This window comes from Rickettsia endosymbiont of Oedothorax gibbosus, from assembly GCF_936269705.1.
In the GTDB taxonomy this organism is placed as follows: domain Bacteria; phylum Pseudomonadota; class Alphaproteobacteria; order Rickettsiales; family Rickettsiaceae; genus Tisiphia.
Window position 1 is genome coordinate 864069 of sequence record NZ_OW370493.1, and the last position, 57671, is coordinate 921739.

Below are 57671 nucleotides of genomic sequence, written 5' to 3' on the forward strand. Positions count from 1 at the left end.
AATTTGTTCTTAAATTTATATGAAAGAGGCTTAAAAATGATTCATGGAATTAAGAAGAATATGGAAAATAAATTAATGGATTTGAAAGAAAAAATCTTACTTCGAAAGCGTAACTTAATTGAAACAGTTTTTGATTATCTAAAAAATAAAATGAACCTTGAACATACTAGACATAGATCACCAATAAATGCCTTTGTCCATATATTATCTACTCTTGTTGCTTACTCATTAAAGAAAAATAAACCTTCAACAAAATTTGATTTTAATCTACATGTTCACAATATCCTTATCCCGAATTGACGTTTATTTGATGGTAATAACTTTCTCTGTTCATACTCCAAATAAATTTTACAAAAATCATCTATAAAACTATATAATTCTGTGATATCTTTTTTCATGCCTGTAGTTTGTTTTTTTGTTTAAAAATATAAATACTGCAGGCACTCCTTTTTGACAATCCTTTTATCTATTACTATTTCATCTATATCTTATCCCGAACTGACGTAATTTCCAAAACTTGTGAGCTATAGTCGTTTTGTTCAGTTAATGCCAATGAGCTTCATGCCCATGGTATTACTGCTAAAAAGCCTATCAGGAAAACAAACTGGTCAATATTATATCGACTCTACTAAACTTCCTGCTTGCCATAATTTAAGAATTAATAGACATAAAGTATTCAAAGACATAGCAAAAAGAGGTAAGACTTCCACTGGGTGGTTCTTTGGTTGTAAGCTACATATTGTCATTAACAGTTGCGGAGAGATTATGAGTTTTTCTTTAACTCCAGGAAATGTTGATGATAGAGCAGTGGTGGAAAATTTAGTAGATAAATTACAAGGCTGGCTTTTTGGTGATCGTGGGTATATCAGTAAAAAACTCACTCAATCCCTTGCTAATCAAGGTTTAGAACTAATAACAAAAATTAAAAGTAATATGAAAGAAAGAATAATAGATCCTATTAAAAAGCGGTTTTTAAATAAAAGGTATATTATTGAAACCATTAACGATCAACTAAAAAACCTTTGTCATATAGACCATACAAGGCATAGATCTGTTATGAATTTTCAAACTAACGTATTAGCTGGACTGCTTGCCTATGTTTTTAAGCCTAATAAAATTTCTGTAGCTTTTGGAAAATTAAACAATCTCAACCTTCCTCTTACATCAAACTGAGGTTAATATAATACTTCAAGAATTGATTTTATATATAGACGGAAATAAATCAAGATTAAAATGTTTGGTTGGTATGGTAATTAGTTTGCTGACGGGCAGCTCAATTTATCAAAAAGGTTTAGCACTTGGTATTTTAGGTGATGCTAAAGCGACGTCAAAAACTCATAGAATTTATCGTTTTTTAAAAGATTTTAATTTTGATTATATGAAGGTTGGCTATTTGCTATTAAGCTTTTTTGCTTCAAAAAATTATGTCGTAGCAATGGATAGGACAAGTTGGAAATTTGGTAAATCCGATATTAATATTTTATTTTTAGTAATGGTAATTGGTAAAATATCGGTGCCAATATTCTGGAAGACTTTGTCGCATGGTGGCGGGTGTTCTGCAGAATTTATGAAGGAATTTTTACAGAAATTTATTAATAATTTTGGCGTTGAAAGAATAAAATATTTGCTTGCTGATAGAGAATTTATGAATAAAGAATGGTTAGACTTTCTGATAAATAACCATCTAAAGTTTGTTATTCCATTAAAAATGGATCATAAAATTCGTCTTACAAAAGGTTTAAGAACTTTAACCATTGAAAGAATATTTAGTGATGTTAAAGCCTTAGAGTATAGGGCTTGTAGTGGTATATTATGGAATAGAAAGGTTAATTTTACCGCATATAGAAATGATAAGAGCGAGCTGATGGTTCTGGTGTCTTCAATTGAAATAGAGCAAGATATTTTTGCTTTATATAAATTTCGTTGGAGTGTTGAACGACTATTTTTGCACCTAAAAAGCGGTGGTTTTGATATTGAAAAAAGTCACATTGTAAAATTGGATAGATTTGAAAAATTATTAGTGATAACTGCTATTGCTTCAGCTTTAATAGTCAAAAATGGAATAATACAAAATGCCTTAAATCCCATCCGAATAAAACGGTACAAAACCATTGAAAGACAATTGTTTTCATTATTTACCTATGGCTTTGATCATATCAAAAATGCTTTTTATCAATCTACAACAGCCATAACGCAGCTAATATCCACATTATTAATACCTCCCAAACAAAAACTTTTTTCTATCCTAATACCATCTTTACAAAAATTGTAGGGTACTTATATCTTTAAATTATGATATAAGTAATGGTAAGAGGGTGATTTGAGGGGTACTTGATTGAGATAATCGAGCATAGAATAAGTACCCTCTTACAAAGTTTGCTTTGAACAAATTGCAGAAGGTGTTGGAAGTAGCAGCCTTGCACAATAAGACGAAGGAGATTATATCATGAGTAAAATAATAGGTCTAGATGTAAGTAAACAATGGCTTGATATATGTGTATATAATACAAGCGATAAACCTAAATATCATCGTTTTGCCAATGATGCAGCTGGTCATGAAGAGGTGATTAAATTAGCAAAAGAGCAAGAGATTAAGCTAATAATATGTGAACCCACTGGAGGATACGAAGCTGAGATTTGTCAAAAGCTGTATAATAATAAGCAACAAATACATAAGGTCAATACATATAGTTTTAATTCTTTTAGTAAATCGGTAAATTTGTGTAAAACTGATAGGAAGGATGCATTTAAATTAGCATATTATGGTGATAAGATGCAGCTTTCAGCGAATTATATATATCAAGTTGAATCAGAGAATTTGAAGAGATATAAGCAAAGACGAGAAGATTTAGTATTAATGCTTAGCAATGAAAAGAAAAGACTACATCATAGTATTGATGGTATTGATAAAGATAGTATAGAAAAACACATTAAATTCTTACAAAATGAAATAGCTGAGCTTGATAAGAAGTTAAACAAAACAATAGATGAGTCAGAAGAGTTAAAAGAGAAGGTAAAAATATTAGAGACTGTACCTGGTATTGGTAAATGTTTGGCTACAAAACTAATTAGTTTTGTACCTGAATTAGGGGATAAAAATTATAGTAGTAATGAATTGTCAGCAATTGTGGGGATAGCTCCGTACGCCCGTGATAGTGGTAATAAGCAAGGACGAAGATTTATTAGGGGAGGCAGAAAAATACCACGGGATGCTTTATACATGGCGGTATTAACTGGCAAAAATGGTTTTCAATATTTAAAAACTTTATACAATAGGCTTGTTAATAATTTTAAACCTAAGAAAGTTGCGATAGTTGCTTGTATGCGTAAGCTACTTGAAGTTTGCCATAAACTTATTCAACAAAAACGTTGTTTTATTATTTAGATAAATATTTTTTTGAAAATTTAGATAAAAGATAATTGCTATGAAGATATTTATATTAAAAAATATGGCTTTCCAAAAGATCGTATTATTGTTTCAGGATATCAAACTTATAAAGAAGTTAGAGAAGGTATTATCACTAACTCTAAAAAGGCTCCAGAAACTATTTTATGGTTACCAAGGTGGCAACTATCCTTTCAATATAGAGACCTATTTGAAGGTGGCTCAACTTTCTTGAATTATCATTATTTTTTTTATAATTATGCACTACAAAATCCAAATATAAATTTTATTATAAGACCTCATCAACATTTATTTTTTTCTACTGCTAGCTCAGGATTTTTAACCCAAGAAGAAATTAATCAAATTTTTATAAAGTTTAGAAGCTTACAAAATGTTACTATTTCTGATAGTACCAACACTTCTTTAGTGAATGATATAATTTCTGCAGATATTGTAATAAGTGATGGAACTTCTGCTCTTGCAGAGGTAGTTGTAGCAGATAAGCCTATAATTTACTTAAGCAATGGTTGGAATAATGAGTTTAATAGTAATAAATTATCACGCGAATTAAAAAAATATATTTATTTAGCATATAATCCAAATGATATAAGAAGATATATAGATGATATTAGGCAAAATAATTATTCGCCTTTCCACGAAAAAGAAGAAAAGAATGGCTCTGTACAAATAAGTGTGTAAATTTTTCAAAGGTTATATAAAAATATAATATAACAAAAGGAGAAATTATAATGCGTCACAAACAAAATGAAGCAATGAATCAAGCAATAGATTTATTAATAAATAATGATACAGATATATCAACTTTATTTAAAGAGGATGGTTTATTAAAACAATTAACCAAAAGGCTTGTAGAGAAGGCATTGCAGTCAGAGATGAATAATCACTTAGGATATGATAAATATTGTCATACTGATAGCAATAATGTTCGTAATGGTAGTAAAGTAAAGAATCTAGTAACAAATAATGGAGTTGTAGAGATTGGGGTTCCAAGGGATAGAAGTAGTACATTTGAACCTGCATTAATTCCGAAGCGTCAAAGACGTATTGAAGGATTTGATGATAAAATAATATCGTTATACGCTAAAGGAATGAGCTTATCTGATATTAAGATTCAAATGCAAGAATTGTATGGAGCTGACGTTAGCGAAAGTTTGATAAGTCAAATTACTGATGATGTAATTGAGGATGTCAAGATATGGCAAAGCCGACCATTGGATCGAGTATATGCTATAGTATTTTTTGACTGTTTAGTAGTAAAAGTACGTCAAGATAAACGAATTATCAATAAGTCTGTATATGTAGCATTAGGTATTGATTTATCTGGAAGGAAGGATATTTTAGGATTGTGGAACAGTGAAAATGAAGGAGCTAAATTTTGGCTTGGTAATTTTACTGAGATGAAGAACAGAGGTATGCAAGACATGCTTATTGCTTGCAGTGATAATTTAACCGGTATGTCTGAGGCAATAGAAGCAGTTTTTCCGAAAACCGAACATCAATTATGTATTGTACATCAGATTAGAAATAGTTTAAAATATGTATCATATAAAGACCGAAAAGAATTAGCGGCTGATTTAAAGCCTATATATACTGCTAGCACAGAGGAAGAAGCACATCTTGCTTTAGAATCTTTTGAAGCTAAATGGAGTAAACAGTATCCACAAATTGCTAAATCTTGGTATGTTCATTGGGAAAATTTAATGGTTTTTCTAGAATACCCTGAGGCGATAAGGAAAGTAATATACACAACTAATAGTATAGAATCTGTCAATAGCCAATTACGTAAGGTTACTAAGAATAAACGGGTTTTTCCAAATGATAATGCCGTTTTTAAGACCTTATATTTGGCAATTGATTATATGACCAAGAAATGGGTTATGCCGATTCCGAACTGGAACGCAGCTATGGCTCACTTTTTGATAAAATTTGAAGGTAGAATTTAAGCCCTATGAAAAATTTACACACTTAATTAGAAAGGCTCAAAAGAATAGTTATTTTAAGAAAATAAAATGCAAAATAAAATACAATTTATTTGAATCACCATGTAACAGAAAAGAATTTAAGAAAATATTAGATCCAATAAAAAACCCATCTAAGTTTATTGCTGAATATTTATTATATTATAAAACCACTTGACAGGGGTTTTATAATAGTTTAGGTTGCTTGAAAATGAGCATGAGTATTATATGAATGCAGTAGATTCTTCTTTCACTATGTGGAATAGAGCTAGAAATAGTAAATTTAGACACGTTGTTTGGCCTATCAGATCTAACGAGTTAGTAAAGTTTGTGCCTATGGCTTTACTAATATTCTTTATTCTCCTTAACCAGAATCTAGTACGTAGTATGAAAGATAGCCTGGTAATAACATTAATTAGTTCGGAAGTTTTAAGCTTTATAAAACTTTGGGGCGAGATGCCTGCAGGTATCTTATTTGTCATCCTTTATTCCAAACTTTGTAATATTATGACAACTGAGCAAGCGTTCAGGATCATATTATCTTTTTTCTTGGGATTTTTCCTATTATTTTCCTTTGTTTTGTTTCCATACCGAGAGTATTTTCATCCAGACCCTCAAGTAATAGAATATTATTTTACTACACTTCCACACTTAAAATGGTTTATCATCATTTGGGGAAAATGGAGTATTGTGTTATTTTATATAATGGGGGAATTATGGCCAATGATTGTCTGTACACTATTATACTGGCAACTTGCTAATAAGATTACCACCACTGAAGAAGCTCCTAGATTCTATTCGTTTTTTTCCTTATTTGGTCAAACTAATTTACTAATATCTGGCAGTGTAATTATCTATTTTGCCAAAGGTCAGCACTTCTTGATGCCTCTATTTTCTCATCTTAATGACCAAACAGAAATTCTTTTAAAATCATTCATAGTAATCGTTACCATATCTGGGCTGATCTGTTTGATTTTACATAGATTTGTTGAATTGAAAATTATAGAAACTACTAAAAATATTAGATATAAAAATAAAAGAACCGATATACTGAAGCTAGGGTTAGTTGAGAGTAGCAAAATAATTCTTAAATCAAAATATTTAGGAATTATTTGTGTATTAATGGTTTCATATTCCATGTCAATCAACTTAATTGAAGGATTATGGATGTCTAAAACCAAGGAGTTATATCCTACTACCCAAGAATTTATAACTTACAGTGGTGAGGTCTTTTTTTGGACTGGAATATTTACTTTAATTTGTGCTTTTCTAGGTAGTAGTTTAGTTAGAAATTGTGGTTGGTTTTGGGGGGCTGTACTTACTCCCGTTGCAACGTTATTATCAGGAGCAATGTTTTTTACTTTCGTCTTATTGGAAAAGCCTTTATTGGCAATTATGACTGGTCTTAGTCACATTTCTCCATTAATGATAATTGTTTTTGTAGGTGGCTTGTGGCATGTTTTAGGGAAAGGAGTAAAATATTCACTTTTTGATTTTACTAAAGAAATGGTCTATATCCCTCTTGATAGTGAAATGAAAACCAAGGGCAAAGCTGCTGTAGATGTACTTGGTGGCAAAATAGGAAAATCCGCTGGAGCAATTGTTCAATTTGTCTCTTTTAGTATTTTTCCAAGTGCTGTACATAATGACCTAGCAGGTTTTCTCATGGTGGTTTTTGTTATTGTTTGTGTAACTTGGATTTTTGGTGTAAAAGTCTTAAATCGATATTATAAAAACTTGCTAGCACAGCAGAACTAAAGTTTTATAGGAAGTCTAATAAATTAAGGAAAAAATTAATGACATACGTACCAATGGTAATTGAGCAAACTCCTAGAGGTGAAAGAGCCTATGATATATATTCTAGGTTATTAAAGGAACGTATCGTTTTTGTTTGCGGTCAAATTGAAGATTATATGGCAAATGTAGTGGTTGCACAATTACTATTCCTTGAGGCAGAAAATCCAGAAAAAGATATTTCTATGTATATTAATTCTCCTGGTGGCGTTGTAACTTCTGGTTTAGCAATTTATGATACTATGCAATATATTAAACCTAAAATTTCTACTCTTTGTATAGGTCAAGCTTGCTCTGCTGGCTCTATGTTGCTTACGGCTGGAGAAAAAGGCATGCGTTATTCCCTGCCGCATAGTCGTATAATGATCCATCAGCCGTCAGGTGGTTACCAAGGGCAGGCTACAGATATAGAAATTCATGCCAAAGAAACCATGAAACTAAAAAGAATGCTTAATCTCTTATATGTCAAGCATACAGGACAAGAACTAGAGACTATCGAAAAAAGTATGGAACGTGATAATTTCATGGATCCTGAAATAGCCAAATCATTTGGGCTTGTTGATGAAATTATCACCGATAGGGCAAAAATTTTAGTAAAAAAATAAATTTGTACTCTATGAAAAAGAAGACTCCAACACCTAAAAACCATGACCTCCTGCATTTCGAGATTTAACAGTAATAGTTGGCTTCTTGGGTACTTCGTTAATTTCATTAATTTTATTTTGTAAAAACGCTTGCATCTTTACATTATCTCTAATATTAGCATGTTCTGCTCTCTGTTGTGGCTTTACTATTTCCCCCTCTTTACCAGCTCTATTCTCTGTTAGTAATCTAACCGCATCAGCATCCGGCTTTCGTTGTCCAACTTCGATGTTCCTAAGCTCTTTTCCTCTTTGCTTCGCTGTAGCCTTTAATAACCCCTGCAATAGCTTTGCTTGTTCTTCAGACGTTAATGTGTCTAATGTTGTTCCGATACGTTTCTTTTGCTCCTCAAATCCTTTATTTTCTAAATTTGATAGCTCTCCTACCAATTGTGCAATATCCACATCAGTTTTTCGAGTTGAAGGACGTATATATTGTGATCTTGATAAACTTGCTTTGATATCTTCAGCTCTATTTCTAACGTCTGTATTTATTAATACAGCTTGAGAGATTTTAGTTGTTTTTTCCTCTGGAATAACGTTAACTTTTTCATGAGGATATTCAAGAATATCAGGGGCTGGTTCCATTTTGACCATATCATTAGAGAGCATTGTAGTCTCTGGCACTTTATGCAACTGCGGTGTTTCTTCAATATTTTGTCCAGGAGTTACGGAATTCATAGATAATGGTACATCGATAAATGGCAAAATATCTACACTATGTTCTAGATTTTTGCTCTCTTCTTGCATCATTATTTTATTTTCTTGCATTACTGGCATTTGTTCACCAGGCTTTATATAGTCAACTTCAGATTTAGCTCCTCTAGAGGTTACAGCAAGATCAGGAGCCTCAATAGATTCGATAGATGGTGAAATATCCACTCCCTGTCCTAGATTTTTAGCAACTTCTTGCATCATTGCTCTATATTTTTCTTGCGTTACTGGTAAGGTATAGATTTTCCCACCATGCTCTATATAGCCAACTGCATCAGGACTATTTCCAGTAAACTTAACTGGATGTGGCGAGCTGACCTCGATAAGCTTACCAGCATCATCATAGTGAGCAGTAAAATATACAGCATTACTTGCCGCAATATTTTTACCATACTGATCCTTAACAGCTAACGATAAATGCATCGGACCATTATTATCAAGTTTTATCGGAAAATCTATCGTCCTATAATTGCTAATTGCAACGCTAGTTCCATAACTTTTTTGTACTGTATGAGGAGGATTTATTTGATGGTTTGCTTCTGATAATGTTGCAATCTCATGACCGTTTGCATCTCGTACTATCTGCTTCTTAATAGTAATACCATTAGCATTTTCCACACCCCCATCATTCCATTCCATAGTACTGAATCTACCAGCAAACTGCGTATGAACGTTTTTATAGCCGGTAATTTCAACTTGCTCTAAAGCATGCTTTAAATTTTGATCTTCTTTTAGAAGTTCACTAATTGTTTCTTTATTTTGTTCATTTTCAAAATACGCTCGAAACTTATTCAGATCGTCAAGCTCTTCTGGTTTTGCTATATTCTTATTTACCAAAGCTGCAGCTATTATCGCTCTTTGCTTAGTTAAGATATGCTTTCTAATTGCTTGGGTTATAGGATCAACATCAAGAGCATCAGCAGAAAAAGACGGGACATCAACCGAAGAATTATTTAATTCTAGAGGAGTTTTTTCTTCTCCTGGTAAGCAAAAAATGTCCTGAGTAAGCTCTTGTGGTTTGATAGCAGTAACTATTTCCTCTAGTTCTTCCCTACATTTTTGCCAATTCTCAGAAATTGTTTCATCCTGTATGGGTTGTTCTAATATTTCAGCAAATTTATCAAACACTACGGTTTGTTCTACTATTTTGTTAGATTCTGGCAGCTTGTTTTGCTCTTCTGTCTTATTTTTAATTATTTCAGCAAATCCCTTTAATATGTTTTTTTTATCGTCAGAACTGACCGCACTATCTTTTAAGGTTCCCTTTACAATTTTAAACAAAGATTGCTCTATAGGTTCAGCTTGCTCATCATTTGTTACTTTGCCAATTTCCTCTATTTTTGCTATAAAGTTCTGATAATACTCAAAATATTCTCTAGGATATCTATCTTTACTCATTTTCCCCACCTCATTCTTAAATTATAACTATATTTAATGCTAGATAATATTCTCCCTTAAAGCAACTAATTTGTTTCTAGGAGGCTGTCTACGATAACTAATTAATTATATCATGTTTATTCGCAGTCAAAAAGAGCCAAATATAGAATTATTTTCGTTATCGTAGGCAGCCTCCTAGTCCTTCACAACAATCTAGAAGCTGTGAAAATAATATTATAACATATAATATGTCAACACTAATAGCATAAGAGCATATTATGCAAAAATAATTAAATTAACTTTTCACTAGCCTAGGCGAAATTTATTACATAAAAGTTGCTAAATATTAACTTAATGGTATTATCCTATCTAAAAAATTGTCAAAGATAACTAAAGGAGATACAATAATGATAAACAAGACCAACATTCTGTCTGCCCTTGGGTTGGTGGGAACGATGATAAGAGATAGCCTTGCTGCCCCATTTACTACTACTGATGTTATCTCAGTAAATAATCGAACTGAGGAAGAAACATCAACAGAATTAGTCGTACTCAAAGTTGCTGCAATGGTAGCGGCTGTTCTTGCACTTGGTGCAGCTTGTGGTATAACTTCTTTTGTTTGCTCCTACCTACGAGGCAAAGGCGTTTGCGATAGCAAAGATGACCCCTTACAGAGTTTACCTGACTGTGAGAAGGATGCCATCATACAGGAATTTTTATCTGACTGTGAGAGGAGATGCAGAGAGGAGAACCATAGTACCCTACAATTTTTGTAAAGATGGTATTAGGATAGAAAAAAGTTTTTGTTTGGGAGGTATTAATAATGTGGATATTAGCTGCGTTATGGCTGTTGTAGATTGATAAAAAGCATTTTTGATATGATCAAAGCCATAGGTAAATAATGAAAACAATTGTCTTTCAATGGTTTTGTACCGTTTTATTCGGATGGGATTTAAGGCATTTTGTATTATTCCATTTTTGACTATTAAAGCTGAAGCAATAGCAGTTATCACTAATAATTTTTCAAATCTATCCAATTTTACAATGTGACTTTTTTCAATATCAAAACCACCGCTTTTTAGGTGCAAAAATAGTCGTTCAACACTCCAACGAAATTTATATAAAGCAAAAATATCTTGCTCTATTTCAATTGAAGACACCAGAACCATCAGCTCGCTCTTATCATTTCTATATGCGGTAAAATTAACCTTTCTATTCCATAATATACCACTACAAGCCCTATACTCTAAGGCTTTAACATCACTAAATATTCTTTCAATGGTTAAAGTTCTTAAACCTTTTGTAAGACGAATTTTATGATCCATTTTTAATGGAATAACAAACTTTAGATGGTTATTTATCAGAAAGTCTAACCATTCTTTATTCATAAATTCTCTATCAGCAAGCAAATATTTTATTCTTTCAACGCCAAAATTATTAATAAATTTCTGTAAAAATTCCTTCATAAATTCTGCAGAACACCCGCCACCATGCGACAAAGTCTTCCAGAATATTGGCACCGATATTTTACCAATTACCATTACTAAAAATAAAATATTAATATCGGATTTACCAAATTTCCAACTTGTCCTATCCATTGCTACGACATAATTTTTTGAAGCAAAAAAGCTTAATAGCAAATAGCCAACCTTCATATAATCAAAATTAAAATTTTTTAAAAAACGATAAATTCTATGAGTTTTTGACGTCGCTTTAGCATCACCTAAAATACCAAGTGCTAAACCTTTTGATAAATTGAGCTGCCCGTCAGCAAACTAATTACCATACCAACCAAACATTTTAATCTTGATTTATTTCCGTCTATATATAAAATCAATTCTTGAAGTATTATATTATGCATTTTGTTATAAAAATACCTACCTTATACTCAGCGATTCCAAATATGTCATAGAAGGAAGGTAAGTAAAAGGATATGGAATAAGTTTTTCGTAGAGGAATAGTTAAAAAAGTAGTCAAAGTTGGATAAATTATCTAAGATAATATCAATATAATATTGGTATCAAGTTATGCATTCAAAGAAACATTTAAGTTTTAGTGCAATCAGAAGTATGATTGCAGATAGATTTGCTGGTATAGAAGATAGAAGGGGTGTAAATAGTAGTAATAGTATAGCAGATATTATGTTATCTGGTTTGGCGTGTATGTATTTTCAATCAGTATCTTTGCTAGAATTTCAAAGGCGTATGGAAAGGAAGGAACAACGTAATAATCTGCGTAGCATGTTTACAGTACAATCGCTTCCTAGCGATCAGGGGATGAGGAACGTAATAGACCAAGTAGATAGTGACGTAACGTTTAGACCTATTTTCAAAGAATTATTTAGTAAATTACAACGAGGGAAGCATCTAGAACAATATCAAATATTTCCTGGTAAATACTTATTAAATGTTGATGGTACACAATATTACAGCTCTGATAAAGTGAGTTGTAAACGTTGCCTAATTAGAGGGCATAAAAATAACCAATATCATTGTCATCAAGTATTACAAGGGGCTATTGTAAAATTTGGGTTACGACAAGTAATACCAGTAATGCCTGAGGAAATTCGTGTACAAGATGGTGATGAGAAAGAGGATTGTGAGACGAATGCTTTCAAGAGATTTTTGACAAGATTTAGAAAGGATCATGATAAATTAGGGATAATAATCAATGCTGATGCCTTATATGCAACAACTCCAGTGATAGAAACAATTCGTGATCATAAAGCTAATTATATTTTTAAAGTAAAACCCAATAATCATAAGACATTAATGGATAATGTTCAATCTGTAGATAAATCAAAGATAGAGACATTGAGCCTTAGAAGGAACAAATTGATAATTGAATGGGTTAATGATGTTGAATTATTTACTAGCACTAAGGTAAGAACAAATTATATAGCGGCATGGGAGCTAGTGCCGCAGAAAGATGGTAGTAACAAAAGTCAGTATTATGGTAAATGGATTACTGATCTAGAAATCACCTCAGATAATGCTAAAACAATAATAGACGGAGCAAGAGCACGTTGGAAAATAGAGAACGAATGCTTTAATAGCTTAAAGAATCATGGTTATAATATAGAACATAATTACGGTCATGGTTCTGAGAATCTATGTTATAATTTCTACAATTTTACTTTGTTAGCATTTACTATTCATCAAATACACCAATTAGTTGATAAATTATTTCAAGAAATGAGGGAGCAATTTGGTAGATTAGGATCGTTATGGGAACGAATAAGAAGTTTAGTAGACCTTTTTTTCTTTGAATCAATGGAAATGTTATGGGAGATATTAGCTGGCAAACGAGATTACAGAGTCCCGCCAATATAGATTCGACCTATCAAAAGCTTTTTCTAGAGCAATAGACTTATTTATTGCTAACCGTTGGTTTTTACCAAATTGATTACAATAACGTGAATTATGATAAGTTTGTATAAAAATATTTATAGAATTCAAGAAAATACATACAAATCTTTAACAGAAAAATAGATTATTCGTCTTAAAGTTGAGTGGATCGCAATGCTAAAATTTCCCTATGTATCCATAATGTCATATTTGGAATTGCTGCTTCTTGTATTGGTCAACAGATGGTTGATTAAATGGATCGATTTTTAGGTAATTAGCAATTAGCATAGTACTCAACATTGTATGGATAATTTGATCTATAATTGCATACTCATCGATATGTACAAAATTCTCTAGCATCACTGGTCGCTTGACTTGCACTAATGCATTATATATATTGTTAGCATGAGCAGCTAAACTCATCGCAATCTCTGAGTTCTCTTTGTTGTTAGTAATAATTTTATAAAATTTGTCATCCGGACCTTCTAAATAAAGTTGCAACTGACTGTGCTGATCGAATGTCCCTTTTGCAATTACAGGGGTTATACCAAAGCCATTCTTACCAAGGGATTCAGCTATAATTTGTTGTTGCCATCTACATAAACCATCTAATTGGTAACTATAATTAAACATAACTAACATATGTCTATTTAAATAATATTGATTGAGGTAATATTCAGCTATCTCACAAATATTATAGTCAATTGATGAGAAGTTGGTGACGTCGTCGCTCAATGCTCGCCTATTATTTATAGGCGTCGCTCCATCGCTCCTGTTATCTACTTCTCCTGAATTGACTATAGAGCTATCAAGGATAATATCTGATATTTTCTGGGAAGCAGCTGCAACAACTTTGTCTACATCAACTCCTGCAATTGCTGCTGGTAGTAAAGAGGCGTTAGAAATTATACCAAATCTTCCACTGCTTACATTATCATGCTCTAAACAATTTGCACCAAAAGACTTTGCTAAATTATATAACAAATTATTACTAAACGGTACTGTTACATAAACATTTTGAGAGGGAACGTGCAAAACTTCTAAAACATACTTAGTTAATAAATAGGTTTCATTGGTATTCCCAGACCTACTCAATGAAAAAAACACTGCCTTATCTAAATTAACTACTGCCAATTTTTTATCAATTGCTAACTGATCTAAATTATCAAGATATATTAGCTTTTTAGTAGCTACTGCCTTCATACTTAACAATGCTCTAACATTTAGGCAAGATGCACCAAAACCTATAATAATCACAGTATCATATTTTGCAGTAATCTGAGCAGCAAAATTCTTTATTTCATCTTGCTTAATCAGGTCAAACCTTAAGAAATCATATTTATTAGCTTTAATCTGTAAAAGAAGATTGTTATATAGTTTGCTCAGCATTTAATCTCCGCTTAATAGACTTCCCCGCTTCCCGTTGTCATTCTTAGCAATGGCGGGAATCTAGACCCCTGCTTACGCAGGGATGACATTAAGGTAAGCAGAGATGACATCCTTGCGTGTAATGTTAGCCCAGCTCTCTACACCTTTCATGTTAAAAATGTGTAGAGAACTTTAGATGGAAAGTTTGCTTCTCATCGTAAGGTCGCTTCTTAATTGGCCAAGCCCAGTCCATTCTGATAGGGACAAAGCGAGTGACCCAGATAAAGCCAACTCCAACAGAAGCCCGAAGCGACTTATCATTATAAAAACTATCAGCTCTATAGGTACTTTTAGAATTTAATCCTACCCCCCACAGACTACCAGCATCTATAAAAACAGCACCAGTCAAATTAAAGTCTTCTGGTAAACCAGTCGGAAAATTAAGTTCTGTTGAAACTGTATAATATTTTTCTCCACCAAGACCTTCATTTGTTCTCTTCTCTCTAGGACCTATTCCACTGGCAGCAAATCCTCTAAGACTATAATCACCCAAATTAAAGCGATCAGAAATTCTAACAGTTTTACCTCCTACACCCATGATATTACCGACACTACTAGCAATTTTCAAAGTAAATTTATTATTGATAAAAGATTTAAAATACTTACCATCTAGTTCATGTTTTAGATATTTATTATTACCTCCAACACCAGCAAATTCCTGGGTACCACTGATAACGTAACCATTTTTAGGAACAATCTTACTGTCAAGCTGATCATAAGATACAGTATGTCCGATGGCTGATGTAATGAATTTTCCCATTTGTTCATTTAATGATATAGAACCCGGGTTGCCTAGAGAGCTTAATAGTTCTCTTTTAATAGTATGGTCAATTTCATGACTTAAATCTTCTGCAATATCATAACCAAGAGAGGTTTTAAGTCCTATAGATTTTAACGTATAATTTTGATCTCCTTGTGAAAGGAATGAAGTACCACGACCGCTATAATTATTGAAAGCATTGAAACCTAGCGACAAGTCTTTATCAAGAAAATGAGGCTCGGTTATGCCGCCATAGTAGCTAATACTTTTTTTTCCTACTTGCACTCCAGCATTTAACAATTTTCCGGTACCAATTAAATTGCGTTCTAAGAATGATACACGTCCAAATAGTCCGCCTGCTGTGTTATAGCCAGCATCAAAACTAATTGATGACGTTGATTTTTCCTCAACATCAATATTAATATCATATTTATCTTTTCGTTCTGTGGGCGTGACGCTAATAAGTACTTTTTCAAAATAATCTAAATTACGTAAATTTCGATCACCTTTCTCAATATAAGAACGATTAAATATATCCCCTTCAGAAATTTTAAATTCTCGCCTAATAACTTTATCTTCAGTTTTTAGATTATTAGTAATATTAATTTGATTAATATATACTTTATCTGCCTTATCTATCACAAATTTAACATCGACAGTATGATCTGGATTTTTACCACTTATATCAGGATAAACACTAATTCCTGGATAACCTTGACTGGCAAAATATGCAGTAAGTTTATTAGTTATTTTATTTAAACGATTAATATTGAATGTCTCACCGGAAGTAACATTAATATATTTGTTAATTTCATTTAGATCAATATTAGGCAATTTATTGTCAATAGTAATGTTGCCAAATTTATATTTTGCTCCTTCCTCAATAGAATAAGTGATGGTAAAATATTCCTTGGTTGGATTTAGCTCTGCTGTAGCAGAAATAACGCGGAAATCGGCAAATCCTACTGATTGATAAAATTCCTTTAGCAATTCTTTATCATACTCCAAACGGTCTGGATCATAGGTATCATTAGTTTCTAAAAAACTAAACCATTTTGATTGTTTGGTTAGGATGACAGATTGTAGTTCATTAGTACGATAATTATTATTTCCTTGGAAATAAATTTGTTTAACTGTTGTTTTAGGTCCTTCTGCAATATCAAAAGTAACTCTTACTCGATCATTCTCAAGCTTTTCGATTTGTGGGGTAACAGTTGTCGAATAACGACCGGAACGTTTATACATCTCCTTAATCTTCTCGACATCCAGTTGGATTTTAGCCCGACTCATTGATTCGCCAGCCATAGTAATTGTTTCCTTCGATAATACAGAGGTTTTGAGTTTAGAATTACCTTTGAATATTACCTTAGCAATAAAAGGAGTTTCTGAGACAGTAACTATCAAATTGCCACCACTTACTAGTCTAATAGTTATATTCTCAAATAAAGATGTTGCGTAAAGATTTTTGATTGCCTCATCTGCTCTTGACAAACTATATTCTTCTCCAACTTGAAGCTTTAAATAATTTTCAATAGTTGAGGTTTCAATCCTTTTATTACCTTGAATAGTTATTTCTTTAACATACTCAGCTGATAAAGCGGAGATATTATATAAAATAGTTGTTGCCAAAATAGCTATTTTAATAGTTGATTTGACTTTTATTTTCACAAGAACCTTCTTTTCTTTAATATTTTAATTTTATAGCTAACTCGATTAGTATTTAGCATTGGCTTCATTGCGAGAAGCCGCTTTGCGGCGACAAAGCAATCCAAAAAGTGACTAAAAATGGATTGCTTCGTCGGCTAACGCCTCCTCGCAATCTGATGTATCCCCACGAAATTAAGCACGACAAAGCTCCGTCTTTATAATAGATGCCAGGGGTTCTACCAATGGTTTTATGGCATGCAAATAATTAAATTCAATAATAAATTTCCCAAGGGTAAAATACGAATAAATCTTTTTATCTTTTACTGTGTTAGGTTGGAAAATTCTTTGCATACCTTGGCTATAGCCTACCACACCTATAACCCAATATGTTATAATAACAATGGCAGATAGTAACATTAAAACTCCCCATCTATTCACATCTAAAGTTCGAATATATCTTCCAGCAAGACCAAATTGATGACTTTTTATCACTCGAAACGTCTCCTCTATTTGCATACGTTTGCTATATAACCTCACTATTTCCACTCCCTTATATTCATCAGAACTTAAGTTAGTTACCAATATCCAAGGTTCTTTTGCAACTTTGTTATATGAACCATTTGCTGTTTTACTGCTAGTACGATTCCTGCTAACCTTCTGCACTCGACCCTTAGGGACTTTGCAAGTTGTAACCATTTTGCAGGAATATTTATGAGCTTTGGTTAGCAGAATCGTACCACATTCCATCGTTTTTGAACCAATTGATGGCATGAAATTTTCAACTGATATCCAATCCTCATTCTTAGCTAATTTTAAATCTTTTCCTTGTCGTACCCGACACACCCAACTCCACCCTTGTTTTTCTATTTCCTTAAACCATTCAATATGAAAGCCAGCGTCCATAATCACAATAACCCTTTTTCCATCAGGTATTATACTCTTTAATTTATTTAAAAATTCTACCGTTCTGCCCTTTAATTCACCTTCTTCAAACACATCTTGATACAAAGGTAAACTCATCCCTCTTGTACAAAATTGAGCACTTAGCATTTGTACCATGCGATCATCTTTAAGATAACATAAATCAATCACAACACTGTCATCATTAGAATGCTTGATAAACTCAAATATGAAATATGATAAAGCACTATAGAGATTATCAACCTCGTTATATAAATGTTTGTTACCTATACATCTATCAACTTTTTTTATTTTATGTTTTACTTTACTATCACCACTCAAGTTCCTGCCAATTGCACTCAAAGACAAATTCTGACTATATCGCAAGCCTTCTGCAACATCAAGTAACGCATTTAAACGATTATTTGTATAAAAGGACAATGTTCTTTTATTACTTCATTTAATACTGTTTTTACATCCATAACCTACTATCTCCATCATCATTAAATAATGAAGATATTCTATCAATTCTTGCTATTTTGCAACAATTTCGTGGGGATACATCAGCTCGCAATGACTCCTGGAATGTCTAAAACTTATTCGGGTTAACTTAATTATTTAAAAACTAAGTTTTTTATATCATTTGACAGAGAAATTACAATAAGAAAAATAATTATCCCTATACCTAATCTTAGTATAACATTTTTTATTGCCCCACTAAGTGTTTTACCAAAAATTATTTGATATATTATAAATACTAAATGTCCACCATCCAGAACTGGAATTGGTAGCAAATTAAGCAAACCTAGATTAATTGATATCATGGCAACAAATAAGGCAAAGCTTGCTACTCCTCGTTCTAAAGATTTTCCTGATTCTGTGGCAATGGTAATTGGTCCACCAATTTCATTTAATGATCTTGTCCCCATTAGCATTTGTCCAAAATGTCCTAAAATTAAATTTGAGATATAAATAACGTCTACGGATCCTTGATAGATACTTTGAAAAATATTCATTTTAATATAAATAGGCTCATTTTTAGCAATAATTCCTATATAAGGTCTTTTTAGATTAGGATGATTATCTAGTTTTTTCTCTACCGGAATTATAGAAATATCTACAAACTCACCATTTCTGTCAACTAAAAGATGGAGAGGCTTGATTCCATTGGTTAATAGGTTGTTTTGTAAATCGGCGATACTGTTAATTTTATTATTATTCACTATAATAATTTTATCGTTTTTTGTAAGTCCAGCTAGTTCTGCAGGGGAATTAGCTACCACTTCACCAATTATTGGTGGTATCTCTATTTGACCGTGGGAAAAATAAATAGTTGTGAATATTAGAATGGCTAACAAGTAATTAGCTATAGGTCCAGCGGCTATAATTAAGAATTGGGCATAGAGGGGCTTGCTAAGAAAGGCGTAATGTGCCGGATTCGGATGCTCTAAAGAATTCACTTCCCAAGATTTGGGTTTTTCAAATGTTGCAGAGTCAAATCCATAAATTTTAACGTAACCACCTAAGGGTATGGTGCAAATTTTCCATTTTACGCCATCTTTGTCTATTTTAGAGAATAGTTCCTTGCCAAAACCTATCGAGAATTCCTCGACCTTTACCCCAAACATTTTAGCTACGTAATAATGACCAAACTCATGAACAAATACTAATAGGCTGATGGTTAGAATAAATCCGAATATTGATAACATACAACTCATTATTTTTTTAAGAGGTTTACTAAGTTATACTTTTTTGCTATAGCTATAGTCAATTGATGAGAAGTTGGGGACGTTGTCACTCATAAACATCAGTTTAAGAAAACAATAATTGAGAAACCGTCATTGCAAGGAGACCTTAAGGTCGACGAAGCAATCCACAAAATGGATTGCCACGCCACCTACGGTGGCTCGCAATGACTTTATTTTCTTAAACTGATGCCTATGCGTTGTCACTCGTCACTCCATCGTTCCTAGCCCCAAATTCTCCTGAATTGATTATAATGTAGCAAATAATTGAAAATTTTATGACCTCAGCCAAAATTAACACCAAAACGATAGCACGCATTGCTGCGGTACAAGCAATTTATCAGTATAAACCGGAAGATCCTAAGCACAACATAGAAAAAATCATACAGCAAATTATTCAATTCTATCAAGATGAGAGAGCGGCTAATAGTTTAACAACCAATCTAACAGCTAGTTTAAATAAACCAATAAAAGTAAAATTAAGTATAAGCCATTTTGAATTGTTAGTAAAGTCTGTAGTTGTAAATCTACCTCAAATTGATAAGATGATATCAAGGCATTTAACAGCTGAATGGCAAATTACTAGCTTACCTGTTCTGCTTCTTGCTCTTCTGCGTGTGGCAATTTGTGAATTACAATTTTTTCCAAATGTACCGAATAAAGTGGTAATTAATGAATTCACCGACATTACAAATGATATGTTGAGTGAGGGCGAGGTTGGTTTTGTTAATTCTGTATTGGATAGAATTGCTAAAATATCTAGCGAAAATTTTGAAGAGATTGCCGATCATGACATCTAACATATCAGGTTTTAGAGGTAAATTTGTTGCCGTTAAAACTGCAAAAAGGCGAAAAACTTCATCAAAAGAGTGGCTTGCACGCCAATTAAATGATCCTTACGTTGCTAAAGCCAAACTTGATGGTTACAGATCCAGATCAGCTTATAAGTTGCTGGAAATTCATGAGAAATTTAATTTGTTAAAACCAGGGATGAAATTAGTTGATTTAGGGGCTGCCCCAGGGGGATGGAGCCAGGTTGCTGCCAAAATTATTAAATCTGATAAATCGGCTAGTAACAATAGTATGATAATTGCCGTTGATTTGCTTGAGATTGAGCCAATCATTGGTGTAGATTGTTTGCAAAAAGACTTTTATGCTGAAGATACTGAAGAGACTATTATAAAAATGCTAAATGGTAAGGCTGATATTGTAATGAGTGATATGGCTGCGAACACAACAGGTCATGCAACAACTGATCATATTCGAACTCTTGACTTATGTGAACATGCCCTTGATTTTGCCTTAAAAGCTTTAAAGCCGGGAGGGCATTTTATTGCTAAAATTTTTCGAGGTGGTACAGAAAATAGTGCCTTGAACAGAATTAAACTTAATTTTCATAAGGTTAAGCATTTTAAACCATCTTCTAGCCGTAAAGAGTCAGTAGAGATCTATTTAATCGCTCTAAGTAGGAAATCTGTATAATTTTCGTTTAAAAAAGTACCAAGAATAATAAAGTGCAAAAGTCCCAACAACAGTATATGTAGAAAATAGAAAACCTTGTCCATCATAAAGTCCATGGGCTATATAAGAAGATAAAGCTCCAGAATAAATACCAATAGCACACATAGTGAAATATATTGCCAGTGCGGTTCTCAAATCTTGGGCTTCAAATTTACCGGATAATATTAATATATTACAAATAAAAATAGCACATAAACATACACCAATTGTAGAAAGGAGATAGATGTTGCCTATTAAAGTGACCCCATAGTGGGGTAAAAGAATAAAGCTGGCTAAGAGGATAATCATCAGTATTAAGTTAGCAAGATATTTATTGATTATTTTTAATGATAAAATAACAGGTGATATCAAGAAAAATATACTCATAAGAGTATAATGGGAAATAGTGTCTATCTTTGATACAGGAAAGTGTTTTTCTAAAGCAAATTCCTCATAATACCACAATATATCGAAAGTAATGTAAGATACCATAAAGCCTGTTAAAACCTGTAATTCTATGTTCTCAATTAAAAATGAAAATCTAGAAACTAAAATTGTATTTTTGTTAATATTATCTCTTTGTAAGCAAGTTATAATAATAAAACTATAAAGTGATACGCATAATAATAACCCATTTGTCGCTGATTCTAGAAATTCGGCTAGTAAATCAACGGTAAATTGTCCAGCTATCCATAGCAAAGAAAAGATAATAAGAGCAAAATATTTATAGTTATTGGTTAACTCCACTATTTTGATGATAGTAGTGGTTATGTAAGTGTAGTAGGCGGATGCCATTATAATAAAATTGATTTTAAGGATGGTGTAATCCTTAATCATAATTAGGTTTAATATACCTATTATCAGTAAGATTAAACTAATAATGGTAGTTTTGTTGTCACTGATTTTATTAATTAATGGGGTTAAGAATAAACCAGCTATTATATAACCTAACATTTCGATTGATTCGATATGATCTAGCTGATCTCCAGATAGACCTTTACTTATTAAAAAATCTGGTATTACTAGTGCATTGATGTAAGTAATACATGCGAAAAGAAATACACTAATAAACAATAGCAAAGCTGTTTTTAAATGATTATCTTGGGTCATAAATATTGTTTGCTAAACTAGATTACATCGTATATAAATTTCTTAATAGAGAGGCGTTTAAGAAGTTTGTGTAATCAAAAGTACATTAGCTTATTCATTAAAATTTGTCTAATTAATTTTATTATGACCATGAATAAAATTTAGGTTTATAGAACAGCGAATTTGCGTAAGATGGCTAAGAAGTTTCTAATGGTAGTTATTTATTAGGTAGTGTACTTAAAAAGATATGAATGTTTTTTAAATTTGTCATAATAAAATAGATATTGTTTAATATTGCTAGGTTTACAAAATATTAGAGATGTACCTAGAAATTTACGAGTAAAAAATTAATGAGTAAGAAAATTATAGTTGATGCTAACTTTCCTAATGAAACAAGGGTAGTATTACTAAATCAGAATAATAATATTGAAGATATTGAATATGAAACTGCGATAAAACAGCAAAACAAGGGTAATATATATCTTGCAAAAGTTATAAGAGTTGAACCAGCCCTGCAGGCTGCCTTTATAGATTATGGTCCTGACAAGAGCGGATTCTTACCTTTTACTGAAATTAGCCCATATTATTATAATATACCAGCATCTGATCTTAAATCTTTGCCTTCTATAAACAAATTACAAGAAATCTCTCTTTCAGATATTACCCAAGATGATCTTGTGGAGTCCGAAACAAAGAGAAATTATAATCTGATAATAGATAGTGAAGAAATTGATTTAAATGCTATAGAAAGATTAGTGGACGAAAAAATTCAGGTAGAATTTAATTTAGATGTTCTAGATAATGACATTGAAACAATAAATGTTGAGAGAAGTGATAAAGATGAAGAAAATAAACAAAAGCAATATAAAATTCAAGAAGTAATAAAAAAAGGGCAGGTTTTGCTTGTTCAAGTTACCAAAGAGGAAAGAGGTAATAAAGGAGCATCGTTTACCACCTTTATGTCTCTTGCTGGGAAATATTGTGTTTTAATGCCTAATACGCCCTCCCAGAATGGTGTATCACGTAAGATATCCAATGCTGATGAACGGAGAAGGCTTAAGAATATTGTCAGTAAAATAACTTCAAATAATAGTAGCACCGTATCAAGTATTATAATTCGTACGGCTGGTGCTGGATGTACTACTTTAGACATCAAAAGAGATTATGATTATTTAGTAAAATTATGGAATAAAATTAGAGAGAGTACCCTTAAATCTATAGCTCCATGTTTTATACATGAAGAAGATGGGCTGATTCAAAAAGTCATCCGAGATATGTTTGATCATACGGTTAAAGAATTGATAATACAGGGTAGTGAGTCATATCAAAACGCTGTAAGATTCATGAAGGATATATTACCTACCGATATTAGTAAGCTCAAAGAATACAAAAGTAAAGTACCAATTTTTACAAAATTTGTTATTGAGGAACAGCTAACCAAATTATATCAGCCTGTTTTTGCTTTACCTTCTGGTGGGTATATAGTAATAAATCCAACAGAAGCCCTTATTTCAATTGATGTTAACTCAGGCAGAGCAACTGCTGAGAAAAATATTGAAGAAACGGCGTTAAAGACCAACTTGGAAGCTGCCAGAGAAATTGCTAGGCAAATTAAATTAAGAGATTTATCAGGCTTAGTAGTTATTGATTTTATCGATATGTATGATGCTAGAAATCGTAGAATTATTGAGAGGTCTTTTAAGGAATTTCTAAGTCGAGATCGGGCAAGAATTCAAACTGCTAATATTAGCCAATTTGGTTTGCTTGAGATGTCTCGGCAAAGATTAAGACCATCATTTTTGGAATCGAATTCATCAATTTGTTCATATTGTAATGGCAAAGGGCTTGTTAGAGCAGATGAGTCAAATGCTATGTTAATTTTACGTACGATAGAGAATGAAATTTTTAATGAAAATATCGATCTAGTAAATGTTTTTGCTAATATTCATTCAGTCATCTATTTACTGAATAATAAGCGTTCAGAAATATCTCTAATTGAAGAAAAATATAATTTAAAGTTAAGATTCCACGTTGATCCATCTGCCACTTCTGATAATTATTCAATTGAAAAAATAAAATTGCCAAAAAAATCTAGCCATGCTGGAGCTACTAGTAAACCATTAATTCAAAATCAGTCTTCTAATTATCAAGAGGAAAAGATTAATAAAGAGCCACCTACTAGTTCAAATCCTAATAGAAAGAAGCAAAAATGGAAAACTCCTGATAAGTTAGAAGCTAGTAGTGAGTTAAATAAAAATGTAGAAATAGCAATTGATAACGAAAAAATTGATAAAGAGGTTGTTGAGTCTAGTCAAGAAAGTGATAAGGCATTAGTGGTAACTGAGTTGGACAATGAAAACGTTGTTGATACCATTAAGTCAAATCGTAAATATATTGATAAGAAATCAAGTTATACTCGTCCCCCTAGAAGGCGTAACTATAATAAAAACAAAGTGGCTGATAATGGGCAATCTCAGGAATTAGCTAAACAGGAGGGGGCTAATAGTTGATAAAGAGTAGCTTGAGTTTATTAGTAATCGTCACTTACTTGTTTTTATGTACCTCTTGTAGTTTAAGACCTGTATATAGTGATAAATATAGTTTACAAGAATTAAGCCAATTAAGTGCTATTGAAGTTGAACCAATAAACTCTATTGCTGGGGCAGAATTTTGTTACTATTTGTCTAGTATTCTACCAAAATCTACAACATCAACAACAAAGTATTTATTAAAGGTAAATTTTACTAACAAAAGTTTACCGCTTATTATTCAAAAAAATTCTGATGTGTTAAGAGAAACAGTAAGTCAAACTATTCAATATAGGTTAGTTGATATTGTGACTAATCAACAGGTTACCTCAGGAACATTCCGTCATGTGACCTCTTATAGTACAGCTTCTTCACCTTATCATAGTTATGTAGATAATGATAAGGCATTGGAAGACCTTACAAAACAAGGGGCGAATGAGATACTGGAAAGATTAATTTTATATTTTAAACAAAATATCATTAAAGATGAAATTCTATCTATCACAAACTATGCAGCTACTTGATAAGGTAGAAAATGGACAAATTAAGGCTCTGTTACTTTATGGTCCAGATAAGGGGTATATAGATAGAGTTTGTAAAGCCTTAGTAAAGAAATTTGATTTACTAAAAACCTCTATAGAATATTCAGAGATTAAATCTCGGTCGCTTGAAACTTTAGTTAATACCCAAAATTTCTTTATGCAAAAACAATTGATTACTGTAAGATCAGTTGGAGAATCTATAGATAAATCTTTAAAACTTGCTCTTAGTAAAGATTCAGTACATTTCTTAGTGTTTATTGCTGATGAATTATCAACTTCTTCTAGCATACGTAAGTTCTTTGAAACGGAAACTTATTTGGCTTCTCTAGCTTGTTATCATGACGATGAACAAAAAATTGCTAAGATAATTTTACATAAATGTAATAGTGTAGGGAAGGTTATAAAAGAAGATGCTGTTAACTATTTAACAACTCGCCTAAAAGGTGACCATCAAACGCTAGTTAGTGAAATCGATAAATTAACATATTTTACATTTGATAAAGAGCAAATTACTTTAGATGATGCACGGCAGGTAGTTAGTGATGATTTTATGGGAAATGGGGATAATTTATGTGCTTATTTTTCCTCAAAAGATGCTGATAATTTTTTACAAGAATTCAATAAATTAAAACAACAAAACATTAATGAAGTGCTAATTATCAGAGCATTAATCAGATATTATCTAAATTTATACATCGTATTAAGTAAGTTAGAAATTGGTATTGATATAGATGTAGCGGTAAAATCACTATCCCCACCAATTTTCTATAAATATGTGGCAAGTTTTAAAAAAGCTGTAAATAAGCTTAAATTAGAGGATTGCATTAAGACACTGAAACATTTGCAGCAAGCAGAAATTGATTACAAGCTAAATCCAGTTGGCTTTGATATATATCAGCAAATTTATGTTAAAGTTAATCCGATTAGTATTTAGCCTCAGCGTCATGGCTCAAAGCCACTTTAGTGGCTTTGAAGCAATCCCGTTTTATGTCATACCTGCTTCGGTGCAGTATCCAGATTCCCACTATGCGGGAATGATGGTATGGACGAGTGAAGCGAAATATGCTTTACTTGTACGGAGTCAGCTGAAAAATAGTTTTCAGCTGCTCCAAATTAAATAATAATTTAATTAATAGGTCCATACCATGATAAATAATAGCACAAAAAATACTATAATAGGAATAGATTTAGCAAAAAATAGTATGCACTTGGTGCAAGTCGATCAAAATGGCAAAAAAATAGGTTATCAAAAAGTTACAAGAGATGAGTTAATACCAATTGCAATAATTAACGCAGTGGTGTAAAATGGGTTTTTAACTGATAAAGGTACTCAAATGGCTAGGTTAATATTACCACAAGGTTTTCATGGTCATGATTTTATAAAAATGATGAAACATGAGCCGCATGGTCGAAATCGTATACGTTTATTGGCGATGTATCACCTTCAATTAGGCAAATCTTTAAAAGCCATATCTGAAATAGTGAAGTCACACTGGAAAACTGTGCAATCATGGCTCAGAAGATTTAGGAATCATGGTTTTGAAGGATTATTTGAATCACAAAGAAGCGGCGCCCCTAGGAAGATTAACACTATACAAGAGTCTGCTCTTTTTGATAAAATCAATACGCTCAGTGAAAGTAAAACTGGTGGGTATATAACTGGAAAGGAGCTACATATCATGTTACTTGAGGAATATGGTGCTAAATGCGCTTTAAAAACAGTCTACAATACTATGCACCGCCTTGGTTTTAGCTGGATTACTTCTCGTTCAATGCATCCAAAGTCAAATCAAGAGACTCAAAATACATATAAAAAAACTTCCCAGACATGTTAACAAAATTATTACCAAAAAATATCGATAGATGTAAAGTTGATATATGGTCTCAGGATGAAACTCGAGTTGGGCAACAAGGTAGCTTAACTCGTATATGGGCTAAGCGTGGCACTAGACCCCGTAAAGTTCGGCAACAGCAATTCATTTCAACATATATTTATGGAGCTGCTTGCCATGATACAGGAGAAGCTTTTGCATTAATTTTACCATATACGTCAATTCGGGATAAGGATATTGTGAACATGTAGATTAAAATCAAATTTTGTTGAAGGTTTATTTTTCTTTAATGAGTAAGCAACAAGAGTAGATAATATATGGACAAAGGCATTTATTGGTGATCTATGTCTAGTATGTTCAAGGTTCATTTTATTTTTTAGATAATCAAAAACTGTTTCAATTAAGTTACGCTTTCGAAGTAAGATTTTTTCTTTCAAATCCATTAATTTATTTTCCATATTCTTCTTAATTCCATGAATCATTTTTAAGCCTCTTTCATATAAATTTAAGAACAAATTTTGCTTAATATAACCTTTATCAGCTGCTATAATTCCAGTTAATCTTTTTGTTAACTCCGGTACTGGAACCCTATCATCTACATTGCCTTTGGTCACTTTTAATGCCATAAACTCCCCTTTATTATTGATTATTACATGTAATTTAAAACCATAAAAATACCCCATAGAGGATTTACTATGTTTGGCTAATCCTTTAAAAACTTTATTGCTATAACGCCTTTTATTGTGACAAGCTTTAATCGTTGTAGAGTCAATAAAATAAATACCTGTTTCCTCACCAAACAACAAATGAATCAACATATTTAGCGGTATGAATAATCGTGCCATTAATTCAACAAATCTATTATAACTCAAGGCTTTGGGAAAATCATCCTTATGCATGCACTCTATATAACTTTTATAGAAAAATTTAAAATTCTTAGCATAGGATGTATGAAACATAATTATTATTGTTAACATTTCACTTAGACTCATGCTACAACAGCGATTTCTTTGCTTATTTGATGGTAATAACTTTCTCTGTTCATACTCCAAATAAATTTTACAAAAATCATCTATAAAACTATATAATTCTGTGATATCTTTTTTCATGCCTGTAGTTTGTTTTTTTGTTTAAAAATATAAATACTGCAGGCACTCCTTTTTGACAATCCTTTTATCTATTACTATTTCATCTATATCTTATCCCGAACTGACGTCATATGCAAACACACAGGCAATGAATAAATTCTTAGAAGAGCTTTCTCGCAGTATTCAAGGCAACCGACATATAGCTTTACTAACGGATAATGCAGGTTGGCACACAGCCAAAAAACTAACTGTGCCAAGCAATATCACTTTGATACCGCTTCCGCCCTATGCACCGGAACTTAATGCAATGGAACAAGTTTGGGAATGGATCAAAAATCATTTCTTGTCTAACCAATGTTATGGTGTATATGAAGATATCGTCACTATGGCTTGTTACGCTTGGAATCAATTTGCTCATAATGTAGATTTAGTAAAATCAATTATGTATAGAGACTGGATAAACACACCGTGTTAATTATTGCAATTGGTATAATAGCCTATTTAAGCAATCTCGATAAAAGTTCATTGGTAGCTATGGAAGCATGTGGAGGAGCTAATTATTGGTCACAGGAAATTGCTAAGCTTGGTTTGCAAGTCAAACTAATGAAAACAAAAGATGTAAAAGTTTATGCTACATCGAAACAGAAAAATGATTATAACGATGCGTTAGCAATATGCAAAGCGGCTCGTGATCCAGAATTAAAAACTGTGCTGCCAAAAAGCAAAGAGGAACAAGATATAAAATTTTTGCATAAAATTAGAAGTAATACGATCAGAGATCGTGTGCAAAAAACTAATTCTACAATATCAAGTTTATGTAAATATGGCTATAATACAAAATTAAGTAAAAATAAATTTTGCAAATCATGTAGGCTGGAGGTAGAGTTAGCGTATAGTAAAGGTTATATAAATTCTGGGATACGGTCAATTTTACTTTTAGAATGTAAAGAAATTGAGGATTTATGTGACAAAGAGAAAACTTTAGAAAAGCTGATTATCAGCAATAATAAGCAAAGTGAGAAAGCTACTAGGTTGCAGACAATTTTTGGCATTGGAGCAATCAATGCTAGTTGTTTGAGTGTAGCCCCAATGGAAAGTTATCCAACCCCAAGGGATTTTGCTGCTTCGCTTGGTTTGGTACCAAAGCAACATAGCTCAGGAGATAAGATAGTTTTAGGAGGGATTACCAAACAGGGAGATAGATATGCCAGAACTATGTTGATTCAAGCTGCAAGGACAATAGCAATAAGAGCAAAAAGTGGTAAGGAATCGAAAGATAAACTAGTGCAGTGGGCAGTGAAGAAATTTGCTGAAAATAAATCATATAATATTATATGTGTTGGTTTAGCAAATAAGTTAGCAAGGATTGCTTATGCAGTAGTCACCAATGGTAGCGAATATGTTGCAAATTAGTTTAGTTGAGAAAAAAGAAGAAACTATGTCAACTAAATAAAAATTGATAATTGATAAATATTGCGAGTAAAGAATAGTAACAATAAAGAGAACGAAAGTTAAAGAGTTAATGAATAAGTATTCTGAATAAAATCCGTAATTATGTCGAGGCTCCCGACTTCAGTGTTGTTGTGCCAAAAAATGGCTGACAGAAGAGGAAATGATAAAATTTGCAGGCACAACAAATTATTTATTTAGTGAGTCTGTCCTATAGTTTGTGTAAGTTGCAAAGAAAGCAGTAAGAGATTACTGTAAAAAAAGTAACTTAAGCAAGCAAGGAGGAATTATGGCTAAAAAATTAGATACAGATAAAGATACATTAAACATCAGTAATCAGCTAGTAGAAGAATTATTATCAAAAGCAGATCCATCGGAGTTATTTGGTCGAGATGGTTTATTTCAACAGCTATAATGGTTCCAATATTTTGGACAGAAAAATAAGAAAAATGAGATAGAATTCTTTAGCAAACAAGGAGAGCTAGAGATGAAAAAACAAGTAAGGCAATATAGTGCTGAGGAGAAAGCCAAAATTGTCATAGAAGCAATTAAGGGAGAGCTAACAATAGCCCAGATAACCAGTAAGTATGGTGTTCATGCAACACAGATCAGTAACTGGAAAAAACAAGGTCTTGAGTTGTTAGTACAAGGTTTTAAGAATAAAACACAGAGTGCTGATCCAAATCAGCAGGGGTTAATCAAGAATCTATATGAGCAAATTGGTCAGTTAAGCGTTGAGTGTGACTGGCTCAAAAAAAAATCTGCATTGTTTGGAATTAAAGGTTAGGTGTAATATGATAGAGCCTAATCATAATAAGTTAACAATTGTACAACAGTGTAAGTTATTGGATATTAGCAGGTCAACCTATTACTATCAACCTACTGGTATTAGTGAACAAGATATCAAGATTATGGCAATAATTGATGAGACCTATACTATGCATCCATATTATGGTATGCGGCGGATGGCTAAATATTTACAAGCCCAAGGTTTTTCGGTAGGTCGTAAAGCTGTTAGACGTTACTACAAGATAATGGGTCTTGAAGCTGTTTATCCTAAAATAAATTTAAGCAAGAGGAATCAAGCGCATAAAATATATCCTTATTTACTAAAAGGATTAGAAATAGTATTGCCAAACCAGGTTTGGAGTGCAGATATAACGTATATAAGACTGAGCCCAGCAATTCCAAATATGACATTATGGATACATAGGGGGCTCTGTACAAATAAGTGTGTAAATTTTTCAAAGGTTATATAAAAATATAATATAACAAAAGGAGAAATTATAATGCGTCACAAACAAAATGAAGCAATGAATCAAGCAATAGATTTATTAATAAATAATGATACAGATATATCAACTTTATTTAAAGAGGATGGTTTATTAAAACAATTAACCAAAAGGCTTGTAGAGAAGGCATTGCAGTCAGAGATGAATAATCACTTAGGATATGATAAATATTGTCATACTGATAGCAATAATGTTCGTAATGGTAGTAAAGTAAAGAATCTAGTAACAAATAATGGAGTTGTAGAGATTGAGGTTCCAAGGGATAGAAGTAGTACATTTGAACCTGCATTAATTCCGAAGCGTCAAAGACGTATTGAAGGATTTGATGATAAAATAATATCGTTATACGCTAAAGGAATGAGCTTATCTGATATTAAGATTCAAATGCAAGAATTGTATGGAGCTGACGTTAGCGAAAGTTTGATAAGTCAAATTACTGATGATGTAATTGAGGATGTCAAGATATGGCAAAGCCGACCATTGGATCGAGTATATGCTATAGTATTTTTTGACTGTTTAGTAGTAAAAGTACGTCAAGATAAACGAATTATCAATAAGTCTGTATATGTAGCATTAGGTATTGATTTATCTGGAAGGAAGGATATTTTAGGATTGTGGAACAGTGAAAATGAAGGAGCTAAATTTTGGCTTGGTAATTTTACTGAGATGAAGAACAGAGGTATGCAAGACATGCTTATTGCTTGCAGTGATAATTTAACCGGTATGTCTGAGGCAATAGAAGCAGTTTTTCCGAAAACCGAACATCAATTATGTATTGTACATCAGATTAGAAATAGTTTAAAATATGTATCATATAAAGACCGAAAAGAATTAGCGGCTGATTTAAAGCCTATATATACTGCTAGCACAGAGGAAGAAGCACATCTTGCTTTAGAATCTTTTGAAGCTAAATGGAGTAAACAGTATCCACAAATTGCTAAATCTTGGTATGTTCATTGGGAAAATTTAATGGTTTTTCTAGAATACCCTGAGGCGATAAGGAAAGTAATATACACAACTAATAGTATAGAATCTGTCAATAGCCAATTACGTAAGGTTACTAAGAATAAAAGGGTTTTTCCAAATGATAATGCCGTTTTTAAGACCTTATATTTGGCAATTGATTATATGACCAAGAAATGGGTTATGCCGATTCCGAACTGGAACGCAGCTATGGCTCACTTTTTGATAAAATTTGAAGGTAGAATTTAAGCCCTATGAAAAATTTACACACTTAATTAGAAAGGCTCACATAGGGAAATTTTAGCATTGCGATCCACTCAACTTTAAGACGAATAATCTATTTTTCTGTTAAAGATTTGTATGTATTTTCTTGAATTCTATAAATATTTTTATACAAACTTATCATAATTCACGTTATTGTAATCAATTTGGTAAAAACCAACGGTTAGCAATAAATAAGTCTATTGCTCTAGAAAAAGCTTTTGATAGGTCGAATCTATATTGGCGGGACTCTGTAATCTCGTTTGCCAGCTAATATCTCCCATAACATTTCCATTGATTCAAAGAAAAAAAGGTCTACTAAACTTCTTATTCGTTCCCATAACGATCCTAATCTACCAAATTGCTCCCTCATTTCTTGAAATAATTTATCAACTAATTGGTGTATTTGATGAATAGTAAATGCTAACAAAGTAAAATTGTAGAAATTATAACATAGATTCTCAGAACCATGACCGTAATTATGTTCTATATTATAACCATGATTCTTTAAGCTATTAAAGCATTCGTTCTCTATTTTCCAACGTGCTCTTGCTCCGTCTATTATTGTTTTAGCATTATCTGAGGTGATTTCTAGATCAGTAATCCATTTACCATAATACTGACTTTTGTTACTACCATCTTTCTGCGGCACTAGCTCCCATGCCGCTATATAATTTGTTCTTACCTTAGTGCTAGTAAATAATTCAACATCATTAACCCATTCAATTATCAATTTGTTCCTTCTAAGGCTCAATGTCTCTATCTTTGATTTATCTACAGATTGAACATTATCCATTAATGTCTTATGATTATTGGGTTTTACTTTAAAAATATAATTAGCTTTATGATCACGAATTGTTTCTATCACTGGAGTTGTTGCATATAAGGCATCAGCATTGATTATTATCCCTAATTTATCATGATCCTTTCTAAATCTTGTCAAAAATCTCTTGAAAGCATTCGTCTCACAATCCTCTTTCTCATCACCATCTTGTACACGAATTTCCTCAGGCATTACTGGTATTACTTGTCGTAACCCAAATTTTACAATAGCCCCTTGTAATACTTGATGACAATGATATTGGTTATTTTTATGCCCTCTAATTAGGCAACGTTTACAACTCACTTTATCAGAGCTGTAATATTGTGTACCATCAACATTTAATAAGTATTTACCAGGAAATATTTGATATTGTTCTAGATGCTTCCCTCGTTGTAATTTACTAAATAATTCTTTGAAAATAGGTCTAAACGTTACGTCACTATCTACTTGGTCTATTACGTTCCTCATCCCCTGATCGCTAGGAAGCGATTGTACTGTAAACATGCTACGCAGATTATTACGTTGTTCCTTCCTTTCCATACGCCTTTGAAATTCTAGCAAAGATACTGATTGAAAATACATACACGCCAAACCAGATAACATAATATCTGCTATACTATTACTACTATTTACACCCCTTCTATCTTCTATACCAGCAAATCTATCTGCAATCATACTTCTGATTGCACTAAAACTTAAATGTTTCTTTGAATGCATAACTTGATACCAATATTATATTGATATTATCTTAGATAATTTATCCAACTTTGACTACTTTTTTAACTATTCCTCTACGAAAAACTTATTCCATATCCTTTTACTTACCTTCCTTCTATGACATATTTGGAATCGCTGCCGATGAAGAACTCAAGGAAAAAGTATGGTCTGGGATTTTGTTATTTTTCCTCAAACACATCAACGAACGTCAATTACTGAAAAGATGGCAAGAAATCTCTCATCTCTTGCCTAAATTGAGTAAAATAACAATAGGCTATGACCACATAAGAAATCTATTACAGTATACTTTACGTCAGTTCGGGATAAGATATAGATGAAATAGTAATAGATAAAAGGATTGTCAAAAAGGAGTGCCTGCAGTATTTATATTTTTAAACAAAAAAACAAACTACAGGCATGAAAAAAGATATCACAGAATTATATAGTTTTATAGATGATTTTTGTAAAATTTATTTGGAGTATGAACAGAGAAAGTTATTACCATCAAATAAGCAAAGAAATCGCTGTTGTAGCATGAGTCTAAGTGAAATGTTAACAATAATAATTATGTTTCATACATCCTATGCTAAGAATTTTAAATTTTTCTATAAAAGTTATATAGAGTGCATGCATAAGGATGATTTTCCCAAAGCCTTGAGTTATAATAGATTTGTTGAATTAATGGCACGATTATTCATACCGCTAAATATGTTGATTCATTTGTTGTTTGGTGAGGAAACAGGTATTTATTTTATTGACTCTACAACGATTAAAGCTTGTCACAATAAAAGGCGTTATAGCAATAAAGTTTTTAAAGGATTAGCCAAACATAGTAAATCCTCTATGGGGTATTTTTATGGTTTTAAATTACATGTAATAATCAATAATAAAGGGGAGTTTATGGCATTAAAAGTGACCAAAGGCAATGTAGATGATAGGGTTCCAGTACCGGAGTTAACAAAAAGATTAACTGGAATTATAGCAGCTGATAAAGGTTATATTAAGCAAAATTTGTTCTTAAATTTATATGAAAGAGGCTTAAAAATGATTCATGGAATTAAGAAGAATATGGAAAATAAATTAATGGATTTGAAAGAAAAAATCTTACTTCGAAAGCGTAACTTAATTGAAACAGTTTTTGATTATCTAAAAAATAAAATGAACCTTGAACATACTAGACATAGATCACCAATAAATGCCTTTGTCCATATATTATCTACTCTTGTTGCTTACTCATTAAAGAAAAATAAACCTTCAACAAAATTTGATTTTAATCTACATGTTCACAATATCCTTATCCCGAATTGACGTACTTTGATCTTTATTGAGCAAAATGATAAAATAGAGTTAGAAAAAATATTAAAAAATAGTTTAACTAAAGAAAAAGGAGAAGAACTTATGCCTAGTATAGCTCAAGTATGGAAAGAAGAAGGGATTCAAATCGGAGAGGCTAGAGGTGAAGCTAAATTAATAAAAATGATGATAAAAAATGGCAACTCTATTGAGGAAGTGGCGAGAATGACTAGATTATCTATTACAAGAATCAATGAACTATTGAAAGTACAGTAAACTGGTACTTATTAGCAAGGCGTTACTTTAGTAGTGACTGAAGCCAAAGGTAGAATCGAGGGTAAAACCGAAGCAATGAAAGCTATAGCAAAAACTATGCTACTAAACATAAGGCTATTAATGAGACCATTGAATTAACAGGTTTATCTAAAGAGCCAATCGAGAGAGTAAAATGACTGACCCTCGAATTGCTAGGCTCTGTCATTTTTGAATTTATAATTGTTGAGACTAGTTTGAATTATGGAGCAGTTTGAAGCCTATTCGTTATTATTTACCGATAGTTTAGTAGGTAATTTAGTTATAAGTTTAGATAGTGAACTAATTGTTCATTCTATGAAAATGTTTGGTGTTTATAATAATTTAATAATAGTGGTGGTAGCAACTATTGCTTCATTAGTTGCTACTAGTATAAATTATTTTTTTGGTATAATGTTATGGAGAATTTTTTATTTTTATAAAAATACCCAGATTCATACTAACCAGCAATTATTATCTCAGTTTTTTTTTAAATATAACATATTGATATTATGGCTTATATTCATACCATTATGGGGAAAATTCATTCCTTTAATTGCCGGCTTTACTAAAATAAATTTTATAAGGGTTTTAGCTATTAGTGGTGTTATAAAATTATGCTATTATAGCTATAGCATTTATATAATCTAACTAATAAGAAATTAATGAACCTCTATAGAATTAACCCATCATCATCGTTTTTAGATATATTAGCTGATTTCATCTTAGATAATTTCAGTGAGAAGAATTCTATTAGCACTCTTAAGGTTATATTGCCTAGTGGTTTCGATTGTTGGAATTTACAAAATATTTTGATTAACAAACAGCATATTGCGATTTTGCCAAATATTATTCCTTGGTCTAATATTATGGCTGAAGGTGAAGAAATTTTTACTATCGCATCAGAAAATTTACAGCCGATAACGTTTTTGCAAGAAAAAATTATCCTGGCAGAAATCATTCATAATTATCATGATTTACAATTCAGTATAACCCAATCTTTACAATTTTGTTCAACAATATCTGAGTTATTTTACCAGCTAGCTTGTAATAATTTATCGATAGATTCGGTAAATGAAATAGAAAAAATTAATCCATCGCAACATTGGAGTGTTATTTATCAATTTCTTAAATACGCCCATTCTGAATGGCAAGAGAAGATAAAATTGTTAGGAAAGCAAGATCGGCTAAATTATCAGCTCACTATGATGGATGCAGAGATAGCAAGGCTGAAAAGAGCCGATACTAGTTTGATAGTAGCCGGTATAGTAGGGCATAATCCCATATCATGGAATTTCTTAAAGAATGTTGCTAATTCACCGGATAGTTTTATAATTTTACCGTCTATTAGTACGTGTCATTCCCGCGTAGGCGGGAATCTAGATCCCTGCTTACGCAGGGATGACATGATAAATGTTAATCAGGCTATAGTCAATTCAGGAGAAGTTGATGCTAGGAGCGATGGAGCGACGCCTATAAGTAATAGGCGAGCATTGAGCGACGACGTCACCAACTTCTCATCAATTGACTATAACTATAATCATGAAGAAGATTGCTTATATAACTTTAAAAAATTACTGACAATTCTCAATAAAAATTTATCAGATTCCCAACTTTTGGGCGATCAGCAGCCAAATCATTTGCTTTTCGATCGGATAATTTCTGATGAATGTCATTCCAGCAATCCTTTATGTCATTCCCGCGTAGGCGGGAATCTAGATACCTGCTTACGTAGGGATGACATGCAAAAAGGCGAGAATCTAGATACCGTACCTGATGAGCCTAAACGATTAGCTGTAGATCATATAAAATATTATGAGCTTGAAGATATTTTTCAAGAGGCAGAGCAAATAAGTCTGATTTGCCAACAATATAGTGATAAGAAAATAGCTATTATTGTCAATAATCAAACAACCAAGAATTTTTATTGTAATTTTTTGACCAAATATTCCCTAGAATTCCAAGATTTGCTAGGTAATAATTTATCAAAAACGCTAATTAGTTCTCTAATAATTGCCATTAGTGAAATATTATGTAATGATTTTGATATAAAAAAGTTATTTTTACTATTAAAGAATCCTTTGATTAATCATAAATTAGTTCAAAGATTAGAGATTTTAATGAGTGATAAAAACCGCTTTATCCGGCAATCTGATCAAATGCTGGCTCTAGTAGAAAAAACCAATGATAGTGCATTAATAGAATGGTGTAAGAAGCTAATAAACTTACTTTATAGCAATAGTGGCAATAATTTTGCTATAATATTAAAATCCTCGATTAGCATTGCTGAAAAACTTTACCGAGATATTTGGCATGAGCAGTCAGCTGCTGAATTATCAAATTTTTTATCGGGGTTAATAAATACTAATTGTAATTTAACCTTAGATAATAAAAAAGATTTTCCAAAGTTACTGAAGGGTTTAATGTCTAATTGTAAGTATTTTGCTCATAATAATTATTCTAAAAATATAATTATTGGTAAAGCAGAAGATTTAATATTACTTAAATTTGATTTAGTAATTTTAGCTGACTTTAATGAAGGATGCTGGTCATCATCCTCATCTATCAGCCAATGGATTAATGAGCAAACGTTAAAAAAATTACATATGGTTGTGGGAACTTCTATCTATCAATATTATTTTTATTTATTTCTGCATAATGCCCAAGTAATAATTACTAGATCAAAAAGACAAGATGGTAAATCTGGTTTGTTACCATCGAATTTGTTACTAAAATTGCAACTTATTGCACAACAGAACTTGTTGCATCAAAATTTGATTGCAGAAAATTGTTTGACATTAACCCTATATCATTCCAGCGATCCTTTGTGTTACTCCCGCAATCCTTCGTGTCACCCCCTCAATCCTTTGGGTCATTCCCGCGTAGGCGGGAATCTAAATCCCGCACCGAAGCAATCTACTAGGGAAATGGTTGGTAATGGATTGCTTCGTCAGCTGACACCTCCTTGCAATGACGTTAGTAGCCCAATTTTTCCTGATACAATATCAGTTACTGATATAGAAATGTTGATACGGAATCCTTATAGTTTTTACGCTAAGAAGATTTTGAATGTCAGGAGTAGAGATAGGGTAGGGCAGGAGCCTAAAATATCTGAATTTGGTAGTTTTGTTCATAAGGTTTTAGAGCAATATTCAAAAAATTATAACAAGTTAGAGAATAACAAAATTGGCTTAATATTGGATATTAGTAATAATCTTTTACAAGATGTTATCTTACCAACCTATACGCAAAAAATTTGGCAAATAAAATTTATGCCTATTGCTGAGTCTTTTGTTGAATTTGATGAACAACGTAGAAATGGTTGTAAATATATTTATTCTGAAACTAGAGGAGCAATTTCATTAAATATTGCTGGGCAAGAATTAACAATAATTGGAGTGGCTGATAGAATTGAGATAGATGAGTTTGGGGTAGCGGTCATTATCGATTATAAAACCGGTAGCTTACCTAGTAGAAAAGATATAGAAACTGGGTTATCCCCGCAGCTAATAATTGAGGCGTTAATGCTACAAGAAGGTGGTTTTGGTATGCAAATCCATAACGTTAAACAGGTTGTTTACGTAAAAATTTCTAGTTCAAAGCCAATAATCCAAACTTTAGAGATAGATATCACTAGAGAGGCATTGGCTAGGCATAAACAAGGTATGATACGATTACTAGAATATTATATAACGAATAAAAGCTTTTCGTATGATATTGATTTACTAAAACATGATGACTATGCCTACTTGGCTAGGAGAGATTAGGTTGCTGTGAACATTTCTCTTTAATGGGCGATTTCTTTGTTGTTTTTGTCCTCGAATCCTCATGCACATTTAGTCATATCTTTGCCCACAAGTTGTAAGAGGTGGAAAAATAATGTAATAATATCAACTAAGAAAATCATAAAGTTGGTATTGATATGAATAAATGGGTAGAAAGTGAAGTAGAATGTGTAGATTTGGGAGATGAGAGATTAACCTGAATATTGCATGAGAAGAGATTAAACTCGATAATCAAGTTTCCCGACTTCAGTGTTGTTGTGCCAAAAAATGGCTGACAGAAGAGGAAATGATAAAATTTGCAGGCACAACAAATTATTTTAGTTGTCGCTACACATATTTGTTCGAATATAAAAATTTCAAAATAATCCTATAATAATTATTAGCTTTACTACTTGATTATTCAGCAATTCCAAATATGACATTATGGATACATAGGGAAATTTTAGCATTGCGATCCACTCAACTTTAAGACGAATTAAGGTGGTCCCCTTTGTCTAGACAAAAATTTAGATAAATAGAGATATAATTCACAAAAATTAAATTGTTGTTTTTATACAATATTTTTTTCAAAATATACACATTCTGGATTTTTATAATCCAAAGCTTGATGTATCCTTTGTCTATTATAAAAGTCCATATATTCGTTAATTGCTGTCTTTGCCTCCTTTACTGTTGTTAGAATAATCCGATAAATTTTTTCCTGTTTTAATGATCGCTAAAAACGTTCAATAAAAATATTATCTAAGGCTCGTCCCTTACCATCCATACTAATCAAAATATTATGTAGCTTTAGCATACTAATAAAATTCTCCGAGGTAAATTGTACTCCTTGATCAGTTTAAATATTTTTGGCATACCATATTTTTCTATAGCGTCTTCAAGGGCTGTTACACAAAATTCACTTTCCAAACTAATGGAGATTCGCCAACTTAGAATATAACGACTATACCAGTCAATAATAGCTACTAAATATACGAATCCTTGGCTCAGTCTTATATACGTTATATCTGCACTCCAAACCTGGTTTGGCAATACTATTTCTAATCCTTTTAGTAAATAAGGATATATTTTATGCGCTTGATTCCTCTTGCTTAAATTTATTTTAGGATAAACAGCTTCAAGACCCATTATCTTGTAGTAACGTCTAACAGCTTTACGACCTACCGAAAAACCTTGGGCTTGTAAATATTTAGCCATCCGCCGCATACCATAATATGGATGCATAGTATAGGTCTCATCAATTATTGCCATAATCTTGATATCTTGTTCACTAATACCAGTAGGTTGATAGTAATAGGTTGACCTGCTAATATCCAATAACTTACACTGTTGTACAATTGTTAACTTATTATGATTAGGCTCTATCATATTACACCTAACCTTTAATTCCAAACAATGCAGATTTTTTTTTGAGCCAGTCACACTCAACGCTTAACTGACCAATTTGCTCATATAGATTCTTGATTAACCCCTGCTGATTTGGATCAGCACTCTGTGTTTTATTCTTAAAACCTTGTACTAATACCAATTGCAATAATTAACACGGTGTGTTTATCCAGTCTCTATACATAATTGATTTTACTAAATCTACATTATGAGCAAATTGATTCCAAGCGTAACAAGCCATAGTGACGATATCTTCATATACACCATAACATTGGTTAGACAAGAAATGATTTTTGATCCATTCCCAAACTTGTTCCATTGCATTAAGTTCCGGTGCATAGGGCGGAAGCGGTATCAAAGTGATATTGCTTGGCACAGTTAGTTTTTTGGCTGTGTGCCAACCTGCATTATCCGTTAGTAAAGCTATATGTCGGTTGCCTTGAATACTGCGAGAAAGCTCTTCTAAGAATTTATTCATTGCCTGTGTGTTTGCATATGGTAAAATTAATGCAAAAGCTTCTCCTGTATCATGGCAAGCAGCTCCATAAATATATGTTGAAATGAATTGCTGTTGCCGAACTTTACGGGGTCTAGTGCCACGCTTAGCCCATATACGAGTTAAGCTACCTTGTTGCCCAACTCGAGTTTCATCCTGAGACCATATATCAACTTTACATCTATCGATATTTTTTGGTAATAATTTTGTTAACATGTCTGGGAAGTTTTTTTATATGTATTTTGAGTCTCTTGATTTGACTTTGGATGCATTGAACGAGAAGTAATCCAGCTAAAACCAAGGCGGTGCATAGTATTGTAGACTGTTTTTAAAGCGCATTTAGCACCATATTCCTCAAGTAACATGATATGTAGCTCCTTTCCAGTTATATACCCACCAGTTTTACTTTCACTGAGCGTATTGATTTTATCAAAAAGAGCAGACTCTTGTATAGTGTTAATCTTCCTAGGGGCGCCGCTTCTTTGTGATTCAAATAATCCTTCAAAACCATGATTCCTAAATCTTCTGAGCCATGATTGCACAGTTTTCCAGTGTGACTTCACTATTTCAGATATGGCTTTTAAAGATTTGCCTAATTGAAGGTGATACATCGCCAATAAACGTATACGATTTCGACCATGCGGCTCATGTTTCATCATTTTTATAAAATCATGACCATGAAAACCTTGTGGTAATATTAACCTAGCCATTTGAGTACCTTTATCAGTTAAAAACCCATTTTACACCACTGCGTTAATTATTGCAATTGGTATAACAACTCAAGACCTTGTTTTTTCCAGTTACTGATCTGTGTTGCATGAACACCATACTTACCAGCGATTCCAAATATGTCATAGAAGGAAGGTAAGTAAAAGGATATGGAATAAGTTTTTCGTAGAGGAATAGTTAAAAAAGTAGTCAAAGTTGGATAAATTATCTAAGATAATATCAATATAATATTGGTATCAAGTTATGCATTCAAAGAAACATTTAAGTTTTAGTGCAATCAGAAGTATGATTGCAGATAGATTTGCTGGTATAGAAGATAGAAGGGGTGTAAATAGTAGTAATAGTATAGCAGATATTATGTTATCTGGTTTGGCGTGTATGTATTTTCAATCAGTATCTTTGCTAGAATTTCAAAGGCGTATGGAAAGGAAGGAACAACGTAATAATCTGCGTAGCATGTTTACAGTACAATCGCTTCCTAGCGATCAGGGGATGAGGAACGTAATAGACCAAGTAGATAGTGACGTAACGTTTAGACCTATTTTCAAAGAATTATTTAGTAAATTACAACGAGGGAAGCATCTAGAACAATATCAAATATTTCCTGGTAAATACTTATTAAATGTTGATGGTACACAATATTACAGCTCTGATAAAGTGAGTTGTAAACGTTGCCTAATTAGAGGGCATAAAAATAACCAATATCATTGTCATCAAGTATTACAAGGGGCTATTGTAAAATTTGGGTTACGACAAGTAATACCAGTAATGCCTGAGGAAATTCGTGTACAAGATGGTGATGAGAAAGAGGATTGTGAGACGAATGCTTTCAAGAGATTTTTGACAAGATTTAGAAAGGATCATGATAAATTAGGGATAATAATCAATGCTGATGCCTTATATGCAACAACTCCAGTGATAGAAACAATTCGTGATCATAAAGCTAATTATATTTTTAAAGTAAAACCCAATAATCATAAGACATTAATGGATAATGTTCAATCTGTAGATAAATCAAAGATAGAGACATTGAGCCTTAGAAGGAACAAATTGATAATTGAATGGGTTAATGATGTTGAATTATTTACTAGCACTAAGGTAAGAACAAATTATATAGCGGCATGGGAGCTAGTGCCGCAGAAAGATGGTAGTAACAAAAGTCAGTATTATGGTAAATGGATTACTGATCTAGAAATCACCTCAGATAATGCTAAAACAATAATAGACGGAGCAAGAGCACGTTGGAAAATAGAGAACGAATGCTTTAATAGCTTAAAGAATCATGGTTATAATATAGAACATAATTACGGTCATGGTTCTGAGAATCTATGTTATAATTTCTACAATTTTACTTTGTTAGCATTTACTATTCATCAAATACACCAATTAGTTGATAAATTATTTCAAGAAATGAGGGAGCAATTTGGTAGATTAGGATCGTTATGGGAACGAATAAGAAGTTTAGTAGACCTTTTTTTCTTTGAATCAATGGAAATGTTATGGGAGATATTAGCTGGCAAACGAGATTACAGAGTCCCGCCAATATAGATTCGACCTATCAAAAGCTTTTTCTAGAGCAATAGACTTATTTATTGCTAACCGTTGGTTTTTACCAAATTGATTACAATAACGTGAATTATGATAAGTTTGTATAAAAATATTTATAGAATTCAAGAAAATACATACAAATCTTTAACAGAAAAATAGATTATTCGTCTTAAAGTTGGGCTCTGTACAAATAAGTGTGTAAATTTTTCAAAGGTTATATAAAAATATAATATAACAAAAGGAGAAATTATAATGCGTCACAAACAAAATGAAGCAATGAATCAAGCAATAGATTTATTAATAAATAATGATACAGATATATCAACTTTATTTAAAGAGGATGGTTTATTAAAACAATTAACCAAAAGGCTTGTAGAGAAGGCATTGCAGTCAGAGATGAATAATCACTTAGGATATGATAAATATTGTCATACTGATAGCAATAATGTTCGTAATGGTAGTAAAGTAAAGAATCTAGTAACAAATAATGGAGTTGTAGAGATTGGGGTTCCAAGGGATAGAAGTAGTACATTTGAACCTGCATTAATTCCGAAGCGTCAAAGACGTATTGAAGGATTTGATGATAAAATAATATCGTTATACGCTAAAGGAATGAGCTTATCTGATATTAAGATTCAAATGCAAGAATTGTATGGAGCTGACGTTAGCGAAAGTTTGATAAGTCAAATTACTGATGATGTAATTGAGGATGTCAAGATATGGCAAAGCCGACCATTGGATCGAGTATATGCTATAGTATTTTTTGACTGTTTAGTAGTAAAAGTACGTCAAGATAAACGAATTATCAATAAGTCTGTATATGTAGCATTAGGTATTGATTTATCTGGAAGGAAGGATATTTTAGGATTGTGGAACAGTGAAAATGAAGGAGCTAAATTTTGGCTTGGTAATTTTACTGAGATGAAGAACAGAGGTATGCAAGACATGCTTATTGCTTGCAGTGATAATTTAACCGGTATGTCTGAGGCAATAGAAGCAGTTTTTCCGAAAACCGAACATCAATTATGTATTGTACATCAGATTAGAAATAGTTTAAAATATGTATCATATAAAGGCCGAAAAGAATTAGCGGCTGATTTAAAGCCTATATATACTGCTAGCACAGAGGAAGAAGCACATCTTGCTTTAGAATCTTTTGAAGCTAAATGGAGTAAACAGTATCCACAAATTGCTAAATCTTGGTATGTTCATTGGGAAAATTTAATGGTTTTTCTAGAATACCCTGAGGCGATAAGGAAAGTAATATACACAACTAATAGTATAGAATCTGTCAATAGCCAATTACGTAAGGTTACTAAGAATAAAAGGGTTTTTCCAAATGATAATGCCGTTTTTAAGACCTTATATTTGGCAATTGATTATATGACCAAGAAATGGGTTATGCCGATTCCGAACTGGAACGCAGCTATGGCTCACTTTTTGATAAAATTTGAAGGTAGAATTTAAGCCCTATGAAAAATTTACACACTTAATTAGAAAGGCTCTAAAATTTCCCTATGTATCCATAATGTCATATTTGGAATTGCTGCTTTGATGGTAGATTTTCCATGAGATTTTTGGCTATTTCACTATCTGACATGCCATTATTTTTTGTAGACTGCATATATATAGCTACTAATTTTACCATTTTATCGCAAAACTCAGACTGCAGCATTTGAGAAGCTTCTAGTTTTTGCCTATTCATTAAATCTATAGTCTCGAGTTTTTTGCTTTCTAAGAATTTATCAATTTCCGCGTTTTGTTGTTCAATTAGATTATTGGCAGCTTCTTTGCCATCTTTGAGCATCTCTTCTCTTAGACTATCAAGCTGTTGTATTTGCTTTACAGCATCTTCAAATAGTAAAACCATATCTTCGTTAAGCTTTTGGGCTTCTGCAACTTGGTTTTTAATAGCAATAATTTTGTCATCTAACGATTTTAAAATTATATTTTTTATCGGTCTATAGACTAAATACAAAAAAATTAGGAAACAAATGGCTAACCAAAATTTTTCATCAAATAATTCCATTATTTCATCCCATTACTTTATCTTTTTGTAAGATTCTCTTAGTAATTCTAAATCAACTTGTTGATTGGTAATTTTTTGAATTAATAATTTTGCTAAATTGATACATGAATCATTTTCATCAAGCCAAAACGATTTGTTAATTGTCTCTATATCATGACGATTATTTTCAATTTGTACTTTCAATTGATCATCGAGCTGCTTTTTCTTTGATATAAAAGATGCTTCCATTACATCTGTAGCTTCTTTCTTAAGATTTTCTACGATATTTGATATTTCTTCCATCTTACTAGCATATTGCTTGTGCAGACTATCAGCTTTTGCTGCTAGACTTTCTGCACTAGCAATATTAGTATCTATATAGGATTTCCTATTCTTAAGAATCTTTTCAGTTAACGGTACGATGAATTTATCAACGAGAAGGTATAAGAAGCTGAAAGCAAATACCAACCAAAAGATTTGTGAACAATAAAAAGCAACGTCAAACTGAGGCATAGTTATATTAAGTAAATATCAACAAAATTGCAATTACAAACGAGAATAAGCCCATAGCTTCAGTAAGCCCAGCTCCAATTAACGCTACTCTTTGTAATTGATCACTAGCTGAAGGGTTACGAGCAATTGAATTTAGCAATGCACTGAATATATTACCTACACCAATGGCAGCACCTAGCATACCAATAGCCATAAGTCCTACACCAATAAATTTTAGAGACGTCATGTCCATATTATATAAACTCCTAAATATAAAAATTTCTAATGTGAATTTACAGCATCATTCAAATATACACAAGCAAGAATTGTAAAGATATAAGCTTGAAGTATTGCTACAAAAATTTCAAATCCAATAAGGATAATAATTAATGGAATTGGCAAAAATTTAAGGAAAATCATTAATGATACTATAAATCCTGCCATTACCTTTAATAATACATGTCCTGCCATCATGTTAGCCGCTAATCTTAAAGATAAACTTATGGGTCTTGCTAAATATGCAAATAATTCTATTATGATCATAAGCGGAGCTAACCAAATAGGCGTACCTTTAGGTAAAAATATTGATAAAAAATGGAGACCATGATTAATAAAACCAATAATTGTCACCATAAAAAATATCATAATTGCTAAGGCGAAGGTTACCGCTATATGGCTAGTAACAGTGAATCCGTAAGGAAGCATTCCGAGCAAATTACATAATAAAATAAACATGAACAAAGTAAAAATTAATGGTATAAATTTACGCCCCTTCTCTCCAACATTTTGACTTAACGTCACTGTAATTATATCATAAATTATTTCAGCACTAAGCTGTAATCTAGACGGAATAATTTTTTCTGCTTTTAAAGCTAAATAAAAATACGACAGAACTATAACCCCAGCAAGCACCATATACAAACTGGAGTTGGTAAAACTAATATCAAAACCAAATAAATTAATTTCTACTAGTTTCTTTATTGCAAATTGATCTAAAGGACTATGTGACATTATTTTTTATTATTTAATTTTTGCCAAATTATTCTAAACCCAACAAACGTACCTATCAATAAGAATATTATAACACAAAATGGTTTAGAATTAAACAACTTATCTAATGCAAAACCAGCAATCAACCCCAGCATCACGCTAGAAACCAAATCTAGTGCAATAACAAACGCATCAATTTGCTTTTCTGGATTAGGCTTAGGACGCCTCTGATGACTATTTGTTTTAAATTTCTTAATCCTTTCTTGGATATCTTTTAATTTCTTTTGTGCCATGTATACTCAGATAGAAAATCGATAATTGCGTTGTCGTTATTCAAGATCGCAGGTAGTCACATACTAATTTTGATCTTCGTCTACCAGTCTTCAAACGATAGGAGCATATACTTTTTTATCATTTAATAGGGTGAGTAGTAGAGCTGCTTAATGCTTTATCAATTTCCTTAGAAAGAGTTTGTAAATCATAGCCGTTGGTTTGTATACCATTAACAAAGAATGTAGGTGTACCAACAAAATTTGGAGCACTAGCAGCAAGGTTAGTATTGGCTAGTAATGTTTCAACAATTTGGTTATCATTAAGACATTTAGCATAAGTTTTTGCTGACACTCCACCAATTTGAGCTATATTTGTTAGCAATTCACGATATCTATTACTGACTCCCCATTTATCTTGTTGCGACAATATCACACTTTGGAATTTAAGAAAACTATCTTTATTATTTTGACAACGCTGCAAAATTGCTGCATCTAAATCCTGTTTATTACCAATAAACTCACGAATTATGTAAGTAATTTTATTAGTGTCAATATATTTCTTTTTAAGCTTCGGTAGAATTGTGTCATGATAATAGGCACAATGTGGGCAAGTTGGGGAAAAATACTCAACTACCACCACATTTGCCTCAATATTACCAAGTATTATATCATTTTGACTAACATTGAAAGTTGGTTTATAAGATATCTGTTTCGGGCTAACAACCTGCACATCAGTCTTCACATCAACAGATTCAACTGTAAAATTCTTTGTTGTTTCTAGAGGCTTCTCCGTATTAGTTGAAGTCGTAGAGTCTTGTTGTTCTACTTCCTGATCATCTACTATTATGTCTAATTTATCATTAGCAGAGTTGTCATTATTTTCTTCCAATGGTGCTTTTTCCTGACTTACCTCTGCCTTATTATCAGCTAACTTGTTTTTATTATTAGATGTATCACTTTCTTCTGAGCATGATATCAACAATAATGAAACTAGAATGATAATGATAGTATGCATAGTCTGGATATATTCTTTGAAGTTAAATTAAAACACAAATGTTATATAAATATAAAGTTTTACTTACCTTTAAGCAATAAAAACTTGTATTTTTAAGGCAATATATTTTATCTTACCTCCATATCTGTAAGAATTACATTAAATTTCAATGAGTTATTGGTTGATTTACTAATTGGGTGTATAATATTGGTAACTTGGTTGATTTATTTTTTTAAGGCTAATGACTATGTCCAAACTTGAAGCAGTTACTGATATAATTATTATTAACATGTTACGTTCTCAAAATTATATTGATGGGAATTTTAATAATATTAATAAAAATGTATTAGTTTGGGCAAGAAAAGCAGAGAATTCAATAATCAATGACATCTTATCAAATGCTTCAAAGAAACAAACTGGTAATCAAGGATATCCAGAGTTTATTATTTATGACCAAGAAAGTAATCTAGTTATTGTTATAGAGAATAAAAGTGATATCAAATATCATATATATGAAAAAGATATTGTGCAATGTGTTGCAGATTATGCAGTAAATGGTGCGTTATGGTACGCATCATTTTTAAAGAATCAATTTGATACTATTGCCATTGGGGTTTCTGGTAGTACAATTGAAACATTAAAGATTGATACATATGGTTGGAAAAAATCTGCTGAAACATTTACAAATTTTAACATCAAGCAAATCAAAAAAATTGAAGATTATCGCAATCTGATCCATCAACAACAACGAATTATCAATAATTTTGAGCAATTAAAGCTGCTTAGTGAAAAATCTAAATTAATCAATGAATTTCTTCGTAGTTATTTAGGAGTATTGGAACACAAAAGGTTATACGCACTTGGCTCAATACTTTTTGCTTTGGAAAATCCTGCCTTTAAAATGTGTTATTCTTCTTTTAATAATAATAAAGAACTTGCACAATTTTTGTATCAAACTTTAGATAGAAAGATAAAAAACGCTGGACTTAGAAAAAAAGAAATCATTAAAAGTGAATTACAACCAGTATTACGTCAATTCGGGATAAGGATATTGTGAACATGTAGATTAAAATCAAATTTTGTTGAAGGTTTATTTTTCTTTAATGAGTAAGCAACAAGAGTAGATAATATATGGACAAAGGCATTTATTGGTGATCTATGTCTAGTATGTTCAAGGTTCATTTTATTTTTTAGATAATCAAAAACTGTTTCAATTAAGTTACGCTTTCGAAGTAAGATTTTTTCTTTCAAATCCATTAATTTATTTTCCATATTCTTCTTAATTCCATGAAATGAATCATTTTTAAGCCTCTTTCATATAAATTTAAGAACAAATTTTGCTTAATATAACCTTTATCAGCTGCTATAATTCCAGTTAATCTTTTTGTTAACTCCGGTACTGGAACCCTATCATCTACATTGCCTTTGGTCACTTTTAATGCCATAAACTCCCCTTTATTATTGATTATTACATGTAATTTAAAACCATAAAAATACCCCATAGAGGATTTACTATGTTTGGCTAATCCTTTAAAAACTTTATTGCTATAACGCCTTTTATTGTGACAAGCTTTAATCGTTGTAGAGTCAATAAAATAAATACCTGTTTCCTCACCAAACAACAAATGAATCAACATATTTAGCGGTATGAATAATCGTGCCATTAATTCAACAAATCTATTATAACTCAAGGCTTTGGGAAAATCATCCTTATGCATGCACTCTATATAACTTTTATAGAAAAATTTAAAATTCTTAGCATAGGATGTATGAAACATAATTATTATTGTTAACATTTCACTTAGACTCATGCTACAACAGCGATTTCTTTGCTTATTTGATGGTAATAACTTTCTCTGTTCATACTCCAAATAAATTTTACAAAAATCATCTATAAAACTATATAATTCTGTGATATCTTTTTTCATGCCTGTAGTTTGTTTTTTTGTTTAAAAATATAAATACTGCAGGCACTCCTTTTTGACAATCCTTTTATCTATTACTATTTCATCTATATCTTATCCCGAACTGACGTATTAAGCAAAATTTGTTCTTAAATTTATATGAAAGAGGCTTAAAAATGATTCATGGAATTAAGAAGAATATGGAAAATAAATTAATGGATTTGAAAGAAAAAATCTTACTTCGAAAGCGTAACTCAATGATAGGTAAGCCACTAGTTTGACTAGTGAGACCATCAAGGCTTGGCCTTTAGATTTAGTATAAAATAAAAAGTTATCATATATAACTTCTTTGGCTTGACGGTCAAAGGAGAAAATATATGACAACATACGAAAGTTTAAATCATTCTAAATGGGATTGCAAATATCATATTGTGTTTATTCCAAAGTGTCGTAAAAAAGAATTGTACGGGAAGGTTAGAAAATATCTTGGGAACGTATTCCATGAGTTAGCTTTTCAACGTGGGAGCAAGATCATAGAGGGGCATATGGTACAAGATCATGTGCATATGCTCATCAAGATTCCTCCTAAATATTCTGTAGCTGAAGTAATAGGCTATATCAAGGGGAAAAGTGCTATAGCCGTTGCTAGGCAGTTTGGTGGACGAAAACGTAATTTTAATGGAGAAAAGTTGTGGGCTAGAGGTTATGCGGTCTCAACTGTAGGATTTGAAGAGAATCAGATCAAACACTACATTAAGAATCAAGAGCAACTTGATAGTTTAGGCTCTGACGAATCAGGAGAATTTTAATTAACAATGGCAGCCCTTTGGGCTGCTCATAACCGTCAAGCCCCTCGCTTTGCGAGGGCGTTCTGACTTAATTGAAACAGTTTTTGATTATCTAAAAAATAAAATGAACCTTGAACATACTAGACATAGATCACCAATAAATGCCTTTGTCCATATATTATCTACTCTTGTTGCTTACTCATTAAAGAAAAATAAACCTTCAACAAAATTTGATTTTAATCTACATGTTCACAATATCCTTATCCCGAATTGACGTATTTCCTTAAACCATTCAATATGAAAGCCAGCGTCCATAATCACAATAACCCTTTTTCCATCAGGTATTATACCAATTGCAATAATTAACGCAGTGGTGTAAAATGGGTTTTTAACTGATAAAGGTACTCAAATGGCTAGGTTAATATTACCACAAGGTTTTCATGGTCATGATTTTATAAAAATGATGAAACATGAGCCGCATGGTCGAAATCGTATACGTTTATTGGCGATGTATCACCTTCAATTAGGCAAATCTTTAAAAGCCATATCTGAAATAGTGAAGTCACACTGGAAAACTGTGCAATCATGGCTCAGAAGATTTAGGAATCATGGTTTTGAAGGATTATTTGAATCACAAAGAAGCGGTGCCCCTAGGAAGATTAACACTATACAAGAGTCTGCTCTTTTTGATAAAATCAATACGCTCAGTGAAAGTAAAACTGGTGGGTATATAACTGGAAAGGAGCTACATATCATGTTACTTGAGGAATATGGTGCTAAATGCGCTTTAAAAACAGTCTACAATACTATGCACCGCCTTGGTTTTAGCTGGATTACTTCTCGTTCAATGCATCCAAAGTCAAATCAAGAGACTCAAAATACATATAAAAAAACTTCCCAGACATGTTAACAAAATTATTACCAAAAAATATCGATAGATGTAAAGTTGATATATGGTCTCAGGATGAAACTCGAGTTGGGCAACAAGGTAGCTTAACTCGTATATGGGCTAAGCGTGGCACTAGACCCCGTAAAGTTCGGCAACAGCAATTCATTTCAACATATATTTATGGAGCTGCTTGCCATGATACAGGAGAAGCTTTTGCATTAATTTTACCATATGCAAACACACAGGCAATGAATAAATTCTTAGAAGAGCTTTCTCGCAGTATTCAAGGCAACCGACATATAGCTTTACTAACGGATAATGCAGGTTGGCACACAGCCAAAAAACTAACTGTGCCAAGCAATATCACTTTGATACCGCTTCCGCCCTATGCACCGGAACTTAATGCAATGGAACAAGTTTGGGAATGGATCAAAAATCATTTCTTGTCTAACCAATGTTATGGTGTATATGAAGATATCGTCACTATGGCTTGTTACGCTTGGAATCAATTTGCTCATAATGTAGATTTAGTAAAATCAATTATGTATAGAGACTGGATAAACACACCGTGTTAATTATTGCAATTGGTATAATAGAGTCAGTAGACAGAAAATTATTATTAAAATATTATGAACGTGTGATGGTTTTTGCACCTAGCAATATTCTAGATTTTGCCCCGACTATAAAATATGCCACCATGGCAATATTCTGTAGTGTAAGACTGGAGCTATTGTTGGATGCCTTAATAGATACCATGATTAAACTAATTAAAAAGATGCGAGCCGGAGCAGAGAAGCATGTAGACCGTCATATTCTTCAGGAAGTTAAGCGTGTTGACGGAAAGTTTGATATTCTAGAAAAGTTGGCTATACTAAATGCAAAAAATCCTAAAAGCATTATTGAGGACAAAGTTTATCCGGTAGTGCCTCAGGAGAAGCTGGAAGAAGTAATTGAAGATCTACAACATCGTGGTAGTAAGTGGTATCAGGCTCAGGTGCGAGAAAAAATGCATACCACCTATGCTTATGGCAATAGAGGTAGTCTACTTGCGATAATAAGAATATTACAAATTTCTGAAGATCATATTGATTATCAACCTATCTTAAAGGCAATTCGTTTTATCAACCAATACTGGAATGAATCAGATTTAGCTTACTATATTAATATCCCACCAATCAATAGAGCTATCCCACAGAACTGGTATAGCATGATCTTTAAAATAGAAAAAGGTCAATTGCGAATAAATAAATATAATTATGAACTAGCCATATTAGAACAGATTAAAGAACTTCTTGGTTTTAAAGCTATTTGGGTTAATAAAAGTTACCGTTATAGAGATCCGAATAAGGACTTACCGAAGGACTTTATTGAGAAACGAGAATCATATTATGAGTTACTTGGGTTACCGCTAAAATTCGAGGAGTTCGTAGAAAAATTAAAGACTTCACTTACTAACAGCTTAGATGCATTAAATGCAAATATTCCTAATAATCAGTTTGTAAAGATCCAACAAAGTAAAGTTGGTAACAATATAAAGCTTACTCCCTTAGACTCACAGGATGAACCTGATAATATTATTAAGTTACAGCAAGAAATCAATAATAAGTGGTCAAGTATACACTTAATTGATATTTTAAAAGAGTGCGATCTAAGAATCAATTTTACTAAGGAACTTGAAACTGTTGGTAAAAGCAGCAATATCAATAGTTCTGATCTACAAAGAAGACTATTACTATGTATATTTGGCATTGGTAGCAACACCGGATTAAAAAGAATCAGCATTGCTAATGATAATGTTAATTATAGTGATTTACGTTATGTAAAAAAACGCCATATTAATGCTACAAACATTAGAAATGCTATTCGTACAATGGTTAATAACGTTTTAAAAACACGAAATCCTGATGTTTGGGGAGAGGCTACTACAACAGTGGCCTGTGACTCAACTCATCTGTTTGCTTGGGATCAAAATCTAATGAGCGAATGGCATTTTCGTTATGGTAAGAAAGGAGTAATGATTTATTGGCATGTTGACAAGAAATCATTATGTATTTACTCGCAGTTAAAGGATTGCACCTCATCAGAGGTAGGTAGCATGATAAAAGGCATTATTGACCATGATACGGACATGGACATGAATCGTGTATTTGTCGATACCCATGGACAAAGTGTAATAGGTTTTGCCGTGAGTTATTTACTAGATTTCTCCTTATGCCCGAGACTAAAGGCAATCAATAAGCAAAAATTGTATTACGTTGATTCTAGAGATAGAAATAAATATAAAAATATTTCAGAGATCCTAAAGGGAAGTATAAATTGGGAGTTATTAGAAGATAATTACGATGAGACTGTCAAACATATGGTTGCCCTAAAACTAGGAATAGTTACACCATCCGTATTAATCAAAAGATTTAGTAATAATAATTACGCTCATCCGGTATATAAGGCACTGGTAGAACTAGGCAAAGCCAATAAAACCATATTTTTGTGTAAATATTTATCCTCGGAAGAATTACGTATTGAAGTTAATGAAGGACTAAATATTGTTGAACGCCTTAATAATGTAATGGATTTTATTTTTTACGGTAAACTAGGTCACATTGCAACGAACAATATTGAAGATCAGGAATTATCGGTATTATGTTTACATCTGTTGCAGGTATGTATGGTTTATATCAAAACACGTCAATTCGGGATAAGGATATTGTGAACATGTAGATTAAAATCAAATTTTGTTGAAGGTTTATTTTTCTTTAATGAGTAAGCAACAAGAGTAGATAATATATGGACAAAGGCATTTATTGGTGATCTATGTCTAGTATGTTCAAGGTTCATTTTATTTTTTAGATAATCAAAAACTGTTTCAATTAAGTTACGCTTTCGAAGTAAGATTTTTTCTTTCAAATCCATTAATTTATTTTCCATATTCTTCTTAATTCCATGAATCATTTTTAAGCCTCTTTCATATAAATTTAAGAACAAATTTTGCTTAATATAACCTTTATCAGCTGCTATAATTCCAGTTAATCTTTTTGTTAACTCCGGTACTGGAACCCTATCATCTACATTGCCTTTGGTCACTTTTAATGCCATAAACTCCCCTTTATTATTGATTATTACATGTAATTTAAAACCATAAAAATACCCCATAGAGGATTTACTATGTTTGGCTAATCCTTTAAAAACTTTATTGCTATAACGCCTTTTATTGTGACAAGCTTTAATCGTTGTAGAGTCAATAAAATAAATACCTGTTTCCTCACCAAACAACAAATGAATCAACATATTTAGCGGTATGAATAATCGTGCCATTAATTCAACAAATCTATTATAACTCAAGGCTTTGGGAAAATCATCCTTATGCATGCACTCTATATAACTTTTATAGAAAAATTTAAAATTCTTAGCATAGGATGTATGAAACATAATTATTATTGTTAACATTTCACTTAGACTCATGCTACAACAGCGATTTCTTTGCTTATTTGATGGTAATAACTTTCTCTGTTCATACTCCAAATAAATTTTACAAAAATCATCTATAAAACTATATAATTCTGTGATATCTTTTTTCATGCCTGTAGTTTGTTTTTTTGTTTAAAAATATAAATACTGCAGGCACTCCTTTTTGACAATCCTTTTATCTATTACTATTTCATCTATATCTTATCCCGAACTGACGTGTAAGTATAAAAATAGTAGAAAGCCAACTATAAACTATAATAAAGTACATCTTTTACTAAAATTAAAGGTGTATTATGGAAGACACAGATTTATGTTGGATAGAACAAGAATTTAGTGGTATAAGTTTTAGAGATATGAGGTTGGTAAAACGTTTTAAGTATATTTTAACCTCAGTTTGATGTAAGAGGAAGGTTGAGATTGTTTAATTTTCCAAAAGCTACAGAAATTTTATTAGGCTTAAAAACATAGGCAAGCAGTCCAGCTAATACGTTAGTTTGAAAATTCATAACAGATCTGTGCCTTGTATGGTCTATATGACAAAGGTTTTTTAGTTGATCGTTAATGGTTTCAATAATATACCTTTTATTTAAAAACCGCTTTTTAATAGGATCTATTATTCTTTCTTTCATATTACTTTTAATTTTTGTTATTAGTTCTAAACCTTGATTAGCAAGGGATTGAGTGAGTTTTTTACTGATATACCCACGATCACCAAAAAGCCAGCCTTGTAATTTATCTACTAAATTTTCCACCACTGCTCTATCATCAACATTTCCTGGAGTTAAAGAAAAACTCATAATCTCTCCGCAACTGTTAATGACAATATGTAGCTTACAACCAAAGAACCACCCAGTGGAAGTCTTACCTCTTTTTGCTATGTCTTTGAATACTTTATGTCTATTAATTCTTAAATTATGGCAAGCAGGAAGTTTAGTAGAGTCGATATAATATTGACCAGTTTGTTTTCCTGATAGGCTTTTTAGCAGTAACACCATGGGCATGAAGCTCATTGGCATTAACTGAACAAAACGACTATAGCTCACAAGTTTTGGAAATTCCTTTCTATAACTTTGACATAGGCAGCATAAATAAAAATCTTTAAAGGTACGGTAGTGACTCAAGTGAAACATTACTATAATAGTAATAATCTCTGAGAGTCCTATACTGCAAACTACTTTACGCTTACGGTTAGGATTTGGTAATATATATTTATTTTGCTCCGTATCAAAATGCTTGCAAAAATCATCAATTAAGCAGAAAATCTCCGTAATAGGGATCATAATATATTCTCCAATTTTGTTGTTATTATTCGAGAACTTTATAATCCCTCCCTTCTTACTTTTCAAATATTCTTTCTAACAAACTGGTTTGAAAGAAGGTTTTATTTTTACCATAGCTCACCACCAACAGTTTGTTTATGTTATTACATAATGCTTAGCATTTTGTTTGGTGCTTACGTCAAACTCAGGTTAGGAAACCAATAAAATAAATAACCACCATAATATTATTCTTTTTTTAGTTGTTTATTTGCTAAATTGAGTAATTTTTGATCAAAAGAAAGAATGGGTAAATCTGTAGTAACTGCTTTAGCTAGAAGAATACAATCAACTATATGCAAATTATATTTTAAATAATAATCTAAAGCTAATAAAAAATAGTTCTTATCACTTTGAATTCCTTTATAAGTTAGCATCTCAGATAAGGTCAAAGTTATTTTATCCCTGGGAACTTTATAGAAAGAAGATAAGACAAATATTACCTCCGTAAATACTGTTTGTTCAATTATAAGAGTAATATGACCGGTTTTAGCTTGTTCAAATATTTCTTTGGTTTTACTAAACATTTCTGGATTATCGGCAATAAGATAACGAAGGATAAAGTTGCTATCACAAATATATTTCACTTCACTACCTTATTAGCTTCTTTAGAATAGGTATTATCAAGCCATGCTTGTTGTCTGATTTCATCAAATGAAGGTTCTGAATCTTTACGATAAATAGAAAGAGCTCCCCCAAGGTCACAGACAGGGGATAATATTAATTGATTATTATCATTAACCTCTAAGGTAACAATGTTAGATTTTAAAATATCTCTAACTTTCTTTGGTAAGACAATCTGCCCCTTAGAACTAATAGTAAACGTATTAATATACATTTGGATAATACCTAAATAGTTAATTTATATAATATTTTATTATAGTAAAATAAATTACTAAATACAAGTATTTTCATATAAAGTAAGATAGATTATAAGAGTACACAACTTGTGCAAAATTAATATTAAATTGTTTTCATATTAGATCAGTTAATTTCTTACTTATAGATTTAAGGATGTATATAGTAATTATTACTATATAGTCAATTGATGAGAAGTTGGGGGGCGTCGTCACTCCATCACTCCTAGCCTGGATATTGCATGAAGGTGGTATTTATAAAAATAAAATGGCAATATCGCTTATAAGTGGTAATGGATATGTTAATTTTCACTTAAATTATGTCTAGATATGCAATTCTTCCTGATTTAAGATAGAATCCCCCCTT

59 protein-coding genes and 8 pseudogenes (1 of these 67 only partly in view) are annotated in these 57671 nt (G+C 31.9%); 40 read left to right on the plus strand and 27 right to left on the minus strand.

Annotated features, from left to right (window positions below):
* Positions 1–300, plus strand: the 3' end of a protein-coding gene (locus NBW66_RS04765; RefSeq protein WP_250310582.1) for an IS982 family transposase. Its footprint begins 591 nt before the window's first position; 300 of the gene's 891 nt are visible here — the last part of the coding sequence; the start codon falls outside the window, past its left edge; it ends in the stop codon at positions 298–300.
* On the opposite strand, the pseudogene NBW66_RS14450 reads toward NBW66_RS04765, so the two are convergent.
* Positions 297–398, minus strand: a pseudogene (locus tag NBW66_RS14450) (IS982 family transposase); the annotation flags it as partial. The gene NBW66_RS04765 and the pseudogene NBW66_RS14450 overlap by 4 nt on opposite strands.
* 109 nt (positions 399–507) lie before the next feature.
* Here NBW66_RS14450 and NBW66_RS04770 point away from each other — a divergent pair.
* From NBW66_RS04770 to clpP, 7 genes and pseudogenes are all read left to right on the plus strand, one after another.
* Positions 508–1173: pseudogene (locus NBW66_RS04770) on the plus strand (IS982 family transposase); the annotation flags it as partial.
* A 22-nt stretch (positions 1174–1195) separates the two neighbouring features.
* Positions 1196–2272: a transposase gene (locus tag NBW66_RS04775; RefSeq protein WP_250311890.1), complete on the plus strand. Its 1077-nt coding sequence runs from the start codon at positions 1196–1198 to the stop codon at positions 2270–2272.
* Positions 2273–2446: 174 nt separating this feature from the next.
* Positions 2447–3385: an IS110 family RNA-guided transposase gene (locus tag NBW66_RS04780; RefSeq protein ID WP_250310767.1), complete on the plus strand. Its 939-nt coding sequence runs from the start codon at positions 2447–2449 to the stop codon at positions 3383–3385.
* A gap of 42 nt (positions 3386–3427) precedes the next feature.
* A pseudogene (locus NBW66_RS04785) lies at positions 3428–4045 on the plus strand (hypothetical protein); the annotation flags it as partial.
* Between the two features lie 89 nt (positions 4046–4134).
* Entirely contained in the window at positions 4135–5349 is a 1215-nt protein-coding gene (locus NBW66_RS04790) for an IS256 family transposase (protein WP_250310665.1), read from the plus strand.
* A gap of 243 nt (positions 5350–5592) precedes the next feature.
* Positions 5593–7122: an Npt1/Npt2 family nucleotide transporter gene (locus NBW66_RS04795; protein ID WP_250311891.1), complete on the plus strand. Its 1530-nt coding sequence runs from the start codon at positions 5593–5595 to the stop codon at positions 7120–7122.
* A gap of 38 nt (positions 7123–7160) precedes the next feature.
* Positions 7161–7763, plus strand: a complete 603-nt coding sequence (gene clpP, locus NBW66_RS04800) for an ATP-dependent Clp endopeptidase proteolytic subunit ClpP (RefSeq protein ID WP_250311892.1) — start codon at positions 7161–7163, stop codon at positions 7761–7763.
* A gap of 33 nt (positions 7764–7796) precedes the next feature.
* Here clpP and NBW66_RS04805 read toward each other — a convergent pair whose 3' ends face one another.
* Positions 7797–9911 (minus strand): Sca4 family protein, encoded by a 2115-nt coding sequence (locus NBW66_RS04805; protein WP_250311893.1) that lies wholly within the window; start codon positions 9909–9911, stop codon positions 7797–7799.
* Between the two features lie 356 nt (positions 9912–10267).
* Between NBW66_RS04805 and NBW66_RS04810 the strand changes: the two genes are divergently transcribed.
* On the plus strand, positions 10268–10666 hold the full coding sequence (locus tag NBW66_RS04810) for a hypothetical protein (RefSeq protein WP_250311894.1): 399 nt from the start codon (positions 10268–10270) through the stop codon (positions 10664–10666).
* On the opposite strand, the gene NBW66_RS04815 is transcribed toward NBW66_RS04810, so the two are convergent.
* Both NBW66_RS04815 and NBW66_RS14455 read right to left on the minus strand, forming a co-directional pair.
* The gene (locus NBW66_RS04815; RefSeq protein WP_348539313.1) at positions 10652–11620 is read right to left on the minus strand and encodes an IS4 family transposase; all 969 of its coding nucleotides are present in this window, start codon (positions 11618–11620) and stop codon (positions 10652–10654) included. The genes NBW66_RS04810 and NBW66_RS04815 overlap by 15 nt on opposite strands.
* Before the next feature lie 8 nt (positions 11621–11628).
* Positions 11629–11751, minus strand: coding sequence for a hypothetical protein (locus tag NBW66_RS14455; protein WP_284346704.1), 123 nt, complete (start codon positions 11749–11751; stop codon positions 11629–11631).
* Positions 11752–11917: 166 nt separating this feature from the next.
* Between NBW66_RS14455 and NBW66_RS04820 the strand changes: the two genes are divergently transcribed.
* Positions 11918–13222 carry a transposase gene (locus tag NBW66_RS04820; protein ID WP_250311217.1) on the plus strand — a complete coding sequence of 435 codons (1305 nt, stop codon included), beginning with the start codon at positions 11918–11920 and terminating at the stop codon, positions 13220–13222.
* A 219-nt stretch (positions 13223–13441) separates the two neighbouring features.
* On the opposite strand, the gene NBW66_RS04825 is transcribed toward NBW66_RS04820, so the two are convergent.
* The 4 genes from NBW66_RS04825 to rseP all read right to left on the minus strand — a co-directional run bounded on the left by NBW66_RS04825 (position 13442) and on the right by rseP (position 19681).
* Positions 13442–14626 (minus strand): palindromic element RPE2 domain-containing protein, encoded by a 1185-nt coding sequence (locus NBW66_RS04825; RefSeq protein WP_250311895.1) that lies wholly within the window; start codon positions 14624–14626, stop codon positions 13442–13444.
* A 151-nt stretch (positions 14627–14777) separates the two neighbouring features.
* Positions 14778–17087, minus strand: coding sequence for an outer membrane protein assembly factor BamA (gene bamA, locus NBW66_RS04830; protein WP_250312265.1), 2310 nt, complete (start codon positions 17085–17087; stop codon positions 14778–14780).
* Positions 17088–17264: 177 nt separating this feature from the next.
* Positions 17265–18413, minus strand: a complete 1149-nt coding sequence (locus tag NBW66_RS04835) for an IS4 family transposase (RefSeq protein ID WP_250311896.1) — start codon at positions 18411–18413, stop codon at positions 17265–17267.
* Positions 18414–18586: 173 nt separating this feature from the next.
* Entirely contained in the window at positions 18587–19681 is a 1095-nt protein-coding gene (rseP, locus tag NBW66_RS04840) for an RIP metalloprotease RseP (protein ID WP_250311897.1), read from the minus strand.
* A gap of 314 nt (positions 19682–19995) precedes the next feature.
* Between rseP and nusB the strand changes: the two genes are divergently transcribed.
* Entirely contained in the window at positions 19996–20517 is a 522-nt protein-coding gene (gene nusB / locus NBW66_RS04845; protein ID WP_250311898.1) for a transcription antitermination factor NusB, read from the plus strand.
* Complete coding sequence (locus NBW66_RS04850) at positions 20507–21199, plus strand: RlmE family RNA methyltransferase (RefSeq protein WP_250311899.1); 693 nt, start codon at positions 20507–20509, stop codon at positions 21197–21199. Before nusB ends, NBW66_RS04850 begins: the two co-directional genes overlap by 11 nt.
* Here NBW66_RS04850 and NBW66_RS04855 read toward each other — a convergent pair.
* Complete coding sequence (locus tag NBW66_RS04855; RefSeq protein WP_250311900.1) at positions 21179–22327, minus strand: MFS transporter; 1149 nt, start codon at positions 22325–22327, stop codon at positions 21179–21181. The genes NBW66_RS04850 and NBW66_RS04855 overlap by 21 nt on opposite strands.
* Before the next feature lie 329 nt (positions 22328–22656).
* On the opposite strand from NBW66_RS04855, the gene NBW66_RS04860 reads away from it, so the two are divergent.
* The 7 genes from NBW66_RS04860 to NBW66_RS04890 are packed head-to-tail and all read left to right on the plus strand — an operon-like array spanning position 22657 to position 27459.
* Positions 22657–24816, plus strand: a complete 2160-nt coding sequence (locus tag NBW66_RS04860; RefSeq protein WP_250311901.1) for an Rne/Rng family ribonuclease — start codon at positions 22657–22659, stop codon at positions 24814–24816.
* Positions 24813–25358 carry a hypothetical protein gene (locus NBW66_RS04865; protein WP_250311902.1) on the plus strand — a complete coding sequence of 182 codons (546 nt, stop codon included), beginning with the start codon at positions 24813–24815 and terminating at the stop codon, positions 25356–25358. Before NBW66_RS04860 ends, NBW66_RS04865 begins: the two co-directional genes overlap by 4 nt.
* A complete protein-coding gene (gene holA / locus NBW66_RS04870; RefSeq protein ID WP_250311903.1) occupies positions 25321–26310 on the plus strand; it encodes a DNA polymerase III subunit delta in 990 nt (329 codons plus the stop codon). Before NBW66_RS04865 ends, holA begins: the two co-directional genes overlap by 38 nt.
* The gene (locus NBW66_RS04875) at positions 26282–26497 is read left to right on the plus strand and encodes a hypothetical protein (RefSeq protein WP_250311904.1); all 216 of its coding nucleotides are present in this window, start codon (positions 26282–26284) and stop codon (positions 26495–26497) included. The genes holA and NBW66_RS04875 overlap by 29 nt, the downstream gene beginning before the upstream one ends.
* Before the next feature lie 24 nt (positions 26498–26521).
* Entirely contained in the window at positions 26522–26680 is a 159-nt protein-coding gene (locus NBW66_RS04880; RefSeq protein ID WP_250311905.1) for an IS110 family transposase, read from the plus strand.
* 30 nt (positions 26681–26710) lie between these two features.
* Positions 26711–27211, plus strand: coding sequence for a helix-turn-helix domain-containing protein (locus NBW66_RS04885; RefSeq protein WP_250310542.1), 501 nt, complete (start codon positions 26711–26713; stop codon positions 27209–27211).
* On the plus strand, positions 27205–27459 hold the full coding sequence (locus NBW66_RS04890; RefSeq protein ID WP_250311906.1) for a hypothetical protein: 255 nt from the start codon (positions 27205–27207) through the stop codon (positions 27457–27459). Before NBW66_RS04885 ends, NBW66_RS04890 begins: the two co-directional genes overlap by 7 nt.
* On the opposite strand, the gene NBW66_RS04895 is transcribed toward NBW66_RS04890, so the two are convergent.
* The gene (locus NBW66_RS04895) at positions 27427–28317 is read right to left on the minus strand and encodes an IS982 family transposase (protein ID WP_250310582.1); all 891 of its coding nucleotides are present in this window, start codon (positions 28315–28317) and stop codon (positions 27427–27429) included. The genes NBW66_RS04890 and NBW66_RS04895 overlap by 33 nt on opposite strands.
* Before the next feature lie 52 nt (positions 28318–28369).
* Here NBW66_RS04895 and NBW66_RS04900 point away from each other — a divergent pair, with 52 nt between their 5' ends.
* From NBW66_RS04900 to NBW66_RS04920, 6 genes are all read left to right on the plus strand, one after another.
* Positions 28370–28771, plus strand: a complete 402-nt coding sequence (locus NBW66_RS04900) for a transposase (protein ID WP_250311845.1) — start codon at positions 28370–28372, stop codon at positions 28769–28771.
* Positions 28765–29709, plus strand: coding sequence for an IS110 family RNA-guided transposase (locus NBW66_RS04905; protein ID WP_250311907.1), 945 nt, complete (start codon positions 28765–28767; stop codon positions 29707–29709). Before NBW66_RS04900 ends, NBW66_RS04905 begins: the two co-directional genes overlap by 7 nt.
* A gap of 325 nt (positions 29710–30034) precedes the next feature.
* On the plus strand, positions 30035–30160 hold the full coding sequence (locus tag NBW66_RS14460; RefSeq protein WP_284346728.1) for a hypothetical protein: 126 nt from the start codon (positions 30035–30037) through the stop codon (positions 30158–30160).
* Between the two features lie 72 nt (positions 30161–30232).
* Positions 30233–30532: a transposase gene (locus tag NBW66_RS04910; protein WP_094649795.1), complete on the plus strand. Its 300-nt coding sequence runs from the start codon at positions 30233–30235 to the stop codon at positions 30530–30532.
* A 7-nt stretch (positions 30533–30539) separates the two neighbouring features.
* A complete protein-coding gene (locus NBW66_RS04915; RefSeq protein ID WP_250311908.1) occupies positions 30540–31004 on the plus strand; it encodes an IS3 family transposase in 465 nt (154 codons plus the stop codon).
* Between the two features lie 30 nt (positions 31005–31034).
* Positions 31035–32249, plus strand: a complete 1215-nt coding sequence (locus tag NBW66_RS04920) for an IS256 family transposase (RefSeq protein WP_250310568.1) — start codon at positions 31035–31037, stop codon at positions 32247–32249.
* Between the two features lie 247 nt (positions 32250–32496).
* On the opposite strand, the gene NBW66_RS04925 is transcribed toward NBW66_RS04920, so the two are convergent.
* A complete protein-coding gene (locus NBW66_RS04925) occupies positions 32497–33801 on the minus strand; it encodes a transposase (protein ID WP_250311217.1) in 1305 nt (434 codons plus the stop codon).
* A gap of 140 nt (positions 33802–33941) precedes the next feature.
* Between NBW66_RS04925 and NBW66_RS04930 the strand changes: the two are divergent.
* The 5 genes and pseudogenes from NBW66_RS04930 to NBW66_RS04950 form a co-directional block, all read left to right on the plus strand.
* Positions 33942–34112 (plus strand): annotated as a pseudogene (locus tag NBW66_RS04930) (Rpn family recombination-promoting nuclease/putative transposase); the annotation flags it as partial.
* 106 nt (positions 34113–34218) lie between these two features.
* Positions 34219–35109 carry an IS982 family transposase gene (locus NBW66_RS04935; RefSeq protein ID WP_250310582.1) on the plus strand — a complete coding sequence of 297 codons (891 nt, stop codon included), beginning with the start codon at positions 34219–34221 and terminating at the stop codon, positions 35107–35109.
* Between the two features lie 6 nt (positions 35110–35115).
* On the plus strand, positions 35116–35370 hold the full coding sequence (locus NBW66_RS04940; RefSeq protein ID WP_250311909.1) for an RpnC/YadD family protein: 255 nt from the start codon (positions 35116–35118) through the stop codon (positions 35368–35370).
* A 240-nt stretch (positions 35371–35610) separates the two neighbouring features.
* A complete protein-coding gene (locus tag NBW66_RS04945; RefSeq protein ID WP_250311910.1) occupies positions 35611–36036 on the plus strand; it encodes a YqaA family protein in 426 nt (141 codons plus the stop codon).
* A gap of 14 nt (positions 36037–36050) precedes the next feature.
* Positions 36051–39152 carry a PD-(D/E)XK nuclease family protein gene (locus NBW66_RS04950; protein ID WP_250311911.1) on the plus strand — a complete coding sequence of 1034 codons (3102 nt, stop codon included), beginning with the start codon at positions 36051–36053 and terminating at the stop codon, positions 39150–39152.
* A gap of 568 nt (positions 39153–39720) precedes the next feature.
* Here NBW66_RS04950 and NBW66_RS14910 read toward each other — a convergent pair.
* The 5 genes and pseudogenes from NBW66_RS14910 to NBW66_RS04970 all read right to left on the minus strand — a co-directional run.
* Positions 39721–39870 (minus strand): annotated as a pseudogene (locus NBW66_RS14910) (IS3 family transposase); the annotation flags it as partial.
* 89 nt (positions 39871–39959) lie between these two features.
* A complete protein-coding gene (locus NBW66_RS04955; protein ID WP_250311912.1) occupies positions 39960–40538 on the minus strand; it encodes a DDE-type integrase/transposase/recombinase in 579 nt (192 codons plus the stop codon).
* Positions 40539–40545: 7 nt separating this feature from the next.
* On the minus strand, positions 40546–40704 hold the full coding sequence (locus NBW66_RS04960; protein WP_250311913.1) for a hypothetical protein: 159 nt from the start codon (positions 40702–40704) through the stop codon (positions 40546–40548).
* Positions 40705–40707: 3 nt separating this feature from the next.
* The gene (locus tag NBW66_RS04965; RefSeq protein WP_250310543.1) at positions 40708–41268 is read right to left on the minus strand and encodes an IS630 family transposase; all 561 of its coding nucleotides are present in this window, start codon (positions 41266–41268) and stop codon (positions 40708–40710) included.
* The gene (locus NBW66_RS04970; protein ID WP_250310542.1) at positions 41262–41762 is read right to left on the minus strand and encodes a helix-turn-helix domain-containing protein; all 501 of its coding nucleotides are present in this window, start codon (positions 41760–41762) and stop codon (positions 41262–41264) included. The genes NBW66_RS04965 and NBW66_RS04970 overlap by 7 nt, the downstream gene beginning before the upstream one ends.
* 262 nt (positions 41763–42024) lie before the next feature.
* Between NBW66_RS04970 and NBW66_RS04975 the strand changes: the two genes are divergently transcribed.
* Together NBW66_RS04975 and NBW66_RS04980 are read left to right on the plus strand one after the other, a co-directional pair.
* Positions 42025–43329: a transposase gene (locus tag NBW66_RS04975; protein ID WP_250311217.1), complete on the plus strand. Its 1305-nt coding sequence runs from the start codon at positions 42025–42027 to the stop codon at positions 43327–43329.
* A gap of 252 nt (positions 43330–43581) precedes the next feature.
* Complete coding sequence (locus NBW66_RS04980) at positions 43582–44796, plus strand: IS256 family transposase (protein ID WP_250311914.1); 1215 nt, start codon at positions 43582–43584, stop codon at positions 44794–44796.
* A 64-nt stretch (positions 44797–44860) separates the two neighbouring features.
* Here NBW66_RS04980 and NBW66_RS04985 read toward each other — a convergent pair whose 3' ends face one another.
* The 6 genes from NBW66_RS04985 to NBW66_RS05010 all read right to left on the minus strand — a co-directional run bounded on the left by NBW66_RS04985 (position 44861) and on the right by NBW66_RS05010 (position 48106).
* The gene (locus NBW66_RS04985) at positions 44861–45358 is read right to left on the minus strand and encodes a F0F1 ATP synthase subunit B family protein (RefSeq protein ID WP_250311915.1); all 498 of its coding nucleotides are present in this window, start codon (positions 45356–45358) and stop codon (positions 44861–44863) included.
* A gap of 12 nt (positions 45359–45370) precedes the next feature.
* Entirely contained in the window at positions 45371–45850 is a 480-nt protein-coding gene (locus NBW66_RS04990) for a F0F1 ATP synthase subunit B family protein (RefSeq protein ID WP_250311916.1), read from the minus strand.
* Between the two features lie 7 nt (positions 45851–45857).
* A complete protein-coding gene (locus NBW66_RS04995) occupies positions 45858–46082 on the minus strand; it encodes a F0F1 ATP synthase subunit C (RefSeq protein WP_094649518.1) in 225 nt (74 codons plus the stop codon).
* 29 nt (positions 46083–46111) lie between these two features.
* Positions 46112–46840: a F0F1 ATP synthase subunit A gene (locus NBW66_RS05000; RefSeq protein WP_250311917.1), complete on the minus strand. Its 729-nt coding sequence runs from the start codon at positions 46838–46840 to the stop codon at positions 46112–46114.
* Positions 46840–47112: an AtpZ/AtpI family protein gene (locus NBW66_RS05005; protein ID WP_250311918.1), complete on the minus strand. Its 273-nt coding sequence runs from the start codon at positions 47110–47112 to the stop codon at positions 46840–46842. Before NBW66_RS05005 ends, NBW66_RS05000 begins: the two co-directional genes overlap by 1 nt.
* A 118-nt stretch (positions 47113–47230) precedes the next feature.
* Positions 47231–48106, minus strand: coding sequence for a DsbA family protein (locus NBW66_RS05010; protein WP_250311919.1), 876 nt, complete (start codon positions 48104–48106; stop codon positions 47231–47233).
* Between the two features lie 226 nt (positions 48107–48332).
* Here NBW66_RS05010 and NBW66_RS05015 point away from each other — a divergent pair, with 226 nt between their 5' ends.
* Positions 48333–49142 (plus strand): hypothetical protein, encoded by an 810-nt coding sequence (locus NBW66_RS05015; protein WP_250311920.1) that lies wholly within the window; start codon positions 48333–48335, stop codon positions 49140–49142.
* On the opposite strand, the pseudogene NBW66_RS05020 reads toward NBW66_RS05015, so the two are convergent.
* Positions 49118–50013, minus strand: a pseudogene (locus NBW66_RS05020) (IS982 family transposase). The gene NBW66_RS05015 and the pseudogene NBW66_RS05020 overlap by 25 nt on opposite strands.
* Positions 50014–50120: 107 nt before the next feature.
* On the opposite strand from NBW66_RS05020, the pseudogene NBW66_RS05025 reads away from it, so the two are divergent.
* From NBW66_RS05025 to NBW66_RS05050, 6 genes and pseudogenes are all read left to right on the plus strand, one after another.
* A pseudogene (locus NBW66_RS05025) lies at positions 50121–50243 on the plus strand (transposase); the annotation flags it as partial.
* A gap of 123 nt (positions 50244–50366) precedes the next feature.
* Positions 50367–50798, plus strand: a complete 432-nt coding sequence (gene tnpA / locus NBW66_RS05030; RefSeq protein WP_250310729.1) for an IS200/IS605 family transposase — start codon at positions 50367–50369, stop codon at positions 50796–50798.
* A gap of 49 nt (positions 50799–50847) precedes the next feature.
* Positions 50848–51051, plus strand: a pseudogene (locus NBW66_RS05035) (transposase); the annotation flags it as partial.
* A 135-nt stretch (positions 51052–51186) separates the two neighbouring features.
* Positions 51187–51687: a helix-turn-helix domain-containing protein gene (locus tag NBW66_RS05040; protein WP_250310542.1), complete on the plus strand. Its 501-nt coding sequence runs from the start codon at positions 51187–51189 to the stop codon at positions 51685–51687.
* Positions 51681–52241, plus strand: a complete 561-nt coding sequence (locus NBW66_RS05045) for an IS630 family transposase (RefSeq protein ID WP_250310543.1) — start codon at positions 51681–51683, stop codon at positions 52239–52241. Before NBW66_RS05040 ends, NBW66_RS05045 begins: the two co-directional genes overlap by 7 nt.
* Positions 52235–54376 (plus strand): Tn3 family transposase, encoded by a 2142-nt coding sequence (locus NBW66_RS05050; RefSeq protein WP_250311921.1) that lies wholly within the window; start codon positions 52235–52237, stop codon positions 54374–54376. The genes NBW66_RS05045 and NBW66_RS05050 overlap by 7 nt, the downstream gene beginning before the upstream one ends.
* Here NBW66_RS05050 and NBW66_RS05055 read toward each other — a convergent pair.
* On the minus strand, positions 54352–55242 hold the full coding sequence (locus NBW66_RS05055) for an IS982 family transposase (protein WP_250310582.1): 891 nt from the start codon (positions 55240–55242) through the stop codon (positions 54352–54354). The two genes, NBW66_RS05050 and NBW66_RS05055, sit on opposite strands and share 25 nt — an antisense overlap.
* A gap of 182 nt (positions 55243–55424) precedes the next feature.
* On the opposite strand from NBW66_RS05055, the gene NBW66_RS14920 reads away from it, so the two are divergent.
* Positions 55425–55529 carry a transposase DNA-binding-containing protein gene (locus tag NBW66_RS14920; protein WP_410525818.1) on the plus strand — a complete coding sequence of 35 codons (105 nt, stop codon included), beginning with the start codon at positions 55425–55427 and terminating at the stop codon, positions 55527–55529.
* On the opposite strand, the gene NBW66_RS05060 is transcribed toward NBW66_RS14920, so the two are convergent.
* The 3 genes from NBW66_RS05060 to NBW66_RS05070 form a co-directional block, all read right to left on the minus strand.
* Positions 55521–56411 carry an IS982 family transposase gene (locus NBW66_RS05060; protein ID WP_250311922.1) on the minus strand — a complete coding sequence of 297 codons (891 nt, stop codon included), beginning with the start codon at positions 56409–56411 and terminating at the stop codon, positions 55521–55523. The genes NBW66_RS14920 and NBW66_RS05060 overlap by 9 nt on opposite strands.
* Before the next feature lie 224 nt (positions 56412–56635).
* On the minus strand, positions 56636–57034 hold the full coding sequence (locus tag NBW66_RS05065) for a PIN domain-containing protein (RefSeq protein WP_094649822.1): 399 nt from the start codon (positions 57032–57034) through the stop codon (positions 56636–56638).
* Complete coding sequence (locus tag NBW66_RS05070) at positions 57031–57285, minus strand: AbrB/MazE/SpoVT family DNA-binding domain-containing protein (protein ID WP_094649821.1); 255 nt, start codon at positions 57283–57285, stop codon at positions 57031–57033. The genes NBW66_RS05065 and NBW66_RS05070 overlap by 4 nt, the downstream gene beginning before the upstream one ends.
* Positions 57286–57671 lie beyond the last annotated feature (386 nt).

Bases quoted from the DNA above. Each gene is read 5' to 3' on its own strand.
- NBW66_RS04915 (WP_250311908.1), top strand. From the start codon at position 30,540: ATGATAGAGCCTAATCATAATAAGTTAACAATTGTACAACAGTGTAAG.
- NBW66_RS05005 (WP_250311918.1), bottom strand. From the start codon at position 47,112: ATGGCACAAAAGAAATTAAAAGATATCCAAGAAAGGATTAAGAAATTT.
- NBW66_RS14455 (WP_284346704.1), bottom strand. From the start codon at position 11,751: ATGCATAATATAATACTTCAAGAATTGATTTTATATATAGACGGAAAT.
- NBW66_RS04880 (WP_250311905.1), top strand. From the start codon at position 26,522: ATGATAAATAATAGCACAAAAAATACTATAATAGGAATAGATTTAGCA.
- clpP (WP_250311892.1), top strand. From the start codon at position 7,161: ATGACATACGTACCAATGGTAATTGAGCAAACTCCTAGAGGTGAAAGA.
- NBW66_RS04990 (WP_250311916.1), bottom strand. From the start codon at position 45,850: ATGCCTCAGTTTGACGTTGCTTTTTATTGTTCACAAATCTTTTGGTTG.
- NBW66_RS05070 (WP_094649821.1), bottom strand. From the start codon at position 57,285: ATGTATATTAATACGTTTACTATTAGTTCTAAGGGGCAGATTGTCTTA.
- rseP (WP_250311897.1), bottom strand. From the start codon at position 19,681: ATGTTATCAATATTCGGATTTATTCTAACCATCAGCCTATTAGTATTT.
- NBW66_RS04780 (WP_250310767.1), top strand. From the start codon at position 2,447: ATGAGTAAAATAATAGGTCTAGATGTAAGTAAACAATGGCTTGATATA.
- NBW66_RS04875 (WP_250311904.1), top strand. From the start codon at position 26,282: ATGTTAAAGTTAATCCGATTAGTATTTAGCCTCAGCGTCATGGCTCAA.
- NBW66_RS04860 (WP_250311901.1), top strand. From the start codon at position 22,657: ATGAGTAAGAAAATTATAGTTGATGCTAACTTTCCTAATGAAACAAGG.
- NBW66_RS04975 (WP_250311217.1), top strand. From the start codon at position 42,025: ATGCATTCAAAGAAACATTTAAGTTTTAGTGCAATCAGAAGTATGATT.
- NBW66_RS04895 (WP_250310582.1), bottom strand. From the start codon at position 28,317: ATGAAAAAAGATATCACAGAATTATATAGTTTTATAGATGATTTTTGT.
- NBW66_RS14460 (WP_284346728.1), top strand. From the start codon at position 30,035: ATGGCTAAAAAATTAGATACAGATAAAGATACATTAAACATCAGTAAT.
- NBW66_RS04795 (WP_250311891.1), top strand. From the start codon at position 5,593: ATGAATGCAGTAGATTCTTCTTTCACTATGTGGAATAGAGCTAGAAAT.
- NBW66_RS05015 (WP_250311920.1), top strand. From the start codon at position 48,333: ATGTCCAAACTTGAAGCAGTTACTGATATAATTATTATTAACATGTTA.
- NBW66_RS04965 (WP_250310543.1), bottom strand. From the start codon at position 41,268: ATGTTAACAAAATTATTACCAAAAAATATCGATAGATGTAAAGTTGAT.
- NBW66_RS04885 (WP_250310542.1), top strand. From the start codon at position 26,711: ATGGCTAGGTTAATATTACCACAAGGTTTTCATGGTCATGATTTTATA.
- NBW66_RS04925 (WP_250311217.1), bottom strand. From the start codon at position 33,801: ATGCATTCAAAGAAACATTTAAGTTTTAGTGCAATCAGAAGTATGATT.
- NBW66_RS04955 (WP_250311912.1), bottom strand. From the start codon at position 40,538: ATGATAGAGCCTAATCATAATAAGTTAACAATTGTACAACAGTGTAAG.
- NBW66_RS04935 (WP_250310582.1), top strand. From the start codon at position 34,219: ATGAAAAAAGATATCACAGAATTATATAGTTTTATAGATGATTTTTGT.
- NBW66_RS04855 (WP_250311900.1), bottom strand. From the start codon at position 22,327: ATGACCCAAGATAATCATTTAAAAACAGCTTTGCTATTGTTTATTAGT.
- NBW66_RS05060 (WP_250311922.1), bottom strand. From the start codon at position 56,411: ATGATCCCTATTACGGAGATTTTCTGCTTAATTGATGATTTTTGCAAG.
- NBW66_RS04995 (WP_094649518.1), bottom strand. From the start codon at position 46,082: ATGGACATGACGTCTCTAAAATTTATTGGTGTAGGACTTATGGCTATT.
- NBW66_RS05010 (WP_250311919.1), bottom strand. From the start codon at position 48,106: ATGCATACTATCATTATCATTCTAGTTTCATTATTGTTGATATCATGC.
- NBW66_RS04980 (WP_250311914.1), top strand. From the start codon at position 43,582: ATGCGTCACAAACAAAATGAAGCAATGAATCAAGCAATAGATTTATTA.
- NBW66_RS05000 (WP_250311917.1), bottom strand. From the start codon at position 46,840: ATGTCACATAGTCCTTTAGATCAATTTGCAATAAAGAAACTAGTAGAA.
- NBW66_RS04805 (WP_250311893.1), bottom strand. From the start codon at position 9,911: ATGAGTAAAGATAGATATCCTAGAGAATATTTTGAGTATTATCAGAAC.
- NBW66_RS04920 (WP_250310568.1), top strand. From the start codon at position 31,035: ATGCGTCACAAACAAAATGAAGCAATGAATCAAGCAATAGATTTATTA.
- NBW66_RS04890 (WP_250311906.1), top strand. From the start codon at position 27,205: ATGTTAACAAAATTATTACCAAAAAATATCGATAGATGTAAAGTTGAT.
- NBW66_RS04985 (WP_250311915.1), bottom strand. From the start codon at position 45,358: ATGGAATTATTTGATGAAAAATTTTGGTTAGCCATTTGTTTCCTAATT.
- NBW66_RS04945 (WP_250311910.1), top strand. From the start codon at position 35,611: ATGGAGCAGTTTGAAGCCTATTCGTTATTATTTACCGATAGTTTAGTA.
- NBW66_RS04820 (WP_250311217.1), top strand. From the start codon at position 11,918: ATGCATTCAAAGAAACATTTAAGTTTTAGTGCAATCAGAAGTATGATT.
- NBW66_RS04970 (WP_250310542.1), bottom strand. From the start codon at position 41,762: ATGGCTAGGTTAATATTACCACAAGGTTTTCATGGTCATGATTTTATA.
- NBW66_RS05045 (WP_250310543.1), top strand. From the start codon at position 51,681: ATGTTAACAAAATTATTACCAAAAAATATCGATAGATGTAAAGTTGAT.
- tnpA (WP_250310729.1), top strand. From the start codon at position 50,367: ATGACAACATACGAAAGTTTAAATCATTCTAAATGGGATTGCAAATAT.
- nusB (WP_250311898.1), top strand. From the start codon at position 19,996: ATGACCTCAGCCAAAATTAACACCAAAACGATAGCACGCATTGCTGCG.
- NBW66_RS04950 (WP_250311911.1), top strand. From the start codon at position 36,051: ATGAACCTCTATAGAATTAACCCATCATCATCGTTTTTAGATATATTA.
- NBW66_RS05040 (WP_250310542.1), top strand. From the start codon at position 51,187: ATGGCTAGGTTAATATTACCACAAGGTTTTCATGGTCATGATTTTATA.
- holA (WP_250311903.1), top strand. From the start codon at position 25,321: ATGAAATTCTATCTATCACAAACTATGCAGCTACTTGATAAGGTAGAA.
- NBW66_RS05055 (WP_250310582.1), bottom strand. From the start codon at position 55,242: ATGAAAAAAGATATCACAGAATTATATAGTTTTATAGATGATTTTTGT.
- NBW66_RS04790 (WP_250310665.1), top strand. From the start codon at position 4,135: ATGCGTCACAAACAAAATGAAGCAATGAATCAAGCAATAGATTTATTA.
- NBW66_RS04825 (WP_250311895.1), bottom strand. From the start codon at position 14,626: ATGCTGAGCAAACTATATAACAATCTTCTTTTACAGATTAAAGCTAAT.
- NBW66_RS14920 (WP_410525818.1), top strand. From the start codon at position 55,425: ATGGAAGACACAGATTTATGTTGGATAGAACAAGAATTTAGTGGTATA.
- NBW66_RS04850 (WP_250311899.1), top strand. From the start codon at position 20,507: ATGACATCTAACATATCAGGTTTTAGAGGTAAATTTGTTGCCGTTAAA.
- NBW66_RS04910 (WP_094649795.1), top strand. From the start codon at position 30,233: ATGAAAAAACAAGTAAGGCAATATAGTGCTGAGGAGAAAGCCAAAATT.